The 57,671-nt window shown below is 43.2% G+C and carries 57 protein-coding genes (2 of these 57 only partly in view); 4 read left to right on the top strand and 53 right to left on the bottom strand.

Annotated features, from left to right (window positions below; all coding sequences use genetic code 11):
• The 20 genes from tig to NML76_RS06900 all read right to left on the bottom strand — a co-directional run.
• Positions 1-186, bottom strand: partial view of a trigger factor gene (tig, locus tag NML76_RS06995; protein ID WP_003004508.1) — the 5' end (the start) only. 1,098 nt of this gene lie to the left of the window's left edge; only the first 186 of its 1,284 coding nucleotides appear in the window; the start codon lies at positions 184-186; its stop codon lies off the left edge, out of view.
• Between the two features lie 128 nt (positions 187-314).
• The gene (locus tag NML76_RS06990; protein ID WP_049491358.1) at positions 315-878 is read right to left on the bottom strand and encodes a TIGR01440 family protein; all 564 of its coding nucleotides are present in this window, start codon (positions 876-878) and stop codon (positions 315-317) included.
• Positions 879-881: 3 nt separating this feature from the next.
• Entirely contained in the window at positions 882-1,352 is a 471-nt protein-coding gene (locus tag NML76_RS06985; protein WP_049491359.1) for an ECF transporter S component, read from the bottom strand.
• Positions 1,342-2,103 (bottom strand): bifunctional hydroxymethylpyrimidine kinase/phosphomethylpyrimidine kinase, encoded by a 762-nt coding sequence (locus NML76_RS06980; protein ID WP_049491361.1) that lies wholly within the window; start codon positions 2,101-2,103, stop codon positions 1,342-1,344. The genes NML76_RS06985 and NML76_RS06980 overlap by 11 nt, the downstream gene beginning before the upstream one ends.
• The gene (truA, locus tag NML76_RS06975; protein ID WP_254733124.1) at positions 2,096-2,842 is read right to left on the bottom strand and encodes a tRNA pseudouridine(38-40) synthase TruA; all 747 of its coding nucleotides are present in this window, start codon (positions 2,840-2,842) and stop codon (positions 2,096-2,098) included. The genes NML76_RS06980 and truA overlap by 8 nt, the downstream gene beginning before the upstream one ends.
• 289 nt (positions 2,843-3,131) lie before the next feature.
• Entirely contained in the window at positions 3,132-6,662 is a 3,531-nt protein-coding gene (locus NML76_RS06970) for a family 20 glycosylhydrolase (RefSeq protein ID WP_254733121.1), read from the bottom strand.
• A 161-nt stretch (positions 6,663-6,823) separates the two neighbouring features.
• Positions 6,824-7,957 carry a molecular chaperone DnaJ gene (gene dnaJ / locus NML76_RS06965; RefSeq protein ID WP_003004734.1) on the bottom strand — a complete coding sequence of 378 codons (1,134 nt, stop codon included), beginning with the start codon at positions 7,955-7,957 and terminating at the stop codon, positions 6,824-6,826.
• 154 nt (positions 7,958-8,111) lie between these two features.
• Complete coding sequence (locus NML76_RS06960; RefSeq protein WP_254733118.1) at positions 8,112-8,744, bottom strand: DJ-1/PfpI family protein; 633 nt, start codon at positions 8,742-8,744, stop codon at positions 8,112-8,114.
• Between the two features lie 69 nt (positions 8,745-8,813).
• On the bottom strand, positions 8,814-9,227 hold the full coding sequence (locus tag NML76_RS06955) for a tRNA (guanine-N7)-methyltransferase (protein ID WP_254733115.1): 414 nt from the start codon (positions 9,225-9,227) through the stop codon (positions 8,814-8,816).
• Between the two features lies 1 nt (position 9,228).
• The gene (gene dnaK, locus NML76_RS06950) at positions 9,229-11,052 is read right to left on the bottom strand and encodes a molecular chaperone DnaK (protein WP_254733112.1); all 1,824 of its coding nucleotides are present in this window, start codon (positions 11,050-11,052) and stop codon (positions 9,229-9,231) included.
• 243 nt (positions 11,053-11,295) lie between these two features.
• A complete protein-coding gene (locus NML76_RS06945; RefSeq protein WP_254733109.1) occupies positions 11,296-11,523 on the bottom strand; it encodes a hypothetical protein in 228 nt (75 codons plus the stop codon).
• A 10-nt stretch (positions 11,524-11,533) separates the two neighbouring features.
• Positions 11,534-12,058, bottom strand: a complete 525-nt coding sequence (gene grpE, locus NML76_RS06940; protein WP_302851192.1) for a nucleotide exchange factor GrpE — start codon at positions 12,056-12,058, stop codon at positions 11,534-11,536.
• Positions 12,059-12,082: 24 nt separating this feature from the next.
• A complete protein-coding gene (gene hrcA, locus NML76_RS06935) occupies positions 12,083-13,117 on the bottom strand; it encodes a heat-inducible transcriptional repressor HrcA (RefSeq protein WP_254733103.1) in 1,035 nt (344 codons plus the stop codon).
• A 168-nt stretch (positions 13,118-13,285) separates the two neighbouring features.
• On the bottom strand, positions 13,286-14,059 hold the full coding sequence (locus NML76_RS06930; protein WP_254733101.1) for a M15 family metallopeptidase: 774 nt from the start codon (positions 14,057-14,059) through the stop codon (positions 13,286-13,288).
• Positions 14,049-14,750 (bottom strand): histidine phosphatase family protein, encoded by a 702-nt coding sequence (locus tag NML76_RS06925; RefSeq protein WP_254733098.1) that lies wholly within the window; start codon positions 14,748-14,750, stop codon positions 14,049-14,051. The genes NML76_RS06930 and NML76_RS06925 overlap by 11 nt, the downstream gene beginning before the upstream one ends.
• A gap of 123 nt (positions 14,751-14,873) precedes the next feature.
• Positions 14,874-15,563 (bottom strand): histidine phosphatase family protein, encoded by a 690-nt coding sequence (locus NML76_RS06920; RefSeq protein ID WP_195189880.1) that lies wholly within the window; start codon positions 15,561-15,563, stop codon positions 14,874-14,876.
• Between the two features lie 81 nt (positions 15,564-15,644).
• Positions 15,645-16,982, bottom strand: coding sequence for a PFL family protein (locus NML76_RS06915; RefSeq protein ID WP_070595600.1), 1,338 nt, complete (start codon positions 16,980-16,982; stop codon positions 15,645-15,647).
• Positions 16,983-17,000: 18 nt separating this feature from the next.
• A complete protein-coding gene (locus NML76_RS06910; protein ID WP_003004214.1) occupies positions 17,001-17,267 on the bottom strand; it encodes an ACT domain-containing protein in 267 nt (88 codons plus the stop codon).
• Between the two features lie 283 nt (positions 17,268-17,550).
• Entirely contained in the window at positions 17,551-18,672 is a 1,122-nt protein-coding gene (locus NML76_RS06905) for a VanZ family protein (protein WP_254733095.1), read from the bottom strand.
• A 144-nt stretch (positions 18,673-18,816) separates the two neighbouring features.
• Positions 18,817-19,407: a rhomboid family intramembrane serine protease gene (locus NML76_RS06900; RefSeq protein WP_042759775.1), complete on the bottom strand. Its 591-nt coding sequence runs from the start codon at positions 19,405-19,407 to the stop codon at positions 18,817-18,819.
• Between the two features lie 310 nt (positions 19,408-19,717).
• Between NML76_RS06900 and NML76_RS06895 the strand changes: the two genes are divergently transcribed.
• Positions 19,718-19,921, top strand: a complete 204-nt coding sequence (locus tag NML76_RS06895; protein WP_023919356.1) for a CsbD family protein — start codon at positions 19,718-19,720, stop codon at positions 19,919-19,921.
• Positions 19,922-20,627: 706 nt separating this feature from the next.
• On the opposite strand, the gene NML76_RS06890 is transcribed toward NML76_RS06895, so the two are convergent.
• The 16 genes from NML76_RS06890 to rlmB form a co-directional block, all read right to left on the bottom strand.
• Positions 20,628-20,948 (bottom strand): hypothetical protein, encoded by a 321-nt coding sequence (locus NML76_RS06890; RefSeq protein ID WP_002927831.1) that lies wholly within the window; start codon positions 20,946-20,948, stop codon positions 20,628-20,630.
• 33 nt (positions 20,949-20,981) lie between these two features.
• Positions 20,982-21,116, bottom strand: a complete 135-nt coding sequence (locus NML76_RS10240; RefSeq protein WP_023024363.1) for a hypothetical protein — start codon at positions 21,114-21,116, stop codon at positions 20,982-20,984.
• Positions 21,117-21,159: 43 nt separating this feature from the next.
• Positions 21,160-21,498 carry a Cd(II)/Zn(II)-sensing metalloregulatory transcriptional regulator CadX gene (cadX, locus tag NML76_RS06885; RefSeq protein WP_000711078.1) on the bottom strand — a complete coding sequence of 113 codons (339 nt, stop codon included), beginning with the start codon at positions 21,496-21,498 and terminating at the stop codon, positions 21,160-21,162.
• Between the two features lie 11 nt (positions 21,499-21,509).
• Positions 21,510-22,124, bottom strand: a complete 615-nt coding sequence (locus NML76_RS06880; protein ID WP_002911684.1) for a CadD family cadmium resistance transporter — start codon at positions 22,122-22,124, stop codon at positions 21,510-21,512.
• A gap of 299 nt (positions 22,125-22,423) precedes the next feature.
• Positions 22,424-24,487: a heavy metal translocating P-type ATPase gene (locus NML76_RS06875; protein WP_002893754.1), complete on the bottom strand. Its 2,064-nt coding sequence runs from the start codon at positions 24,485-24,487 to the stop codon at positions 22,424-22,426.
• Between the two features lies 1 nt (position 24,488).
• Positions 24,489-24,767 carry a DUF6110 family protein gene (locus tag NML76_RS06870; RefSeq protein ID WP_002893755.1) on the bottom strand — a complete coding sequence of 93 codons (279 nt, stop codon included), beginning with the start codon at positions 24,765-24,767 and terminating at the stop codon, positions 24,489-24,491.
• A 180-nt stretch (positions 24,768-24,947) separates the two neighbouring features.
• Positions 24,948-25,550 (bottom strand): transposase, encoded by a 603-nt coding sequence (locus NML76_RS06865; RefSeq protein WP_255260894.1) that lies wholly within the window; start codon positions 25,548-25,550, stop codon positions 24,948-24,950.
• Positions 25,551-26,027: 477 nt separating this feature from the next.
• The gene (locus tag NML76_RS06860) at positions 26,028-27,077 is read right to left on the bottom strand and encodes a DUF389 domain-containing protein (RefSeq protein WP_000126416.1); all 1,050 of its coding nucleotides are present in this window, start codon (positions 27,075-27,077) and stop codon (positions 26,028-26,030) included.
• Positions 27,074-27,397: a potassium channel family protein gene (locus NML76_RS06855; protein ID WP_000825751.1), complete on the bottom strand. Its 324-nt coding sequence runs from the start codon at positions 27,395-27,397 to the stop codon at positions 27,074-27,076. Before NML76_RS06855 ends, NML76_RS06860 begins: the two co-directional genes overlap by 4 nt.
• The gene (locus NML76_RS06850; RefSeq protein WP_000397555.1) at positions 27,394-27,753 is read right to left on the bottom strand and encodes a hypothetical protein; all 360 of its coding nucleotides are present in this window, start codon (positions 27,751-27,753) and stop codon (positions 27,394-27,396) included. Before NML76_RS06850 ends, NML76_RS06855 begins: the two co-directional genes overlap by 4 nt.
• On the bottom strand, positions 27,678-27,980 hold the full coding sequence (locus NML76_RS06845; protein WP_006151097.1) for a TMEM175 family protein: 303 nt from the start codon (positions 27,978-27,980) through the stop codon (positions 27,678-27,680). The genes NML76_RS06850 and NML76_RS06845 overlap by 76 nt, the downstream gene beginning before the upstream one ends.
• A gap of 353 nt (positions 27,981-28,333) precedes the next feature.
• Positions 28,334-28,726 (bottom strand): 30S ribosomal protein S9, encoded by a 393-nt coding sequence (rpsI, locus tag NML76_RS06840; RefSeq protein WP_002893764.1) that lies wholly within the window; start codon positions 28,724-28,726, stop codon positions 28,334-28,336.
• An 18-nt stretch (positions 28,727-28,744) separates the two neighbouring features.
• Complete coding sequence (rplM, locus tag NML76_RS06835; protein WP_002876943.1) at positions 28,745-29,191, bottom strand: 50S ribosomal protein L13; 447 nt, start codon at positions 29,189-29,191, stop codon at positions 28,745-28,747.
• A 152-nt stretch (positions 29,192-29,343) separates the two neighbouring features.
• Positions 29,344-30,207, bottom strand: coding sequence for a DegV family protein (locus tag NML76_RS06830; protein ID WP_254733092.1), 864 nt, complete (start codon positions 30,205-30,207; stop codon positions 29,344-29,346).
• Positions 30,207-30,719 (bottom strand): NYN domain-containing protein, encoded by a 513-nt coding sequence (locus tag NML76_RS06825; protein ID WP_003004212.1) that lies wholly within the window; start codon positions 30,717-30,719, stop codon positions 30,207-30,209. The genes NML76_RS06830 and NML76_RS06825 overlap by 1 nt, the downstream gene beginning before the upstream one ends.
• Before the next feature lie 18 nt (positions 30,720-30,737).
• Complete coding sequence (rlmB, locus tag NML76_RS06820) at positions 30,738-31,466, bottom strand: 23S rRNA (guanosine(2251)-2'-O)-methyltransferase RlmB (protein WP_042760193.1); 729 nt, start codon at positions 31,464-31,466, stop codon at positions 30,738-30,740.
• A gap of 96 nt (positions 31,467-31,562) precedes the next feature.
• On the opposite strand from rlmB, the gene NML76_RS06815 reads away from it, so the two are divergent.
• Together NML76_RS06815 and NML76_RS06810 are read left to right on the top strand one after the other, a co-directional pair.
• Positions 31,563-32,525, top strand: coding sequence for an aromatic acid exporter family protein (locus tag NML76_RS06815; protein ID WP_254733089.1), 963 nt, complete (start codon positions 31,563-31,565; stop codon positions 32,523-32,525).
• A gap of 115 nt (positions 32,526-32,640) precedes the next feature.
• Complete coding sequence (locus tag NML76_RS06810) at positions 32,641-35,862, top strand: LPXTG-anchored zinc carboxypeptidase (protein WP_254733086.1); 3,222 nt, start codon at positions 32,641-32,643, stop codon at positions 35,860-35,862.
• 327 nt (positions 35,863-36,189) lie between these two features.
• Here NML76_RS06810 and NML76_RS06805 read toward each other — a convergent pair whose 3' ends face one another.
• The 10 genes from NML76_RS06805 to NML76_RS06760 all read right to left on the bottom strand — a co-directional run bounded on the left by NML76_RS06805 (position 36,190) and on the right by NML76_RS06760 (position 48,303).
• Entirely contained in the window at positions 36,190-37,857 is a 1,668-nt protein-coding gene (locus NML76_RS06805) for an alpha-glucosidase (protein ID WP_254733083.1), read from the bottom strand.
• Between the two features lie 66 nt (positions 37,858-37,923).
• Positions 37,924-39,054 (bottom strand): ABC transporter ATP-binding protein, encoded by a 1,131-nt coding sequence (locus tag NML76_RS06800; protein ID WP_021154414.1) that lies wholly within the window; start codon positions 39,052-39,054, stop codon positions 37,924-37,926.
• A 124-nt stretch (positions 39,055-39,178) separates the two neighbouring features.
• Entirely contained in the window at positions 39,179-40,039 is an 861-nt protein-coding gene (locus NML76_RS06795) for a helix-turn-helix domain-containing protein (RefSeq protein WP_254733080.1), read from the bottom strand.
• On the bottom strand, positions 40,036-40,434 hold the full coding sequence (locus tag NML76_RS06790) for a Mini-ribonuclease 3 (protein ID WP_049503453.1): 399 nt from the start codon (positions 40,432-40,434) through the stop codon (positions 40,036-40,038). The genes NML76_RS06795 and NML76_RS06790 overlap by 4 nt, the downstream gene beginning before the upstream one ends.
• On the bottom strand, positions 40,427-41,770 hold the full coding sequence (gene cysS, locus NML76_RS06785) for a cysteine--tRNA ligase (protein WP_254733077.1): 1,344 nt from the start codon (positions 41,768-41,770) through the stop codon (positions 40,427-40,429). Before cysS ends, NML76_RS06790 begins: the two co-directional genes overlap by 8 nt.
• Positions 41,771-41,790: 20 nt before the next feature.
• Positions 41,791-42,657: a GNAT family N-acetyltransferase gene (locus NML76_RS06780; RefSeq protein WP_254733075.1), complete on the bottom strand. Its 867-nt coding sequence runs from the start codon at positions 42,655-42,657 to the stop codon at positions 41,791-41,793.
• 12 nt (positions 42,658-42,669) lie between these two features.
• Entirely contained in the window at positions 42,670-43,287 is a 618-nt protein-coding gene (gene cysE, locus NML76_RS06775) for a serine O-acetyltransferase (RefSeq protein ID WP_003018264.1), read from the bottom strand.
• Positions 43,288-43,311: 24 nt separating this feature from the next.
• On the bottom strand, positions 43,312-45,534 hold the full coding sequence (gene pnp, locus NML76_RS06770) for a polyribonucleotide nucleotidyltransferase (protein WP_254733073.1): 2,223 nt from the start codon (positions 45,532-45,534) through the stop codon (positions 43,312-43,314).
• A gap of 690 nt (positions 45,535-46,224) precedes the next feature.
• Complete coding sequence (locus tag NML76_RS06765; RefSeq protein ID WP_254733070.1) at positions 46,225-46,968, bottom strand: hypothetical protein; 744 nt, start codon at positions 46,966-46,968, stop codon at positions 46,225-46,227.
• A 12-nt stretch (positions 46,969-46,980) separates the two neighbouring features.
• On the bottom strand, positions 46,981-48,303 hold the full coding sequence (locus NML76_RS06760) for a DUF6287 domain-containing protein (RefSeq protein ID WP_254733067.1): 1,323 nt from the start codon (positions 48,301-48,303) through the stop codon (positions 46,981-46,983).
• A gap of 154 nt (positions 48,304-48,457) precedes the next feature.
• On the opposite strand from NML76_RS06760, the gene pepF reads away from it, so the two are divergent.
• Complete coding sequence (gene pepF / locus NML76_RS06755) at positions 48,458-50,254, top strand: oligoendopeptidase F (RefSeq protein WP_214255251.1); 1,797 nt, start codon at positions 48,458-48,460, stop codon at positions 50,252-50,254.
• 50 nt (positions 50,255-50,304) lie between these two features.
• Here pepF and trxA read toward each other — a convergent pair whose 3' ends face one another.
• The 7 genes from trxA to NML76_RS06720 all read right to left on the bottom strand — a co-directional run.
• Positions 50,305-50,619 carry a thioredoxin gene (gene trxA / locus NML76_RS06750; RefSeq protein WP_003013593.1) on the bottom strand — a complete coding sequence of 105 codons (315 nt, stop codon included), beginning with the start codon at positions 50,617-50,619 and terminating at the stop codon, positions 50,305-50,307.
• Positions 50,620-50,631: 12 nt separating this feature from the next.
• The gene (locus NML76_RS06745; protein ID WP_024054957.1) at positions 50,632-50,856 is read right to left on the bottom strand and encodes a DUF4649 family protein; all 225 of its coding nucleotides are present in this window, start codon (positions 50,854-50,856) and stop codon (positions 50,632-50,634) included.
• 297 nt (positions 50,857-51,153) lie between these two features.
• Positions 51,154-51,423, bottom strand: coding sequence for a 30S ribosomal protein S15 (rpsO, locus tag NML76_RS06740; protein WP_003004251.1), 270 nt, complete (start codon positions 51,421-51,423; stop codon positions 51,154-51,156).
• A gap of 263 nt (positions 51,424-51,686) precedes the next feature.
• A complete protein-coding gene (locus NML76_RS06735; RefSeq protein WP_254733064.1) occupies positions 51,687-54,410 on the bottom strand; it encodes a Cna B-type domain-containing protein in 2,724 nt (907 codons plus the stop codon).
• Positions 54,411-54,781: 371 nt separating this feature from the next.
• On the bottom strand, positions 54,782-55,510 hold the full coding sequence (locus NML76_RS06730) for a pseudouridine synthase (protein WP_254733061.1): 729 nt from the start codon (positions 55,508-55,510) through the stop codon (positions 54,782-54,784).
• 2 nt (positions 55,511-55,512) lie between these two features.
• On the bottom strand, positions 55,513-56,664 hold the full coding sequence (locus NML76_RS06725) for an MFS transporter (RefSeq protein WP_254733058.1): 1,152 nt from the start codon (positions 56,662-56,664) through the stop codon (positions 55,513-55,515).
• 105 nt (positions 56,665-56,769) lie between these two features.
• On the bottom strand, positions 56,770-57,671 hold the 3' portion of the coding sequence (locus tag NML76_RS06720; RefSeq protein WP_251457201.1) for an MFS transporter. Its footprint extends 262 nt past the window's final position; 902 of the gene's 1,164 nt are visible here — the last part of the coding sequence; its start codon lies off the right edge, out of view; it ends in the stop codon at positions 56,770-56,772.

The raw sequence follows: 57,671 nt of genomic DNA, 5'->3' as shown, positions 1-57,671 counted from the left end.
AGCTTCTTCACCGAAACGTTGGTTGAAGATTGGACGTGGAATATGACCTTTACGGAATCCAGGTACGTTCAAGGTTTTCTTAACAGACTCAAACACACGGTCCAAAGCAGGTTTGATTTGCTCTTGGCTGATGGTGAAAGTCAATACACCGTGGTTAGTTTCTTTGTTTTCAAATGATACAGACATTCTGTCTCTCCTTAAAATAATATAGTCATTCCTTATAATTTTACCACAAAACTTTGAAATTGCAAGTTTTAAAACGTTTTTGCCTCTCTTTTCATCCAAAAAAACTAGCCCCTAAAAGCTAGTTCTATTTATGATTTTCGGATAGGATCATCTAGATAGAGAGCACGGGCACCACCGATCAATTTTGGGCGACTAGCGAGGGCTGTGACATGGGCTTCCCCTAGTTCACGTAAGACAGGGCGAATTGGAACTTGCACGTGTTTGACATGCATCCCCACTGAGGTATCTCCGATGTCTAACCCCGCTTGAGCTGTGATAAATTCTACTTCAACAGGATCCTTGAAATACTTGAAAGCAGCGAGTTGTCCAGCTCCCCCTGCATGGAGACTTGGAAGGACATTGACAATTTCTAACTCCTTCTTGTCTGCTAATTCCCGCTCGACCACCAAGGCACGATTGAGGTGCTCACATCCTTGTACCGCTAGATAAATCCCTCTTGGATTCAACTCATCTAGCAAGGTCTGGACAATAGCTTCAGCAATGTCGATGTTGGAGGCCTTTCCAATTTGCCCTCCTGCAACTTCACTTGAAGACATCCCGAGAACTAGAATCTGTCCCTGATGAAGACGGCTTTTTGCCAAAACATCTACCAGGATTTCTTTTGTATCCTTCTTCAGTTGCTCCAGATCCATGAATTAGTTTCCTTTCTTTTGGAAGGCATAATAGACCACATAGCCTAAAGCCATTCCGACAAAATTCTGAGCAAGGTTATTTGGAATGTCCGAGATAGCAGCTCCCCATCCATTGCCTAAAAGGAGGGCAGAAGCTAGTGCGTAACCGCCTACCATCACAACAGTCGCAAGAAGCAAGCCTAGGTAACGAGCTTTTCCCTTGAAGCCAGCGAAGTAACCTTGTCCCCCGTGAAAGAGGAGACTAAAGAACATCCACTGAGGATAGCCTGAAATGAGGTCGAGTAGGAAGGCTCCGACACCACCTACAATCGCACCTTCCTTGCGCCCAAAATAGAAAGCTGTAAAATACACTCCAAGATCTAACAGGGTGACAATCCCTGTCGGAGTTGGGAGTTTGGTATAGTAGCCAAGTACAACTGTCAAGGCTGTCAAAATGGAAAGGCGGGCAATGAGTTGAGTTCGATTAGATGTCATATTGTACTACTCCATACTGGTCTGAATGTTGAATCGCTTGGAAGACAAAGTCTTTAGAGGCTTTAACAGCTTCAAGTGGAGATTTCCCTTGCACCAACTGGCTGGAAATGCTCGACGCAAAGGTACAACCAGCTCCTGTATTGTTCTTTTCTAAGACTGGCTCTTCAATGACGGTGAAGTCTGTCCCATCATAAAAGACATCGATGGCCTTTTCTTTATTGAGACGATTGCCTCCTTTGACCACGACAGTCGCTGCTCCTAATTCGTGGAGCTTGCGCGCTGCCTCCTTCATATCGTCGAGCGATTGAATCTTGCTTTGGGTCAAGATCTCAGCTTCTGGTAAGTTTGGCGTGATGATGGTCACATAAGGGAAGAACTTAATCAATTCGTCTCGAAGAGCTGAAACTTCTACATCATGACTTTCCTTGCAGACCAAGACAGGATCTAGTACCACTGGGATCTCCGCATGGGCTTTGACATAGTCCAAGGCCAAGTCTGCCACTTCAACATCTGGCAAAAGACCGAGTTTAATAGCAGAAAAAGGAACATCCTTGAGAGAGTTGAGCTGTTGAGCAAAGGTCGTCGGATCCACCGGAATCACTTCAAAACCGTTCTCCGTCATAGCGGTCAAACAAGTCACCGCTACAAAACCATGCTGTTTGTTGGTTGTATAGGTTGCAAGGTCTGCATGAAGACCTCCTCCACTAAAAATATCATTTCCTGAAATAGCTAGAATCAATTCATTACTCATAACGGATCTCCTTTAAATATAAGCCATTTGGCGCTGCTGTAGGACCTGCAAGATTGCGGTCCTTCTTTTCTAAAATTAGATCGATCTGCTCGATCGGCATCCGATCATTTCCGATCTTCAACAAAGTTCCCACCATATTGCGGATTTGCTTATAGAGAAAACCATTGCCCGAAAAGGTAAAGACAAGGCCATGATGTTCTGCATCCTCAACCAAGCGAGCCTCTGTAATCGTACGAACCTTATCTTCCACACTGGTTCCCGAAGCGGTGAAACCGGTGAAATCATGGGTTCCCTCCAACTTTTGGATGGCTACTTGCATCTTTTCCACATCCAAAGGATAAGGATAGTGGGTGGCATAGTGGCGCATCATGGGGTTCTTGGGACGACCATAATCCACGATAAATTCATAGGTTTTGCTGTGCTTCTTATAGCGTGAGTGAAAGTCATCTGCTACTTGCTCTACTCGGATGAAATCAATATCCTCTGGGGTTTGGGTATCGAGGGCAAAGCGGAGCTTTTCCTCGTCCCGCGCTTGGGGGAGATCAAAATGAATCACCTGCCCAAGAGCATGGACACCTGAATCCGTTCGCCCCGCTCCATGAACGGTAACAGGGGTTCCTTGATTGAGACGCGTCAAGGTCTTTTCGATTTCTTCCTGCACACTACGGGCATGCGGTTGGCGTTGAAACCCTGCAAACAAGGTCCCGTCATATGAAATGGTTGCTTTGTATCGTGTCATGGTTCTATTTTAGCAAGATATAGAAGGGGTTACAAGAGTGAAAAAACCAAACTGTCCGGGTACAGTTTTGCAAGCACAAAAAGAGGCTGGGACAAAAGTCCTAGCCTCTCAATTATTTTTGGATTGTCGAGCAAGACGCAGTGGTTGAGCGGGCTCTACTACGCTGATTTCATCAGCTTTTACAGCCCTACTCAACTGTGCGGAGGTGGGACGACGAAATCGAATTCTAACGAATTACCGATTTCTGTCCCACTCTCCTAACTTCGACCTGTTACAAATCTACTAGGTCTCAGTCTCTTTTTTTATTTTTCAAGTCCATTCCTGCCGCTCCTAAGATCGCTCCTAGTAAAGCGAGCCCAAGAGCAGATTCCACTCCTGTTTCTGGGAGTTGCTTGTTAGAGTTTCCTGTTTCTGAACGAACCTCTTTTTCCACAGCTACTGGAATTGGCGTTGGGGTATTTGCTGGTGCTACTGGTTGATCCTTCGAGATCACTTGAGGCGTTGAAGGTTCTGGAACCACTTTGTTTACAAGCACATCTGGTTTCACTGGTGCTTCTACGGAAGGGCTTGTTGGGATCACGACTTCTTTGGTACCGACTTCAACAATTTCTGCAACCGGCTCTGTTGCAACTTCTGTAGCGATCACTTTTCGACTTTGATCAAGCGCCGAAACCTCTACATACTCAAGACCTTGCCCTTTAACCCCAGCCTGGATCACTCTGCGTTCTCCTTTAGCGAGATCTGGATTGGTCCTTTCCACAAGGTCAAAATCAAGTTCTTTTTCTACGATTTCAAGACTTGGTTTGTCTTCCACTAGGGCTTTGACGTCATTTTCAGCCAAGCTACCTACTTGCGTGATTGGCTTGAGCCCCGCAAGGGCTTTAGTCAGAGCAGCCACTTCTTGATCCACCTGATCTTGATGAGCACGGCTCACATTCCAATTCAAGCTATCTAAGACTTTCGCAAGTGCTGCGCGCGATTCTGGTGTGTAAATGGCTAGATCTGTTGGCACCGTAGCAACTGCTTTTCTAAGAGTAGTGAAGTCCGCCTTGAAATAGTCCTTGTTGTGGTTGGCAAAAGCTTCCATGAGATCAAAGACATTTTTTTCGATGTATTCTTCACTTGGGGTATCACACCAAACAGCTACCATGCTACCGACCATCGGCAAAGATGTTTCAGGATATGTTGTACTTGGGAGTTGTCTAAATGGAGTAGCAGCTGCATTGGCAATCGCTTTTTCAATATAACCACCACCCGTTTCAGGTGTTCTTCCCAAAACATAGTACCAGTCTCCGTTGGTATTAAGGAATTTATACCCCTTATCTGCCAAATACTGTGGAGATGCGAGGTTATATCCCCACCATCCTTTAGACCAGTATGAAATCAAGACGTCCTTGTCAAAGGCGACATCATCTTCATCTCCATAATAGAAGCCATCGTTAAAGGCCATTGGCTGCAAGCCTTTTTCACGCGCCATGGCTGCAAGACTATTGGAATACTCCGCAAATTTACCATAGAGGTCATACCACTTGAGGTAGTACCAGCCTTGCGCACTGGTAGCGTCATTGGCATATTCATCTGTTCCGAAGTTAAAGATCTTAGACTTGTCTTTGAAGTAGTCCATGTACTTGCCAATCAAGGCTTTGGTAAAGTTGACTGCTGCTTCATTGGTCAAATCCATGGTTGTTTTTGAAACCGTATCAAAGCTGGCTTGTGGATTTTCAATGCCCAATTTTTCCATGGCCACCAACAAAGCATCCATGTGTCCAGGACTATTGACTGCCGCAATCAAGCCGATTCCTTTCGCAGTCGCATAAGCATGGAGTTCATCCATTTCCGCTTGGGTCAAGGCTTGGCCATTTGGATCATCGTAATAGGCCTTGGTGCCTTCTAAAATGGCCTTTTTCACATCATCACTGGCATAAGTTTTGCCATTGGCTTCCACCGTCATATCATCGAGGACGAAGCGCATACCATCGTTTCCGACCAGGAGGTGCAAGTCAGAATAACCCAGCTCACTGGCCTTATCGACGATCCGTTTCAGCTGATCCAATGAGAAGTATTTGCGGCCTGCATCGATCGAGATGACCTTCTTCATGGCGAGTTTTTCTGCTGCTTCTTTTGCAGCAACTTCTTTCGCGTAGCTTTCCGTATACACCAAAGCACCTTGAGCTGCTTTGAGATGGTCGATCAAGGTTTTGGCCTCTGCTCGAGTGGTGTTTGCTCCTGCCCCTTCTAAAGCTTTTTTAGCTGCCGTAAAGGCTACTAGAGATTCCGGTGTATAGTGGTCCAAATCAGTTGGAGCTTCCGAAAGAGCTTTTTCGACCACTTCAGGATCTGCTACAAAGTAGTCCGCATTCTTGTCCGCGAAGGCATGCATGAGCTTAAAGAGAAGGTCTTTTTTGTAGGTTGCGGATGGCGTATCTGCCCAGGCAGCTACCATACCACCAATGAAAGGTACCTTAGCTCCATCATTTTTTTGAACTACATCAATCGCTGACTTGGAAATTCCTTCGAGACCTTGATCAAGGTTGTACCAACCAGATCCAGCCTTGTCCCGTCCGAGCACATAATACCAAGCATCATTGGTATTAAGAATCTGATGACCTAGTTCAGACAAGAGTTTTGAAGAAGCGACATCATATCCGTTCCAGCCACCTGTCCAGTAGGAGACAATGATATCCTTGTCAAAAGTGCCATAGGAAGTATCGCCATTGTAGTAGATTCCGTCATTAAAGGCCATTGGTTTCATCTTGTGTTTTTTCACAATAGCTGCTAGATCATTGGCGTATTGAATGAATTTTTCATAGCCTTTTTCTGGATAGCCTTCACCTGGCCAATGCTTGCTGGCTTGGAGAACCTGCCAACCATGGGCATCTGTGGCATCGTTGGCATATTCATCCAAACCAATATTGAAAATATCTGCCTTGCCGCTGAAATAAGCCGCATACTTGTCTACCAAAGCCTTAGTAAAGTCTAAGGCTTTTTGGTTGTCCAAATCAACTGTCCGAGCTGATTTTTTAGTGCCAAAGTAATTAAAGTGAGGATTTTCGATCCCCAATTGTTCCATGGCTGTCAGAATCGCATCCATGTGACCTGGACTATTAATGGTTGGGATGACTCCTACTTTCTTCGATTTGGCATAGGCCAAAATATCATCCATTTGAGCCTGGGTCAAGGCTGTCCCATTCGGATCATCGTAATAAGCTTTCGTTCCTTTTTCAACCGCATCCGTCACGGCTTGGCTAGAATAAGAAGTATCTCCCACTTTCAAAGACATATCATCCAGCACAAAGCGCAAGCCGTCATTTCCGACTAGAAGATGCAAGTCTGTATAGCCCGTCTTACTTGCTTCATCAATGATTTCCTTGATTTGGTCTGGTGAGAAGTACTTGCGACCGGCATCGATCGAAACAATCTTTTTCTTGGCTAATTTTTCTTCCTGATCAGGATCTTTAGCAGGCGTTTCCGTCGCTGGTTGAGCTGCCACATCCGACTCTGCGACAGAACTTGCTTCTTCGCGAATCAAACGGTCAAGATCTGATACCCGCAATTCACGATCAGGCAGTGTCGGTTGACTTTGATCGACGATTGGGGCAGGAGCCGTTGGTTTTTCTACTGTTGGCTGAGAAGCTTCCTCATTAAGAGAAATCGTTGACTCACCCTCGCTTGGCTGAGTTGGAACTGTCGTTGCAGGACTTTCAGTAGTTGTCGGCGTATCGGCCGCTACAACATGAGCACCAGCAAAAAATCCTATGAGCACCGAAGCCGCCCCTACTGCATACTTGCGAATCGCATAACGTGGTTGATGTGATTTCATCAGGACCTCCTAAATTGTCTTTGTAATCGTTTTCTTAAATTTACCACGATATCTTAATAAATTCAATGAGGGTCCTCATTATTCTTTAATTAGGAGAGGAAGTTCTTGGATTCGATCCAAAATAAAACGAGCTCCTTACTCAAAAGGGAACTCGTTCATTCTTATAAATCATCTAAAGCATCTTTGACCTTGTCAAAGAACCCTTTTTTCTTTGGGTTGACCTTCAAATCACTTGCTTCCGCAAAGGCTTGAAGGGCTTCTTTTTGCTTGTCATTTAAACCAGTTGGGGTGACGACATTGACAGATACATATTGATCCCCCATAGCACCACCTCGTAAGCTTGGAGCCCCTTTTCCACGGAGGCGGAATTTCTTACCGGTTTGGGTTCCTTCAGGAATGACCAAATCGACATCTCCGTGAACGGTTGGCACATGGACCGTATCTCCAAGAGCTGCTTGGACAAAGTTCAGGTCTAACTTGTAGTAAATGGTTGAGCCATCTCGTTCGAAGCGATCGCTCGGCTCAACATTGACAACGACATACAAGTCACCATAAGGTCCACCGTTAAAGCCAGCTTCTCCTTGACCAGCTAAGCGGATTTGTTGACCTGTTTCAACTCCTGCAGGAATCTTGACATTCACGCTATGAGCTTGTTTTTCATGACCTGTTCCACGACAAGTCGTACATGGATCTTTGATTTCTTGACCACGACCATGACAGACATCACAGGTCACTTGACGGCGCATCATCCCAAGAGGGGTTTGCGTATCCACATTGATGACTCCAGAACCATGACAGCGTCCACAGGTCACCGGACTAGTCCCTGGCTTAGCTCCAGAACCATGACAGGTATGACAGCTAGCTTCCCGATGGTACTTGACTTCTTTTTCCGCACCAAAAATCGCTTCTTCAAACTTGAGATTGACGCGGTATTGGAGGTCATCCCCTTGACGAGGAGCATTCGGATTACGGCTTGCACCACCACCAAAGAAGCTAGAGAAGATATCTTCAAAGCCACCAAAACCAGCACCATCAAAGCCACCAAAACCACCAGCTCCGCCACCGAAGCCACCATTGGCACCCGCAGCACCATATTGGTCATAAGCAGCCCGTTTTTGCTCGTCACTCAAAGTCTCATAAGCTTCTTGAACTTCCTTGTACTTTTCCTCAGCACCAGGCTCCTTGTTGATATCTGGGTGATATTTTTTAGATAATTTCCGATAGGCTTTCTTGATTTCATCCTGAGATGCATTCTTTGAAACGCCCAAACGGTCATAAAATTCAGTATTGTTCATACAAGATACTAAGAGCGAACAGAAAGCGACTGAAATTTAGGAAACCGACAAGAAATCCTGATTTCTTAGGCGGTTTATCTAATTTCCAAGCTTTCCGCTCGGGTTCAATTCCCCGAACACTCTTTGTTCCTTTCTATAATTTTCATGTAAATCTTTAGAGGCTGTTTTCTATACTTCGCTTCACTTGATCAAACTCTTGGTCTGATAGAGTAAATATCAAATCCTCTGCTGCGTACTCGTTCTGTTCTTTAAAATAGTTGTCCGTATTCTCTGCCAAGCCTAAACTTAGAATCACTTTCCTTGCAAACTCTTGATGGGCAAAACCGATAGCCGTAATGATCTGTTTATCTTGCACAAGAACTTTCGGTTGGAAATTCTCACGTGGAAGAAATTCAAAATAGTCAAAGAAGTTTTGCCAAATTCCACCTGTATATTTCGTGTCCTTCAACAGACCTGCTTTCGCTAATAAAAGAGGCGCTGAAGAAATGGCTGCAATGAGGATATCTTGCTCACCAAGGTCCTTCAAGAACGAAATCAATTTCTCATCCTGTAAGGCAGGCCCTATATTGACCATTCCTGGCAAAATCACGCAAGAATACTCTTCTATACGGATTTGATCTAGTGTTTTCGTTGGTTGACAGGGTAAGCCATCCTCAGAGACCACCATCGAATGATCTGAAGCAGCATAATCAATCGTAACATCAAAAGACAGAGCTAAAGTACTCGTTAAAGCAGTTATCTCATAAAGAGAAAAATTAGGATAAATGAGACAAAGTACTTTTTTCATACGCAACATCCTCTATTTTACCGAAAAACAGAGGCTGGGTTGCAACCTCTGTAAATGAGTAAATTAAATCTATTTTGTTTTTAAATATCCTATAAGTACAGAAACATTTATATTTTTTTGTCTCTTCTTAGTATTGGCTATAAAATTCCAGTGAATTATAAGAAATACAAATCCAATCAAAATCATGCCAATCGTAAACGGTATTACAAACTTACTCATTGAAATGTCTAACGATATTATCGCTGATACCAGCGCTGATACTAGAGCTGACAACAATACCGAAGTAGCAAAATCCCTTACCATTTCATCATTTTTAATAGAACCATCATGCTCAGCTAATATAATTTCTCTATATCTAGTCAAACATTCTACTGGAATATTATCTATAAAATCTTTTGCTGTTTCATAGTTGTCAGCTCGATCACAAAAATCATTATAAACTTTTCTTGTATTCTTTAGATACTCATCATCCAATACACTCATCTTACTTCTCCGTAAACTCTCCGTCTACGACGTCATCGCCTGCATTTCCTGATGCTTGTGCGCCTTCTGCTCCTGCTTGTGCTTGTTGTGCTGCTGCAGCTTGTTCATAGAGTTTAACAGCCAATGCTTGTGCTTTTTCATTCAAGGCTTCCAATTTTGCTTTCATTTCTTCAAGGTTACCTGATTCTTGAGCTTTCTTAAGCTCATCAAGTCCTGCTTGAGCTGCGTCACGTTCTGCATCAAAGCCTTTGCCTTCAGTTTCTTTGATGGTCTTTTCAGTCGCAAAGATAGCTTGGTCTACTTCGTTACGAAGGTCAACTTCTTCTTTACGTTTCTTATCTGCTTCAGCGTTTGCTTCTGCATCTTTCATCATGCGATCGATTTCTTCGTCTGTCAAACCTGAGTTTGATTGGATAACAATTGTTTGTTCTTTTTGAGTTCCAAGATCTTTCGCTTTAACAGATACGATACCGTTCTTGTCGATGTCAAATGTTACTTCAATTTGTGGGATACCACGAGGTGCAGCTGGGATATCAGTCAATTGGAAGCGTCCAAGAGTCTTGTTATCTGCTGCCATTGGGCGTTCCCCTTGAAGAACGTGGATATCAACGGCTGGTTGGTTGTCTGCTGCAGTTGAGAAGACTTGTGATTTAGAAGTTGGAATTGTAGTGTTGCGGTCGATCAATTTTGTGAAGACTCCACCCATTGTTTCGATACCAAGTGACAATGGCGTTACGTCAAGAAGGACAACGTCTTTCACGTCACCAGTGATCACACCACCTTGGATCGCAGCACCCATAGCTACAACTTCATCAGGGTTCACTGATTTGTTTGGTTCTTTACCAGTTTCAGCTTTAACAGCTTCTACAACGGCAGGGATACGAGTTGAACCACCGACAAGGATGACTTCGTCGATATCTGACAAGCTCAAACCTGCATCTGAAAGGGCTTGACGAACTGGAGTTTTCGTACGTTCTACAAGGTCACGAGTCAAATCGTCGAATTTCGCACGAGTCAAGGTCATTTCCAAGTGAAGAGGTCCAGCAGCGCCTGCAGTGATGAATGGCAAGCTGATTTGTGTTGAAGTCACACCAGAAAGGTCTTTCTTCGCTTTTTCAGCTGCGTCTTTCAAACGTTGAAGCGCCATCTTGTCTGTTGACAAGTCGATACCATTTTCTTTCTTGAATTCTTCAACCATGTAGTCAATGATTTTTTGGTCAAAGTCGTCACCACCGAGTTTGTTATCCCCTGCAGTTGCCAATACGTCAAAGACACCATCACCCAATTCAAGGATAGATACGTCGAATGTACCACCACCAAGGTCGAATACCAAGATTTTTTCTTCTTTATCAGTCTTATCCAAACCATAAGCAAGGGCTGCTGCTGTTGGTTCGTTGACGATACGTTCTACTTCAAGACCAGCGATTTTACCAGCGTCTTTAGTTGCTTGACGTTGCGCATCGTTGAAGTAAGCAGGAACTGTGATAACAGCTTTAGTTACTTTTTCACCAAGGTAATCTTCAGCATAACCTTTCAAGTATTGAAGAATCATAGCTGAGATTTCTTGTGGTGTGTATTCTTTACCGTTAGCAGAAACTTTTTCAGAAGTACCCATCTTAGATTTGATAGAGATGATGGTATCTGGGTTTGTGACTGCTTGACGTTTTGCGGCATCACCAACGATGATTTCACCGTTTTTGAAAGAAACTACAGATGGAGTTGTACGGTTTCCTTCTGGGTTCGCGATGATTTTTGATTCAGTTCCTTCAAGAACTGCTACTGCTGAGTTTGTTGTACCTAAGTCAATACCGATAATTTTAGACATATGTTTTTCTCCTTAAGTTTTATCTTCTTTTTTTCTTTTTGATACTCTTCTTAAGTGGCGACGCCGTCAGAGCTTGACTTCGTCAATCTCTTTGACTAAACTTTGAGCCTAAGGTCTCAAAGTTTGCGAAGATGCCGCCACGGCGAAGAGTATCGCCTTTGGTTCGCTTCGCTCACTATTGGCAAAACCGATCCAATGTTAATCTTTCTTTCATAGTTTAGTGTCGTTTCGGACAAGAGGGAACTAGCCTTTTTCTGCTCTAGCAATCCCACTTGTTCTAATATAAGCTTGATGCCCACAATGAGGACAAGCCAGCCATTCATCATCTCTATTAGCATAATCATCCATATACACAGAGACATTCACAGTTCCACCACATTCATCACAGATATTTTTTCCTTGGTAATAACGTTGTGCAGTTTTACGATATTCTTCATTTTGCTTCTTATTTTTTTCAAAAATATCTAACATATCTTACCTCCTAATTATATACCACTACCATAGCCGGTCTTAGGATGCGGTCATGGAGTTTGTAGCCTTTTTGGAAGACTTGTGCGATGGTGTCTGCTGGATGTTCGTCATCTGCAGGTAAGGTTTGGATGGCCATGTGGTAGTTATGGTCAAAGGCTCCATCCGCTGGAATTTCTTCGATTCCTTCTTCTTTCAGAGCATGTACCAAACTTTCTTGGACCATTTCCAAGCCCTTCTTCACATCATCTGTCAATCCTTCGACGGCAAGGGCACGTTCGAGGTTGTCCAGTGATGGTAAGATCGCTTTTGCCAAATCTTGGCTACGGTATTTTTGTAATTGTTGACGTTCTTCATTGGCACGGCGCTGAATGTTTTGCATTTCTGCATGAGCACGAAGGTACTTGTTTTCAAATTCCTCGGCACGCGCTTGTGCTTCTTCTAACTCAGAAGGTTGGTTGCTTTCCTCTACAACTTCTTCAGTTGCTTGGACAACTTCCTCTTCTTTCACGTCTTCTTTTTTGATATCTTCTGTCAAGGCATACACCCCTTTCATTTGGTCTTAATTTACTTCATAATGGTTGCTGTTGAGGTAACGGTAGTAATCCGTCAACTTCATAACCAGTACCCGTCCGATGACATTGACCAGGCTAATCACACGCCTGTAATCCATCTCTACGGGACCGATCACATGCATGAGGGCCATCCCACGATAAGGCACTAGGAACTTGTGACTAATGACCGTCACATTTTTCAAGGCCTTCTCTTGGGATTCTGCAACCAGGATCTGGGTCATTTGGTCTTCTGGCATTCCCCCTCGCAACTCGAGAGCTACGTGTTGGGGATTATCTAAGAACTGATAGGTCTGAAGATCGGCGTAGGTTAAGGATGAAACCTTTCCTTCTACAAAGACCAGTTCTTGAAATAGTTGCGAGAAGACGTAATCAAAGAGATCCAGCACATTGTCTGTCGTCTTGAAATAGCGCTGTACAATCTGTGGAATCTCCGTCCGCAAGCGGTAGTGGATATCCAAGACTGTATTTCCAATGAAACGCTCTTGAACCAGCTGATGGAAGATTTCCAAGTCACTGGTTAAGAAATTCTTTGGAATGGCAAACTGGACGGTGACAGGCTTTGATTCATCCAAGGTCAGAACTGCTAAGGCATCGTGATTGGATAATGGAACAGTCTCAAAACCAGTCAAGCGCTGACGTGTCGGTTCAACATCCTGAATCACTGCAGTGTAACCCGTCATCTGGGCTAGTAACTTGGCCGTTGCATCCAAGATATCGTCTAACTTAAAGGCTTCGAAATCAAAGGCTTTCACCACCTGGTAGACATCCTGTTCATCAATCAACTCTAGATCAAGCGAGTTTTGAACAAAATATTGAAAACCAGCTCGGCTAGGCATGCGGCCACTCGAAGTGTGGGCCTTTTCTAATAAGCCTTGTTTTTCGAGGGCAGCCATGTCGTTTCGAATGGTCGCACTACTGGATTGAATCACATCTTGTAACGCTTTTGAACCGACTGGTTCGTGGGTCTTGGTAAAGATATCGACAACAAGATTGAGAATCTCATTTTGACGTTCTGTAACCATGACCTCACCTCTCTTTCATTTTTTAGCACTCTAAACACTCAAGTGCTAAACCTTGATTCTATTATACACCCATCCAAAAGAAAGTCAAGAGAAAAATCCAAAAAATTAGCACTCTTTTTTCAAGAGTGCTAAAAATCATTCTTAAGACCTAGAGAAGTGAATCTCCTCTTATTTGCCAGCTTTTTTCAATAGCTGAATATATTCTTCCAATACTAGCTGATGCTTGGCCATATACTGAGCATTTTCTACGCCAACATAACGGAAATGCCAATTCTCAAAATTCACACCCGTGATGTTGCTCTTCCCATCTGGGTAGCGAAGCACAAAGCCATATTGCGGTGCGATGGCAGCCAGCTGCATGCCCAACTCATCACTTTGGCCAGCTTCGACACTCATATCAATGGCAAGTCCTGTCTGGTGTTCACTCGCACCAGGGACCTGTACCTGGGTCTGCACCTGCTTTTCAGCTTCTTCGTGCGAAAGGCCGCTAGCCTCTAGTTGCGCAACACGCTCATTATAGAGCTCTGTTTGCTCGGCCACACTTCGATAGCCTGATATCAAGGTTTCTTCTGGGGCAATTTTGCGAGCTGCTTCTAAAAATTGACGAGTTGGTTCTACAATCCGACTATCCACTTTGATAGCATCCACATCTGTTAATTGTGGGTTCAGCTCAGGCTTCACATTATCACGATTGACCAAGATCAACTGCCAGTCTTTTGTCGAAACGGCTGGCAAATCTGATTTTTCTTCCTTTTTCTTAGAAGAAGAGGGAGTCGTTACAGCTGTTTTTTTAGCCTTCCAAAACTGAAGCCCTGAAAACAAGTTTGGCTTCGCTAAGTAAACACCAATTCCTGATCCAAGGACCACAAGAAGAAAGAAACTCAATAGGTAAGGCCACCATTTCTTACGTTTTTTTCTTGCGCGTCTATACTTATTCGTCATAGCTACCCTCTAGAAGTTTTGCTCCAACCTTACGATAGGACATATCCCCAATCTTTTCAATATGAAAGGCACCATCTTCATAGGCCAAAACCGTCACGCTTCCGTTGTCCAAGACCAATTCTTCGACCGCTTTTGGATCGATGAGATAAATCAAGGTCGTAATCGTCATGCCATGGCTGACCACAATAGCATTGCCACCGCCAGCTGCTTCTACCTCTTTTGCGATGGCTTCAAAACCTTCTTTGATCCGACTACTCAAGGTACCCCAGGATTCAGCCCAACCAGTGGTATCCACTTCGACGATCCCTTCTGCTAACTCCATCAGGCTCAACTGATGGAAATCATCGACCTTAAAGACACGGGGTAAGACCCCCATAAAGAGATCACCATCATAAGCACCGTCAAAACTACCAAAACACCACTCGCGGATCCGTTTGTCATAACGATAAGGGATTTTTCCTGTCAGACCAAGTTCTTGAAGAATAATTCCCATAGTTTGAATGGTGCGTCCAGAATCACTCGAAACAGCCTCTTCAAAAGAAAGCCCAGTTTCCTTGAGACCAAGTCCTAATTCTCGAATTCCATGTTCTCCTGCTTCTGTCAGCGGAGTGTCTGACCAGCCCTGTGCCCGTCCAATGGTATTAAACATGGTTTTTCCATGACGAGCAATATATAATCTGGTTTTTGTCATTGTATTACCTCCGTATGTATCTCTTTCATTATATCATTTTTTGCAAAAAGAAAGTAGGAAAGCTCTTACAAGTTTTGTGAAAAAGAAAAGGCCATGACCAAAGGGTCAGCCTTTCAGGACGGACTAGGATTCTTGCAAGCTTTCACCGACCTCACGGTAACTGCTATCTCCAATCCCCTTAACCGTCAATACTCCATCTTCATATTCTACAAGGGTAACACTACCGTTTGAAAGAGGCAGATTGAGATTTGGTTTTCCTTCGATCAAGCAGACCAAGGTCTGAATGGTCCAACTATGGCTGACAACCAAGGCATTGCCTCCACCATTTTCTTCTACTTCTTTGGCAATAGCTTCAAAACCTTCTAGGATTCGGTTTTTCAAGACTTCCCAAGGTTCAGCCCAATCCGCTGTATCCACTTGGCAAATTCCATTGGCCAAGTCTTCCAAGGTCAAAGTCTTATAGTCTTCTACATCTAGCACGCGTGGCACAACACCGTGAAAGAGCTCCCCACCGTAGGCCCCATCAAAGCTACCAAAACACCACTCGCGGATCCGTTTGTCAAAGCGATAAGGAATCTGGTCTTTCAAGCCCAATTCATCAAGAATGATCCCCATGGTCTGAATGGCACGGCCTGAATCACTGGAATAAGCTCGAGTAAACTCCAAACCGGACTCACGCAAGCCGATTCCTAGAGCTTGAATCCCTCGTTCTCCTTCTGCTGTCAAGGGTGTATCTGACCAACCTTGAGCACGGCCAATGGTATTAAACATGGTTCTCCCATGACGAATCACAAATAATCTTGTTTTAGCCATCTTGTCTCCTTTTGCAAGAAAAAAGTCTGGAGTTTCATTATCACAGACTTTTCTATTTTCTTCTATTATACTAGATTTCTCTTAGTTTTTAAAGCTATGAACTGGAGCTGGAATTTGACCACCACGGGCAATAAAGTCAGCTGATGAAGCTTTGTTAACCTTCATTACCGGAGCAGATCCAAGAAGTCCTCCAAGCTCTAACATATCGCCCTCTTTTCCATAAGGAATGATCCGAACGGCTGTTGTCTTTTGGTTGATCACTCCGATAGCTGCTTCGTCGGCGATCATGGCCGCAATGGTTGTATCTGGAGTATCAGCTGGGATGGCAATCATATCCAGACCAACTGAGCAGATAGCTGTCATGGCTTCCAATTTTTCCAGGTTGATATGACCGGATTGGACCGCCGCAATCATCCCTTCATCTTCTGAGACCGGAATGAAGGCACCTGACAAACCACCGACTTGGTTACAAGCCATGATCCCGCCTTTTTTCACTTGGTCATTGAGCAGAGCTAGGGCTGCTGTTGTCCCGTGGGTTCCTACTACTTCAAGCCCCATGGCTTCGAGGACACGAGCAACCGAATCCCCAACAGCTGGTGTTGGCGCTAGAGACAAGTCTACAATCCCAAACTCTACTCCTAGTCGTTCACTTGCCATTTGCCCCACTAATTGCCCAACACGGGTAATCTTGAAGGCTGTCTTCTTGACTGTTTCAGCCAATACATCAAAGCTAGCGCCTGGTACTTTTTCGATGGCCCGTTGGACGACACCAGGTCCTGAAACCCCAACGTTGATGACAACATCCGCTTCACCGACACCGTGGAAGGCCCCCGCCATAAAGGGATTATCTTCTACTGCATTGGCAAAAACTACGAGCTTACCAGGCCCCATTGGATCTGCTTGGGATGCTTCTTTAATGATACGGCCCATATCTCGGACAGCTGTCATATTGATCCCCGTCTTGGTCGATCCAATATTGACTGAAGAGCAGACAAAATCTGTCTCTGCAAGGGCGCGAGGAATGGAATTAATGAGGATTTCATCCCCTTTTTGGTAGCCTTTTTGAACAAGGGCTGAGAAGCCACCGATAAAGTTGACCCCAACTTCTTTGGCCGCACGATCTAGTGCCTTGGCAAAGGGCACATAATCTGTCGCATTGGTTGCCGCCCCGATAATGGAAATTGGAGTGACCGAAACCCGTTTGTTCACAATTGGAATACCGAGCTCTGCCGCAATCTCATCCCCAACAGCCACTAAGTCCTTGGCCTTTGTCACAATCTTATTGTAGACTTTTTCTGCCGCCTTTTCGATATCTGGATCGATACAATCTAGAAGGGAGATCCCCATGGTGATGGTCCGAACATCGAAGTTCTGCTCCTCAATCATGGCAATGGTTTCTGTTACCTGTCTAATGTCCATAAATTCTCAACCCCTATCTTACAAATTGTGCATAGCATCAAAAATCGCTGCGCTTTGGATATTGATTTTCACATGCAGAGACTGACCGAATTCTTCCAACTCTGAACGAAGCTGTGTGAAATCTTTTTTCTCATCTGACGATACGACCGCCATCATGGTAAAGTATTCATCCAATACAGTTTGAGAGATATCATCGATATTGAGTCCTAATTCTGCTACTTTCGTTGCAACACCCGCTACGATTCCTTTTTGGTCTTTACCAACGACTGTAATAATTGCTTTCATTTCACTGCTCCATTCTATCTATTTGCTTCCATTGTAGCACAATCCCCTTAAAATCGCCCTTCTCAACTGGGAACGTTCGTATATTTTTATGTGTATAAAAAAATAAAGAGGCTGGGACAAAAGTCCTAGCCTCTCAATTGTTTTTGGATTGTCGAGCAAGACGCAGTGGTTGAGTGGGCTCTACTACGCTGATTTCATCAGCTTTTACAGCCCTACTCAACTGTGCGGAGGTGAGACGACGAAATCAAATTCTAACGAATTACCGATTTCTGTCCCACTCTCTCTATTTTGATGATTCAGTTTCATCCTTTAAGAGCTCTTTCTTCACGCGCACCGTACTCTCATACTCAGCCCCAGCTAGACGGTCAAAGGGAAAGCGACGATTGAGTAAGACGATGGCAAGAGTGAGAATCAGGTACAATAAAAGCATAAAGAAGAGCAATAAAATCATGGACAGGGTTAAGAGGGAATTGTCCGTCAAGTCGCTATTCAAGAGCGAAATCAAATAGAACAACCCTTGAGGAATCAGATAGAAATAACCTACTACTAGGATTCCCCGCCAGATGGTGCGAAGCCATTTTTGCTTGTCAAAATGCAAGCGGAATTTCAATAAAGCCATTCCCAAGGTTCTGCCCCGCCACAAGGGAATCAAGGCAAAATAAACAGCCAAAACCGCTACATAAGGAATCGTCTCTAAACGCTCGATTACCGCGTAAAGCAAGGATAGCATCACAAAGTCGATCAAGAAGGCAAGACCCATCCGGAAACCAGATACTTTCGTCCCTACTCGGAAAGAATGCTCGTCAATTTCGTCTCTTGTTGGCAATAACCAAACCAGGAACCAACCGAGCAGATAACCCACTCCACCACCGGTAGTATTTTGAATAATATCATCAACATCTGCCAGGCGGTAAGGACCCGGATACATAAAATAGAGACCTGATAACTGGGTCAACTCCAAAAAGAGACTAAAGAGGGCTGTCAGAAGAATCGTTTTCTTAAAACCACACTTGAAATAATAGCGTAGATACATCCCAAAAGGAATCAACATCAGAACATTAAAGGCGGGCACATAAAAAGTTGGATGCTTAAGGGCTTGAATCCATGTACCAGTCTGCGCTAAATCAAAGGGGCTCTCCTTGAAAAAATCCACCACAAAAGCAAAGGGATGGAGATTGACCATTTCCGAGTAGATGGTATGAATCTTACTTGGATCCGGCAGAGGCAAGATCACCAAGAGATAGACCGTCATCAAGTAAAGCATAAAAGAATAGAAAATCAGCACCCGCAATTTATTGACCGAACCATATTTTCGATAATTCAAAATCATGTAGGGCAAGGTCAGCAAAAATGCCAGAAAAGGAAAGAGCTGAACAGCTGTTTTGATCGTAGAGATATACCCCATTGTGTCTCCTTTTTTTCGTTATAAAATCACCCTTTGCACAATGACAAAAGGTGATTTCTTCATTGATATAGAATATTATACGGCCCGGTAGAAGAAGAGTCAAGGAAGTACGATGAAAACCTTACTGAGGAGCCATCTTAATAGTTAGCTCCTCCCCTTCAATCCTTTACTTCCGATAAAGACCAATAGATAACTCACAATCCCTGAAAGATGCAATAGTGTTGATATCCATCCGGTGATTACTGGTAAGAGCATGAGGCCAGATAGAAAAATCAAGAATAGATAAAGCCATTTTACGGTACGTGAAAATTCTTTCCACACGTTTGGCAGGATCATAACCCCTCCGGTCACAAAGGCGTATCCTACAGCAGAGATCCCTGTTGCCTGAATGTCCTGCTCCTGGGTTAAAAAGTGAAAAACGATGGAAGAGAGGACTGTCGCCGTCACAAAAACGATTAAGACTTGTCTGGAGCCTCTATTTCTTTCTAGCAGTCCTCCGAAGGGAAGGATCATGAGTCCATTTAACAACAAATGGACCCATAAAAACCAGATAGGGGCTCCTTTACTACCGTGCATCAGGGTCCCACTGACATATTGCCAACCATACACCGGCTTTGAATGAAAAGCCAATAGGTCGTACATAGCATCCCCATAAAAGGAAGTCAACAGGCCGAGCAACAAACAAGTTAAAGACAAAGTACTGACAACGGGGTAGGTTTTGAGGATTCTTTTCATGTTTCTCTTCTCTTTTTCAAAAAATAGCGTTACGATGTATCCATTCACGACCATTATACCATTTATTTTATTGGAGACAGAAAAGTTTTTGGCTTCTTTCGTTATCTTTGCTGGAAATCCTGAAAGTCGTGACCTATTAGTCGATCATTATTCAGACCTCATCCCTATTATTAGAATGCCGGAGCGGATATTTGACTTTCCATTTCAGAGGGCATATAATTATACTAATCTGAACTAAATAGTTTTAATTTTTTAAATGAACTGTCTTAAATTCAGATTAAAAAACTATTTACTTAACGGAGGTGACGCTATGTCATTAGAAGAAAAATTGAACCAAGTGAAGGGTTCTGTTAAAGAAGGCTTCGGTAAATTAACCGGTGATACAAAAACAGAAGCTGAAGGCACTGCTGAAAAAGTTGCTTCAAAAGCAAAAGAAGTTGCTGAAGATGCAAAAGAAGCTGTCGAAGGAGCTATCAAGGGCGTTAAAAATATCTTTCATAAAGAAGACAAATAGTCTTTAACATCCTAGACCCACTCTATTTTCTACAGTCATGTTTGACCGTGGAAGATAGGGTGGGTTTTTATTTTCCATTTATCTTAGGTATAGAAAAAACACCCCGAAGGGTGCTCTTTGTAAGTATAGTAATTCTTTCGAATTAACATTTTGCGTGCAGTGGTTGCTATCCATTCAAATATCGCTTCGCTTGTTTTCTTGGGGCAACTGTGCATAGCATATCTCTACGCGACTAAAGTCGCTAGAGCTATCCTAATTGCGCACCGCTAGTTCTCATACAAAAAACACCTTGCAAGATGCAAAGTGTTTTCGTTTGTATTCTGCTTTCCAGCAACGAATTAACGTTTAGAGGCAATTGACTTCGTCGAATTGCAGCCGTATTTGTAAGTGGCTAAAGCCACAACAACTACGTCAACTGCCACAATTTAGTATGAAAACATAAAAAGAACACCTCGAAAGGTGTTCTTTGTAAATATTGTAATTCTTTCGAATTAACGTTTACTAAATTGTGAAGCTTTACGAGCTTTCTTAAGACCTGGTTTGGAAAGTATGGATTTCAGTTGGACTAAAAACAGCGTAATATCAAGGATTTTCTGAACAATATCTACTTTTTAATTTCATAAAATCTGAATCAATATTTTTAAAATAGGGAATAGTTTAGGTCTCTAAGCATTAAAATAATACACCTAACTTTGGTCACCGTTTTTTAGTTATTCACTCTTTTTTCGGATAGTGTTTTTAAAGTTATGATGTAAAATGCCGCAATTAAAACACTATACATCATAATCGGAGGATAGACAATTAAAGATAGAATCAATCCCACTCCTTTAATTATTAGGTCAGGTATCAATAACTTCCTATATTGTGCGGTAGCTTCAAGTAATTCTTTCTGATCTATATTGGGTTTATCAATTACTTTATGTAAAAACCAGTTTGCTACCGTTGAAACAATAACGATCAGTCCATAAAAGAGCTGTGCCGTATGATTCATGAAATGACTACTAACTATTCCAGTAGCATAGGGCATAAATGAAACAAAAAATAAAAGATACAAATTCTTTCAAATTTCTCCCTTTTCAATTTGCCTAACTTGACCTGCATTACCTAGGTCGCTTTGCTTTAAATTATACTTTTTTCTTAAACATTTAATACGAGTAGGTATTTCTTGTGAGTAATTTTCATCAAAAAATTTCATATATAATCTCCCTATAATCATGGAAAAGTAGTAAAAATAGTTGTTATCCTAGTTGATTAAAAAAATCTCTGATTTCCTCATCTTTTATAAAATAATATATAATTTTCCCCTCTCTTCTAGTGTCCAAGATGTTTTGATTGGCTAGTTTACGAAGATGGTGGGAGGCAGATGCCATACTGAGATTTAATAAACAGGCTATATCGCAGACACAGAGTTCTTCGACGGCAAGGAGATAAAAGATGATATTTATCTGTTTATTATCGGTAAATTTTGATAAAATGCGAAGTGATTTTTGGACTTTTTCCTTTTCAAGGTAGTTCGTTGCGGTTGTAACATTTTGTTGATTTATAACATCCACTTGACAGATACTATCTTTTTTCATAATTTTTTCTCCTAGCCTAACACAGCCCATAGCATGTCAAAGCTGTTGTTTTCAATCAGGATATACATCCCCAATCCTAAATAGACAACGGCAATAAACCATCTGCTATATTTTTCCAAAGTTTCTCCAACAGAAGGGACTTGTGCTAATTTTTGGGCAGAAAAAACCAAGAGATAAATCATGACTAGAAAAGTAAGTAAAGTCACTATCAAATTCGCTAAATTTAAGGTGGTAAAATATGGGACAAAGACACCAATATTGTCAGCGCCACAACTTGCAAAAGTAATCATAGCGACTAGAAAAATCAGGTTTTTATTGTCTTTTCGCAAACCATCTTTTGCAATAGCTTCTCCATCAGAATCTCCTAAAAGCAAAACTTTGAGGCCTAGGAAAATTGGAATCAAACCGAGTAAACCTAAAATCTCTTTACTAGGAATATAATTTAAGACAAATGCAAAAAGCAAACTTAGGAATATTAGACTAACAGAGCCTAGAAATTGTCCTAAATAGATGTTAATGATGTCCTTTCTGCTTTTTCTTTTGGCAAAAAATAACATTAGGATAATAAGTAAGTCTACGGCTGTCCCAGAATACAGGATTATTGAAGTAACAATATTTTGAATCATAAAACACCTTATTCAAATATATTTTTGAATGTATTCTAACATTAAACTTTGTAGATGTCAACTTAAAATCCACCAATTAATAATTGCATGTCAATATTTGTATTGTGAAACTAGTTTCAGAAATATATAGTCTTAAAGTATGTCCACTGCCAATGGTTTTTTCAATATTTAAAAGGAGAGAACCAATTTGGTCCTCTCCAGGGTATAATTTTCCATCAACCCACTACAGTTGACAAAGAGCCGTTATTCTCAAATGAGACAACTCCTTTTAGTTTTTATAACCTCAGCTTCTCGGTCTCTTACCTACTTTTAATAGAAAGACTACGAAGGACGATTCTTAAAGTAGTCAGATTGTGCAATATCGAAAGATTAGATGGGCTTAACCAATTTAACAACCCAAATCCAATTAAACTTCCATTTATTACAACTGTTTCTTGAATATTTCTTTGAATTAATTTCTGCAACGATTCAGATAAAGAATTCAATTCCTCGAAGAAATCTAAACGATTATCTAATAATAAAATATCACTCATCTGCTTAGAAATATCAGCACTTTCATTCATCACAACCCCAATATCTGCAAGCGTCAAGGCAGCAGAGTCGTTTAACCCGTCTCCAACCATCAAAATAGTTCGGCCAGCTTTCTGTAATTCCTGAACCAACTGAAACTTACCATCTGGTTTTAAATCAGTATAAACGTTGTCAAATGGCAGATCTTTAACCAACTCTTCTGTTCTAGCCAACGTATCACCAGTTGCCAGAATCAGTTTTTTCCCTTGGCGCTTTAGCTTTTTCAATGCAACTTTCGCCTCGCTTCTCAAGGGAGTGTGGATACAAAACATCCCAATTAATTCTTTCTTATAAGCCAAAAACAATAAATTGTAATGAGTCTTATATTGCTCAATCAAGGCCAGCTGCTCAGAACTAATTCTTACCTGTTCGTCTTGCATTAGTACATAATTTCCAATGACAACCGATTGACCATCAATTTGCGATTTAATCCCTTTGCTTGCAACATACTGAAGCTTGCCATGCATTTCTTCGTGTTCAATGCCTTCAATTTCAGCTTGTTTAACAATTGCATTGGCAATAGGATGATAGATATGTTCCTCCAAACATGCACTTATTCTTAAAATATCTTTCTCAGTATAATCTCCGAAAGGAAGAACCTTTTCAACCAAAGGATAACTCGTCGTGATGGTACCCGTTTTATCAAACAAGAAAGTATCCACTTCCAGATATTTTTCTAATACATCACCATCTTTAATAACCATTTCTCGATTTAGACCTTCCTTTATGGCCGTAAGGTAGGCTACAGGTGTGGATATTTTTAGAGCACATGAAAAATCCACCAATAAAAAGGAAATGGCTTTTGAAAACGAACCTGTTAACAGATAAGTCAAACCAGCACCTAAGAAGTTATATTTTACAACCTTGTCTGCCATCCTAATAAAATGACGTTGTTTTGTCTTCTTACTCTCTTCAGATTTTTTCATCAGATTGATGAGTTGCAAAATACGACTGTTTATCTGATTATCAGTCACACGAATTCTTAACTCTCCTGTTTCCAAAACAGTATTCGCACATACAGAATCTCCCTCTTTCTTTTCAACAGGGAAGCTCTCTCCAGTCAAGGAACTCTCATTGACCATGCCTAATCCTGAAACCACTTGCCCGTCAAACAAGATTTCATTCCCTTGGGAGACAACTAATACATCACCTACTTGAACATCAGAACTCTTGATGCTGATGACCATGTCTCCCCGCACTAAGAAAACATCACTTTCTTTAGCAAGAAGGCTTTGTTCCAAATCTGTTGCTGTTTTTTTTAAAGACCACTGATCCAGATGATTACCCAAATCAAGCATAAACATGATGTTGCTAGCTGTCTTGGATTGGTTCATAAACAAGGACAACAAAATGGCCGAACAGTCCAAGACCTCCATGGTTAGTTCCTTGCGCGCTAAAGTTTGATAGGCTTCTTTGACATAACCCAAAGCCTGATAACAAGTCCAAATATAACGAATAGGGTAGGGTACAAAACTTCGAAACAGCAAACGCTTAATCGCTGCACCCGATACAATTGAATAAGCACTCTCTTCTCTACGAATGGGAAGAGTCATCAAGTCCGAAACTTTCCCCTTGTCAATTTTTTTTAAAAAGGCCTCTGCATTTTCTAATACAGAGAAGCCTTCTTTCATACGTAGAGTAAAGTGCTGCTGATCCATATAAAACTGAATAGAGTCGATCCCTTTTTCATCTTTAGCCAAGGAACGAAGATAATCTTGAATATCCAAGGTCAGTGAAAACGAGGACGATAATCGGATATGTTGATATCCTCTGTGTAGCACTTTAAAAGACATATTATTCACCTGTCAGGCTATCTAATTGTTCTTCTTTCTTTTCCTGTTCGTATAAATATTTAGCGTCTTGTAAAACATCATCACCGTGTTGTTTTACAACAGAAACAGATGCATCCAGTCCATCTTTCAATTTGTAAGCTTTAGCCAAGGCCTTAGAATAGCCTTTCTTAGCTTCTTTACTTGCTAAGACTTTCAAGCCAAGCGTCCCAAATGCTACCCCTCCTAAGAAGAGAGATGATTTTTTCGCAACTTTTGCGACGTTTAATACTTCTTTTAACATGTTTATTTCCTCCTTGTAACTATTGTAGCGAAAAATGACAGCAAAAGCAATTGCTGATATCTGATATATAGATAAAATTCTCTATACTGATATTTAATTATATTATGATGAAAACAATATACTTTATTTTTTGATACTGTCAATAATTATGTGTAAACACTTAAGTAGAGTTACGGAGTGTTAATTAAATAAGCTTTCAAGTGTATCAGAACATTGACCAAACCCTTTATGGATTCGTTGACTTTGCTTGAAATTATAATCTTCAAACAACGTAACTAAGTAACGTTCCAGAGCCTCCTCATTAGGAAAAAGAACCTTCTTTTTCGTTTGATGTTTGATTTCTTTGTTAAGAGACTCAATGAGGTTTGTCGAATACATGCTGTGCCAAATCTGGTAGGGAAACTGATAAAAAGTTAAAAGATTATCCGTCTTCTCCAGACTTTCCATGACTTTCCTATACTTTGGTTTCCATTCGGCGAGAAAGTCCTCTAAAGCTTGTCCTGCCATTTCTAAATTTTCAGCACGATAAATCATTATAAATTGCCCCAGAATAACCGCTCTATCTGCTCGTTTCACTTTACTAGCTAGATTTCGACTAATATGAATTAAGCAACATTGTTGTTTAGCTAATGGGTGAGCCTGACTGATAATCTGCTCAAGCCCCTTAAAGCCATCTGTAACTACAAGAGAAATCTGTTGGATTCCTTGGTTTTGAAGCTTGTCTAACAGGGTGGACCAAGAAGCATTGTTTTCTTGAGGCAACTGTGCATAGCATATCTCTATGCGACTAAAGTCGCTAGAGCTATCCTAATTGCGCACCGCCAGTTCTCATAGAAAAAAACACCTTGCAAGATGCAAAGTGTTTTCGTTTGTATTCTGCTGTCCAGTAACGAATTAACGTTTACTAAATTGTGATGCTTTACGGGCCTTTTTCAAGCCTGGTTTGGAAAGTATGAATTTCAGTTGGACTAAAAACAGCGTAATATCAAGACTTTTCTCCGCTTTTATAAAAGCTTTTTTCCAATCAAATTCAACTAATTTTATCCGAATGGTGTGGATTTTACCCCCAAAATTACAGAGAATGGAGCTGATAAACACTAAACGTTCACACCATTAGTTAAATGATTTTTTGTTCATCATTTTTCTTAGATGATAGAACTTCTAATTTATTTCTTATTCAAGCAAAAACAACCTGCTATAAGTAAGAAAGAGGAAGATACAAGAAAAACACGGCGTAAAAACCGATTCAGTTCATTGTCCTCAATCCTTGTCTGCTTCATTTTCTTTTACGAGATCGTTTTGTGAATCTTTTTCAGAGAGTTTTTGATCAATATACTTGTCAATGTTTTCATAAAATTCCTTGGTCGCTTCACTATCTAATGTTGGCGAGTTCTGAACTTGATTCACTTTCAATTGAACAGATTGAATACCGTAAGAGGCTTGTTTTTGGTGGAGTGTTTCTAATTCTTCTTCTGAAATCGGATCTCCAACAACCGTCAAGACCAATTCATTGTTACTTGACTTGTAGACTTGATTAATAACCGTATAATTGGCGAACTCTTTTCCTACAAACTGTTTGATCCCTTCTTTGCGCGCTTGTTCTATTGTCAGAGTAACTGCCGAATAGCTAGCTGGAAGAATCAACAATACAATCAAAGATATCAAGCCAATTCTCATTTTAATGCTCAGCTCTTTAAATGAAGTTAAAGGAGATTTTCTCATCAAAATTCTTGTTCCAACAATGTTGGCTAGCATGATAAAGACACAGTTGATCAAGAAAAGATAGAGAGCCCCCAATAAAAATCGTACATTCCCATTAGCTAAACCATAGCCAGCAGTACAGATAGGCGGCATCAGAGCTGTAGCAATGGCTACTCCTGGCACGATATTGTTTGCTTCTTTTTTCCTTGAACCGATCACACCAGCAATCCCACCAGCAATAGCAATGAGGACATCCCAAATGGTTGGAGAGGTTCGTGCAATCAACTCGCTACTTGCATAAGACAAGGGAGAAATCCAGAAATACAGAGTCGAGACAAGCAAACTGACCAACACTTGAGTCAATAAAACCTCTAGAGATTGCTTGATTAAACGCGTATCAAAAATAGCTAAACCGAATCCCAGTCCAACAATCGGTGTCATGAGAGGTGAAATCAACATGGCTCCTATAATGACAGCTGTTGAATTCATATTTAGTCCGATAGAGGCAATAAAAATTGCACACATCAAAATCGCTGTATCTCTCAATCGAACATGAAGGTCATCGTATAATTTCTCACGGTATTCCCGTGTTGAATAATTGGCAGTCATTTGTCCTCTCCTCTTTCCTTATTTAAATTGGTATAATAATTAAAAATAACAGCTGATAAACAGCCAAAAAATATGAGCCCATAAATCGTCAAGAAGACACTGGTAATCCTTCCAATCAAGGTCACAGCTAGGAGATCCCCGTAGCCGACAGTCGTCGAAGTCACAAAAGCATACCAAAGACCGTCTCCGTAATTTGTGATAGCAGGTTCAACTAGGAAAAGCACGCCTCCTGACCCAAAAACAAAGGTCACAAAACTCAGAGCAAACCGAGTAAAACCCGTAACCTGCATAATATGCCATAACATTTTTAAACGTTTCATTTGTTCTCCTTATTCATACTAGCTCCTGACCGAGCCGTTTTTTTCCAATAATCAAAGTGAAGATAGGACATGATCTCCATCAGAGAAAGATAGACAAACTGATAGATCTGATTTAAGCTGATTATCAACTGATATTGTTTGAAAAATGACTGGAAGAAAGACCAGATATGACTGTCTTGAATCAGTCCCTTCTTAATATCAGACAGGATGTTAGCTAAAGCTCCCAAGGACTGAAACGGTAAATCCTTGACATTTATATAGATCCGGTCCACCACATCATTCAGACTGGTATCTTGGATGGCATGAAATTCTCCAAAGAGAACTCCTGCCGCTCCAAGAGTAGAAACAAATTCCACCAAATAATTTCTGAGGAAATTTTCTCAACCTTTTCCCATAATGTGTTTAGTGCCATCCATAACGATCCCAACCAGAAAAAGGAAAGAAAACAAGCAAAGAAATTTTGCCGTAAATCCCAAAAAGCTTCAAGACTTGGTGTTGTTGGTTTTTCTAACTCTAAAACCAAGATGGTCATAATAATTGCTAGAACAGCATCTGTCAATACAATTAATCTGTCTTTCTTCATCGGATTGCATCCCCTTTCTTTTTTGTAACATTCTATCTTATCGCATAATATTGGATATTCTTTCATAATCCGACTACAAACAAAAATAAACCAAAAAGTATGTCCCTATTATACTATATTTAACTCTAGAAGTATTCATCCATCTAATTAATAAATATATCATATTTCACAATAAGTGAATACTATCAAAGATTCATCCCCTTTCACTTCATCATGTAGTGTTGCTTAGATTTATCAAAAACAACCAAATTTGTATTAATTTCAAGTATCACCTAGTTACAAAAATTTGGGGTGAACAGAAAAAGCATCCCGTATTTTTGATACGAAATGCTTTCAATAAGTTTAAATAAGTTTTAACGTTTACTAAATTGTGATGCTTTACGAGCTTTTTTCAAGCCTGGTTTCTTACGTTCAACTTTACGTGAGTCACGTGTAAGAAGTCCTGCGCGTTTCAATGAATCGCGGAAGTCTGGGTCTACTTGAAGAAGGGCACGAGCGATACCGTGACGGATAGCTCCTGCTTGACCTGCGTATCCACCACCTACAACGTTAACGAAAACGTCGTATGAACCTGCAGTTGAAGTAACTGCGAATGGTTGGTTGATTACAAGACGAAGGTCAGCGTGTGGGATGTACTCTTCAACATCTTTTTTGTTAACAGTGATTTTACCAGTTCCTGGAACAAGGCGAACGCGTGCAACAGCGTTTTTACGACGTCCAGTACCTGCATATTGTGCTTGTGACATACTTTATTGTTCCTTTCCTTAGATAAGTCCTGAAATATCAAGAACTTCTGGTTGTTGTGCAGCGTGAGTGTGCTCAGCTCCAACGAATACTTTCAATTTCATACCTTGAGCGCGGCCAAGAGTATTGTGTGGAAGCATACCTTTAACTGATTTCTCAATCAAACGAACTGCATTTTTAGAACGAAGTTCACCAGCAGAGATTGATTTCAATCCACCTGGGTGGTTTGAGTGAGTGTAGTAGATCTTATCAGTTGCTTTTTTACCAGTCAATTTAACTTTTTCAGCATTGATAACGATTACGAAGTCACCTGTATCAGTGTGAGGTGTGAATGTTGGTTTGTTTTTTCCGCGAAGCACGCTAGCAACAACTGCTGAAAGGCGTCCAAGAGGTACATCAGTTGCGTCAACAACGTACCATTTGCGTTCTACTTGGCCTGGTTTAGCCATGAATGTAGTTTTGTTCATGATTTCTCCTATATGAATGTCGTTTTTGTTTACAGGGCGGATGTTCCGGTCCGCAAGTTATTTGAAAGGTTCCGGGGCCTTACAAATGGGGTAAACAATACCGCCTACTATTGTATCAAAATTCTAAGATAAAAGTCAACCGATTTGGAAAATTATTTGCGATTTTCTTTTCCAATGACAAATTCGATCAAGGAATTCGGGCCGACGTGGGCTGAAATAACTGGTCCAAGGGGCATCACAAGGACTTCATCGATGCCTTCAAGCGCAAGCATTTCTTGCTTCAATGCTTCGGCTCCTTCTAGATCGTTGGTATAAGACACCAAGGCTGTGCTTTCACCGATATCGGCTTTGATCAGCTCCAGTAATTCTCGGACAGCTTTTTTGCGTCCCCGAACCTTGCTAATAGGAACTAATTTCCCTTCCGCATCTATCCAGAGAATGGGTTTGATGCTGGCCAAACTTCCCATGATCGCAGCACTTTTTGAAAGACGGCCTCCACGCATGAGGTGGTAGAGATCATCGACGAGGAAATAAGTCCGCAGTTTTGGCGCTAGAGCTATAATCTCTTCTTTGGCTTCTGCTAATGAACGGCCTGCATCACGCGCAGCTACTGCCCGCATGACCAGATATCCCTCTCCAATCCCAGCAGCCTTCGGATCGACAATCTCGATCACGGCTTCTGGATAGTCTTCTAAAACCAGGTCTTGTGCCATGACTGCACTCTGATAAGTCCCAGATAAGACCGATGAAAAGGCCACATAAAGCAGATCTTTCCCTTCTTTGGCAAATTGTTCAAAGGTTTCCTGAAATTGGCCCACATTGACCTGACTGGTTGTCGGTTTGGCCCCATTTTTCATGGCTTCTAAAAGCTCAGGACTGGTCAATTGACCTTGGCCAACTGTCTGGTAAACCGTCCCATCTAACTCAATGGTCAACCCAAGAATGGTCACCTGGTGTTCCTTGGCCCAGTTCTGATCTAAATCTGCGGTCGAATCTGTCAAAATAGAAAATGTCATTACTTGTCTCCCATCATTTCTTGTAATTGTCGCAATACTTCGTGATCGAGTGGTCGCATGGGTGGTTTTTGATCGTTGACCACTCGCTGCGCCTGATTGAGGTTTCCTTTGACGACTGCGACCCGTTTTTCTAACTCTCTAGCAGATACCCGAAGGGCTCCTTGAGCAAAGACGGTCCATTGCTCATTTAAGTCACTGGTCGCTACCGATACTTGGTGGAGGGGCGTATTGAGCTCTGCCGCCAAGCGCTCGATATAGTCATCTGCCGTCTCATCCTCACCTGTAAAGACCACCTGAACATTGAACTCCTCATAGGTCTGTCGCACTCCTGGCATATACTGGGCATCAAAGACACAGATGACTTCGATCCCTTCAAAGCTAGCATAGTGGCTCAGTTTTTGCAGAAGGATATTGCGGGCTGCATCGAGCTCACTTTTTTGAAAGAGCTGGCGGGTCTCCTGCCAAAAGGCAATCATATTATAGCCGTCAACCAATAAGATTTTTCGTTTCATATCATTGCCTTTCTAGGATTATAGTCGGTTGCGAAAAACCTCGTACATGAGGATGGCTGCTGCCACACTGGCATTGAGGCTTTGCACATGACCATTCATGGGAATGGTGATCATCTCATCGACTTGCTTTTTGATGTTGGCTGAGATCCCTTTTCCTTCATTGCCAATGATCAAGGCTAACTTGCCTGCCGTATTCCACTGGTGAGATGGCGTGCCGTTCATGTCGGTTCCAAAGATCCAGAAGCCCTCTTCCTTGAGCTTGTCTAGAGTCTGGCTGAGATTGGTCACACGCGCAATAGGAATGTGTTCCACAGCTCCGGTAGAAGTTTTTGACACCACTGGGGTCACTCCAACCGCTCGGTGCTTAGGAATGATAACTCCTGAAACATTGGTCGCATCAGCTGTCCGCAAGATAGATCCAAGATTGTGCGGATCTGTTAAGCCATCGAGAATCAACAAAAGCGGGTTCTCTTCTTGGGCTGTCTGTTTCAGAATCACTGCCAAGTCTGTGTAAGCAAAGGCTGCCACACGAAGAACAAAGCCTTGGTGAACAGCTCCTTCCGTCATTTCCTGCAGGGTTTTCTTTGGCGTCCAAGAAATCGACACTTTTTTCTCAGCTGCTAAGGCCTTGATTTTGTCGACATTTTTTCCTCGGAGGTCTTCTTGAATATATAATTTATTGCCTGTGTTGGCTTGTAAAGCCTCGGTGACTGCGTGGACACCGTATACGATATCGTTATTTTCCATAGAACTAGTATACCACAAGAAAGGAGGAAGAGGCCAATTCATGATATAATGAAATCAAATCTATCTCAATGAACAAACAGAACTAGAAAGAAAGCCATGCCTCTTTTTCAACGAACCATCAAGCTCACCTTGGCCACCTGTTTAGCAGCGGCCCTTGCTTATGCTCTGGGCTTGACCTATGCCATCTCAGCTGGCGTCATTGCCATCTTGAGTATCTCTGATACACGTCGCAGTACCATCAAGCAGGCCTACCAGCGCTTTATGTCGACCTTGCTGGCCCTTGCTATCGGAAGTCTCGCCTTTTCCTTTTTTGGATTCAACCTCTGGGCACTGGGAGTCTTTATCGCTCTCTATGTTCCTTGCGCCTTTCTATTGGGTTGGCAGATCGGCATCACGCCTAGTACGGTGCTGGTCACCCATCTCTTAATTGAGCAGTCTACTTCCTGGGGGCTCTTGCTCAATGAACTTGCCCTCTTTTTAATCGGGACCAGCTTTGCCTTGCTGGCCAATCTCTATATGCCTTCTAATCAGGCCGCGATCGATCATTACCATGATGTTGTCGAAGACCAACTAAAGAAGATCCTTGCTCGTTTTGCGGAATTTCTTGGTAAAGGGGATGGTCGCAATGATGCTCGCTTGATTAAGGAGTTGGATGGTATCCTAGAGGACGCTTTAAATCTAGTCTATCTGGACCATTCCAACCACCTCTTTCACCAAACTAACTACCATATTCACTACTTCGAAATGCGCAAGCGGCAAAACGATATCCTGCGGAATATGGCAGAAAACGTCAACCGTTGTCAGTTAGCGGCGAGTGAAAGCATAATCCTAGCTCAACTTTTTAAGAAAACGGCCCAACAGTTAAGTCAGAAAAATCCTGCCCAAGATCTTCTAGATGATATTAGTCAGTATTTGGCGATCTTCCGTGAACGTCCTCTTCCTAAGACCCGTGAAGAATTCGAAACACGTGCCACCTTGCTCCAACTCTTAAGAGACTTAGAAACTTTTATCCAGGTCAAGGTTGATTTTTACCAACAATTTCATAAGGAGACAGAATAGACAAAGAAGCCCTTGCAAGATGCAAAGGCTTTTTTATTCAGGGTTTTATTGTAAACGCTTTCCTAAAATGGTATACTAGAACTGGAAAATAACTTTTTTAAGGAGGGTCTTCTATATGAAGTCTTCGTATAAGAAACATTTGTACACTACAACACTCAGCCTCTCAGCGGCTGTCTTGCTTTCCGTTATCGGTCATGGCCAAGCTTCAGCCGATAGCTTAGAAGCGCCTCAAGCGGAACCAAGCACGGTCCTTGAAGCGACACCTGCTACTGAGCAACCTGTGACAGCCGAGACGACTAGTCCCGCTACAGCCACAGAAGTAACTTCTGCTAGTCCTGCAGAAACAGCAGCGACTTCTGATGGGACTTCTACTACAGAAGTTGCGCCAGCCGCTAGTCCAAGCACTAACCGTGCTACAACAACCGCTGACCAAGCGACTCGATTGGCGGATAGCACCATTTATCTCTCTGAAAAGAGTACGATTGATGACAAAGTCCAAGAAAAAGCTCAAGCTGCTGGCAAGATCAACTGGACCTTAGACAATAAGCCTCTCTCTGAGTGGAAAACCTGGGATATGGAGACAGGAACACTGAGCAAGGATCCATTCCTTACCATCACAGAGACTGCTAACGGAAATGATTTAGATCTCCACATTGACGTGCAAGATCTCTTTGGTGGAGATCTCAGTCTTCGTAGCCCAAATAATATCCGCCGAACTTACCGCAATTATATCGGCAATCATGAGCTGGTCGGAACCAATGCAGACTTAGGTGTGACCATCAATAAAACCCTTGTTTTTCGACCTTATCAGGACTACCATACACATGAAGAAATGCTGGTTGCCATCGAAAAATCCAAGGATGAAGCGAAACCCGATCGTTTAGTGCAGCTGGAAACTCTTGGAAAGAGTGCCCAAGGCCGGGATATGAAGATGGGGATCGTGAGCAAGGACCAAGCCAGCATCGATCACTACCTGTCTAGTACCAACCCTACAGCTTTGACTAAGCCAAGCGAAATGCTGGCCGCACTAAAAGACAAGACCTTGGATTACAAATTACCTGTCTTAGTCCACAACACCCACGCGGATGAACAGCCAGGCATTGATATCATCACAGGCCTCTTCAATACCTTTGCGACCAAGGAAAAGGTGACCTTTAACACCACAGATGAAGCTGGAAATGCTAAAACAGTCACGCTAGATATTCCAAGCTTGCTCAATAAATTCATTTTCTTATTTGACTTCACGGAAAACCCAGATGGGGATGCTCTCAACCTGCGGGCCCTAGCAAACGGGCTCGATCCAAACCGGGATGCCAGCTACCAAACCAACCCTGAAGTTCGCACGGTTATCCAAATGATCAACAAATGGAATCCGATCGCTCTCTACGACTTACACGGTTTTGTCAAAGAATTCTTGATCGAACCTGCAACGCCACCACATGATCCGAACTTCGAATACGATCTTCTGTCAGACCTGATGCTAGAAAATGCCCATCATATGGGACGGGCAGGAGTTGCCAATTCCAAATACGATAGTTACATCATTCCAAAACTGGATTGGGGCGATGGCTGGGATGACTCCTTCTCTGGCTATACAGGGGTTTATGCAGTCTACCATGGTATCTTAGGCCATACCATCGAAATTCCAGAAGGAAATGAAGAATCCTACAAAGCAGGTCGCAACGCTGTCCTAGGCGGAATTGACTTCCTCAACCAAGATCCGGACCGTCTCCTTGAGATGCGTCTCAACTTCTACCTACGTGGTCTCAATAAAACCGAAGATCCAAAAGCTGAAAATGAACTGGTCGGCCCAAATGGGGAAATCGTTGGACGTGTGAAAAATGGTCGTCCGAAATTCTTCCCAGACTACTACGTCATCCCAATGAGCCTAGACAAAGACAACGATGCCCAAGAAGCCTTCAATATGATCGACTACTTCAAACGCAATGGTGTCCTCGTTAAGGAACTCAAAGAAGATATTGGCAACTATAAAAAGGGGGACTTAGTCATTGACATGGCCCAAGCCAAACGTGGCTATGCCAACCACATTCTCTACAAGGGCTCCAACGAATCTGCCTGGGCTGCTATGTACGCAGAGTTGCTGGTCAACTTCCCAGATATGAGAGGGTTCAAGTCCGAACCTGTCTTTGCGGATGGTCTTTTCAACGGAAAATTAGGAGAAGTCACCACCACCCGCGCCACTCGTACCTCTGAGATCGATCCAAAAGCTCCTTACTATGTGATCGCAAACACCTCAGCCAGTGCCGTTAAAGCTGTTAACCAGGCGATTGCACAAGGAAAATCTGTCTACCTAACAGACGATGGCTACATCGTTGACCGCGATACCTTTGCTTCGCTCCTGCCAAACTATGCCATTTATGGTGATGCCCTCTACAAGGTGCCAAGTGGCCCAACCTTGAAACCAATGAAGGTCTACTCTCCGAACTACCACTATAATTGGGCTGGAGTAGATGCGCCTGCTCATACTAGTCTGGTCCTTGAAAAATTAGGCTTCCAAATCGTCAATACACCAGAAGAAGCGGATGTTGTTATTTTGGAAAGCAACCGCTTTGACGCTTCCATTTTTGGCAAGAAACCAACCCTTGTCATTGGTGGGGAAGCCATGCAAAAATTGGAAAAATTAGGAGTTCTTACAGGATTTGACGCTGAAAAATTAAAAGGCGGTAGTGACTACGAAGGCTTGATGAAAGCGATCATTGATGACCAGGATCCATTGACTAGCGGATACAAGAAGAATACCCTCTTCTACTCCAACTCAGGAAACTGGATTGAAAAGGTTCCAGAGCATTTCAAGACCTTGATGAGCATCGCTCCGAGCGATTATTATATTGCAGGTTGGTGGCCACATAACGATGTTCTGGCCAACAAAGTCATGGCCATCTCTGGGGAACTGATGGGACAACCACTCTTTGTCTATGCAGGAAATCCAACCAACCGTCAACACCCTGTCCACTTCTTCCGCTGGGTAACCAATGCGATCTTTGGCAGCAAGTTGGCAAGCTTGATGGATTACGTTCCAGCTAAAGAACCAGATCAAGTGGTGGTTCCAATTCATAACCAAACAAGCAATCCACAGCCAATCTTAGCCAAGAAGGATACTCCTAAAGTGCTCCTTCCACAAAAAGAAATGACAACAAAAAATGAAGAAAGCGTGCAAGCCTTGACTTACCAAGTAGGACAAAGCTTCCAAGAAAGTCCAGCCAAGGCACAATTGCCACAAACTGGAGAAGACACAACCGCGCACTTCGTTCTTTCAGGCTTCTTGCTAGCCGTTAGCGGAGGCTTCCTCCTCTTGAAAAAGAAAGAAGTTGAGTAAGTTCCAGGTTTAGACTTGGATGACATGAAAAGAACCTTCGCAGATGCGAAGGTTCTTTTTGAAGATAAACTATCTTTCAAAACTTTCCTTAGGTGAGTGCGGACGTCAGCGAACTTCTTCGAAGTTCCATGACTTAGTTTTGGACCTAATGTTCCAAAACTCCCGAGTGCTTGAAACAATAATGTTTCAAGCACTTTTCTCACGGCGGAAAGTTTCAGTTTATACTTGACTGATTCTAAAGTATAGAAAACTTTTATAAATTTCTCCAGAATATTTAATGAAAATACTATTCTACATTAAATTCTAATACTGATGCAAAGTTTCTCCTTATTCCACCAATTCCAATACAACAGTTTGGTAAGGGGTCAATTCGAGCACTTGGTCTCCTTCTTGGAATAATCCTGCTGTATTATTTAAAACGACTGTTTTAATCGGAGCTGGTAACTCCAAGGTGGCCTGGCGATTTTGGAAATTGCTGACAACCAAGAGACGTTTGTCCCCACGGCGTTCAAAGGCGATGATGTTTTCACGGTCGCGATACGCTGGGATCATATCTCCGAACCGGATGGTATTCCCATAGAGGGGATGGCGATACAAGGCCGTCAGCTGCCGGTAATAATTCAAGATAGAATTGGGATCCTTTTCCTGATCTTCCACATTAATGGCAACATCTGGTTTGGGACTAATCAACCAGGCTGGTCCATCACTAAAGCCCAGACCTGGCTCTGCTGACCATTGCATGGGTGTCCGCGCATTGTCCCGGCTGTAGTTGGCAATCGCGGCCAAGGCTTCTTCCTCGCTTAAACCAGCTTCTTTCGCGACGTGGTAGCCATTGATGGTCGCGATATCATCAAAGTCCTCCACCGATTCAAAGACTTGGTTTTCCATCCCAATTTCTTGGCCTTGGTAGATAAAAGGAATTCCCTTACGCAAAACCTGAATAGTTCCCAGAGCTTTTTTACTGGTATCGTTTACTGGACCTTCCGCAATATAATGGGACACCCCACGAGGCTCGTCGTGATTCTCGATAATGGTCGAAAGAACCCCAATGCTATCCGCGCGCTCATGGGCTTGGAAAATACTTTCCTTGAGTTCATCTGCAGTTGGAAGAGCATGGTCGAACCAGCCTTTTCCTTCCTGACCCAGCATGGTTTGTTTGAAGTCAAAGATGGAAGAGAAGACACCATCTTTTCCAATAAAGAAGTGCAATTCTTCATCGGTTTCATTGAAAACTTCCCCTACAGTGAAGGCATTGTACTTGGCGAAAGTTCGCTCCTTTAACTCTCGCAGGAAAGGTTCAATCGGTTGGGCATTGACCAGCGATTCCGGCACTGGAACCAGGCCATTGTCACGATCGGACGGAAGCGAACGCCATTCTAAATCTTTTTTAATGTTGATAATGGCGTCAATCCGGAAGCCAGCGATTCCCTTGTCCAACCACCAATTGATCATCTTGTAAATCTCTTCGCGTAAGACAGGATTTTGCCAATTGAGATCCGGCTGATCCTTGTGGAAAGAATGGAGATAGTATTTGTTGGTGCCAGGAACTGGTTCCCAGACACTGCCTCCAAAGTAACTTTCCCAGTTGTTGGGTTCCTTGTCACTTTCGATGAAATAAAAGTAGTCCGCATAAGGTCCATCTGGATCCGCTAAAGCTTTTTGGAACCACTCGTGATGACTGGAGCAGTGGTTAACCACCAGGTCCATAATGATGGAAATGCCCCGCTTCTTGCCTTCCGCGATCAGCTCTTCCATATCTTCCATGGTTCCAAAAATTGGGTCAATGGCATAATAGTTGGAAATATCATAACCCTGGTCAATAAAAGGACTCTTGTAAATAGGAGATAACCAGAGAATATCAATCCCTAAGTCTTGAAGGTAATCTAGTTTCTCCGTGATTCCTTTCAAATCCCCAACACCATCTCCATTGCTGTCTTTGAAGCTTTTGGGGTAGATCTGATAAGCGACCTTTCCCTTCCACCAGTCTTTTTCCATGTTTTGTCTCCTTAAAATGAAAGAGACCGAGACATATCGTCTCAGTCTCTACAGTTTCAGTAGGTATTAGTATACTGTTTTTTCAGTTTCTTTGTCGAAGAAGTGAGCTTTGTTCAAGTCAAATCCAAGTTCGATGGTTTCACCAGTTCCAAGGTAGTCACGTGCATCTACTTTAGCGATGAATTCGTTGTCACCAACTTGGCAGTACAAGTGAGATTCTGAACCGAGCAACTCAGACACAGAGATCGTAGCTTTCACAACTGATTCTGGGAAAGTTTCAAGGAATGCAGCTTCTGTATTCACGTCTTCTGGACGGATACCAAAGATCAATTCTTTACCATCATAGCCTTTTTCTTTCAAGACTTTCAAAGCACCTTCTGGAACTTTCAAATTCAATCCATTAGCAACGATGTGTCCACCTTCCAATTTCACGTTAATGAAGTTCATCGCAGGGCTTCCGATGAATCCAGCTACGAATTTGTTCACTGGGTTTTTGTATACTTCTTGAGGAGTTCCGATTTGTTCTACACGTCCGATTGTACCAGTACCTGCAGGGTTTTTAGTAGCAGACATGATAACGATACGGTCAGCCAATGTCATCGCTTCTGTTTGGTCGTGGGTTACATAGATCGTTGTAGCTCCGATACGACGGTGAATTTTCGCGATTTCAGCACGCATGGATACACGAAGTTTAGCATCCAAGTTTGACAAAGGTTCGTCCATCAAGAATACTTTTGCATCACGGACAATGGCACGTCCCATGGCAACACGTTGACGTTGACCACCTGAAAGGTCAGCTGGTTTACGATCCAAGAATTCTTTCAAGCCAAGGATTTCAGCTGCTTCTTGTACACGTTTGTCGATATCTTCCTTGCTGTATTTACGCAATTTCAAACCAAATGCCATGTTATCGTATACAGTCATGTGTGGGTAAAGAGCGTAGTTTTGGAATACCATGGCGATGTCACGGTCTTTAGGCGCTACGTTATTTACAACAGTACCATCGATGGAACATTCACCTTCTGTGATATCTTCAAGACCAGCGATCATACGAAGAGTTGTTGATTTACCACATCCTGAAGGACCTACGAAAACGATAAACTCTTTGTCTTTGATGTCCAAGTTGAAGTCTTCAACTGAGTAGTGTTCGCTGTTTGGATATTTTTTGTAAATATTTTTAAGATTTAATTCTACCATGATGGTACTCCTTTGATTTTTATAGTTCTATTGTAAATGAAAACGTTTTACAAATCTATGGCAAGTCTCACAAAAAAGAAAAAGAGTTTTGTGCAAGTTGCACAAAACTCTCGATTGATTCCGTTTAAATGACATCTTGCAAGACTAAATGGTAGCAAAGAGCCAGATCTGTCAGATTTTTCAACTGGAGACCCGTTAGCTCTTCCCACTTATCAATCTTGTATTGGAGCGAATTGCGATGGAGATAGAGTTGCTGGGCCGCCTTGGTCACGACTGCCCCATTTTCCCAAAGAGCGACAATGATGTCTTGCAATTGATCTTGACTTTCAATCAACTGATGCAAGCTTGCTTTGATCGGGGTAAGATCCAGACCTGCCTGCTCGATCCCCCACAGATAGAGTTGGGAAAAGCGATAGACGCCTTGATGCCCTTCTCGGATCCAAGCTCGAAAAACCGCCTGTTCTGCTCGGATAACCGGAGCCACTTTTCCTTCTTTTGACTCGGTCCATACTTGCCCGACCAGGATAGATAAACGAATATTGAAGTCATATTCCATAGCAGAGACCGTATCTTTTAAGATATCGGCCACAGGCAAAGACTGGTCTTGGTCCAGAATGAGCACGTAGTCCTGTCCACTCAGTTGCAAGGTTGCTCGGAAGTTGGGCAAGAGTGTCTGCATCATCTCTAACCAAGAAGCCATCCCTTCCGCTGTTGAGTGCGAAATGTGGCAATAGACGAGCTGCATTTTTTTGATGACCTGAGGGGCTTCTCCCTTTCCATCGATCAGGTATTGGTACCAAGGATTGGGGGCAACCTCTTCTTCACCGCCCAACAAGGAAATCAATTGTTTTTCTCGCTCGGTTAACTCTTCTTCCTTCAGTAGCAGCCATTGATGAGCCTGAAGGGGTATCGCTACATAACCAGCTGGTGGATGAGCTTGATCCGTCACCTCTGCATGAGGAAACCACTCTCTGATATTTTTCACTGCTTTCTTCCTTCTTCTACTTGCTGGATGCACCAGTTAATCAATTCTTCTAAACGAGCAAGCTCACCCGTCATATGAAGATAGCCCATGACGGCTTCAAAGCCTGTCGACATACGATAAGTCACGACATCCGCATTTTTGGCCTTTGTATGGCTATTGGTATTACGACCGCGCTTGTAGATCTCCAACTCTTTTTCTGTCAGAATTTCTTGCTCCAGCATGCTTTCAATCAAGCTAGCCTGAGCTCTAGCAGAGACATAGCGGGTGGCAGCCTGGTGAAGCTTATTGGGCTTGGTCATCCCTTGAAAAATCAGGTGTCTGCGAATATACATGGAATAGACTGCATCTCCCTCAAAGGCAAGGGCAATCCCATTGATTAGATTGACATCAATCACGTGTCCACCTTACACCTTCTTTTGTATCCAAGAGCTTGATTCCTTGTGCAGCCAATTCATCGCGAATGGCATCTGCTCGCGCAAAATCTTTCTTAGCCCGCGCTTCCTGACGTTCAGCGATCAAGGCTTCAATATCTGCATCCAAGACTTCTTCGACAAAGACCACTCCAAAGACTTCTAACATCTTGGTCAAGGCATCCTTGACGTCTTGATTGTAGTGACCTGAATTGATCCATTTAGCCAATTCAAAGACGACAGTGATGCCGTTTGCCGCATTGATATCTTCATCCATAGCCGCGATAAACTTGTCCACAAAGCCTTGCAATTCTGCTGGATCCACTTCTCCTGTGAACGGTTGCTCATAGGTATTTTTTAAATACTTGAGGTTGGTTTCCGCATCGCGCACCGCTTTTTCGGTGAAGTTAATGGGTTTGCGGTAGTGCTGGGTCGCAAAGAAGAAGCGAAGCACTTGGCCGTCGATAGTCTTCAATGCATCATGCACGGTGATAAAGTTGCCTAAGGACTTGGACATCTTGACATTATCAATATTGACAAAGCCATTGTGCATCCAGTAGTTGGCAAAAGTCTTACCTGTTTTAGCTTCAGACTGGGCAATTTCATTAGTATGGTGTGGAAACTCAAGGTCGGCTCCACCACCGTGGATATCAATAGTATCCCCTAAAATTCCCGTCGACATGACCGAACACTCGATGTGCCAACCAGGACGACCAGGTCCCCAAGGGCTGTCCCAAGAAATCTCTCCTGGTTTGGCAGCTTTCCAGAGGGCAAAGTCGACTGGATTTTCCTTGCGAGCTGTTTCCTCATCTGTCCGACCAGAAGCGCCTAGCTCCAAGTCTCCCAAGGTTTTATTGGCTAATTTTGCATAGTTGTGGGATTTTTCCACACGGAAATAGACATCGCCTTGGCTCTCGTAGGCATAGCCTTTTTCGATCAAGTCAGCGACAAACCGGATGATGTCATCCATAAACTCGACCACACGAGGGTGGCGGGTTGCAGGTTTCACTCCAAGAGCCGTCACATCCTCACGGAAGGCCGCAATATACTTGTCTGCCACTTCCTGTGGCGTAATGCCTTCTTCTTTGGCACGGTTGATGATCTTATCATCCACATCTGTAAAGTTGGAAATGTAGGCAACTTCGTAGCCACGATACTCAAAGTAGCGACGAATCGTGTCAAAGGCCACCGTTGAGCGGGCATTCCCTACGTGGATATAGTTGTAAACCGTTGGCCCACAAACATACATGCGAACCTTTCCTTCCTCGATGGGGATAAATTCTCGCAAATCACGAGACATAGTATCATAAATTTTTAACACGCTTCATTTCCTTTCTGTTTCTACTCTTTTGGCTTCAAGTAAACCACCTGAGTCTGTTTGACAAAGCCAATCTTTTCATACAAGCGTTTGGCACCTACATTGCTGTCTTCCACGGCAATCTGAAATTCCTTATCGTTTTGCTCAATGAGTTGGTTGACGAGGGATTTGGCTAGATAGCTTCCGTAACCTTGCCCACGATAGACTTCAGCAATCGCAAGCCCATAAAGGTAATTGCATTTTCCAGATACATCCACCGTACAAACGCCAATCACTTGACCTTCTTTGAGTAATATGTACAGCAGACTATCAGGATCCTTCAAGGCCTCCGAAATATATCTGTGGCTCACTTCCGGTGCTTCCACTTCATCTGAGAAGGTTTGGTGGTGGAGCTGGGCAATGGCTTCAAGATAAGAAGGTTCCGCCAAGAGCACATCGACATCCGAACGGGAATCTAATGCATAAGCGGTTCGATCACGTCCTAACCAGGTTTCTGTTTCGCCATCCTCAACCAGTCCCCAATTGCTGGCAAAATCAGGATGATTCTCTAGAAAAATACGCTCTGTCTGAAAAGTCACAGACTCAATTGGATAAGATGCCGTTTCTTTCTCAAAACTTCCATACAAAGCACGCGCAATTCCCTGACGACGGTGATTAGGGTGGACCAGGATCGCTACTTCCACATCTGGGTCATCCGCATAGACGGTTAATAGGCCAACAAGTTCACCTTTTTCGTAATAAAGGAAAAAGGCCGGCATATCGGGATCAAAATTGAGCATATTGGAGAGATAAGGATCCCGAAACGTTCCGTCATAGTTCTGACAGACTGCAATAAGGGCCTTTGCTTCCAGTAGTTGGTGGTCATTCAATGTATTGGTTGATTGAATCACGTAGCGATCTCCTTACAAGCTCGAAGACCGATGGCTAGCTTCCTTGGCATGCTCCAGCTTGTTCATGTAGTATTCGCGTTTTTCTTCTTCTTGGTGAATGACCGGTTCATCTTTTCGACCGTGCACCCGCACGATCTTGGCAGGAACACCGACAACGGTCACATCACTTGGTACATCTGAGACGACGACAGCCCCTGCTCCTACTTTGGCTTTTGCTCCGATTTCCACCGGGCCGATGACTTGGGCATGGGCGGAGACCAAGGCTCCCTCACGAACCGTTGGATGGCGTTTGCCGACATCCTTTCCTGTTCCCCCAAGGGTCACCCCGTGGTAGAGCATAACGCCTTTTTCAACAATGGCTGTTTCCCCGATAACGAGGCCCGCTCCATGGTCGATAAAGACACCAGAAGCAATGGTCGCACCTGGATGGATCTCAATCTGGGTCCAAAAACGCCAGAATTGGCTGTGCATCCGCGCCAAGAGCTTAAAACCATGGTTCCACAAAAAGTGGGAAACACGGTGAGCTGCCAGTGCTTTGACGCCCGGATAGGTCAAAAGGACCTCCAGCGAGGTACGCGCTGCTGGGTCATTTTCTTTTACAATATTGATGGTTTCACGCCACCATCCCATACCGTGCTCCTCCTTTTCTAATGATTATTCTGAATCTTTTTGTGTAATGGTAAAGTCTTTTTTAGGTTTGTGGTCTTTATTGTGGTGACGAGGACGATCACCATGGCGAGGACCCTTTTCACCTTTTTCTTCTGTATGTTCAGGTTTTGGCGGACGTGGTAAGAGTGCCTTCATAGAAGCATCGACACGACCTTTTTCATCAATCTTGATAATCTTGACATCCACTTCATCGCCGATCGCTACCAAGTCTTCAACACGGTTGGTACGAGTCCAAGCCATTTCAGAAATGTGAACGAGGGCATCCGTCTTGTCAAAGAGGTTGACAAAGGCTCCGAATTTCTCGATCCGAACCACTTTGGCATGGTAGACTTCATCCACTTTGGCTTCACGCACCAAACCAGCAATGATTTCCTTAGCACGGTTAATGGCATCTTGGTCGCTCGAGTAGATAGATACGTTTCCTTCTTCGTCGATATCAATCTTAACGCCTGTTTCAGCGATGATCTTATCGATGGTTTCTCCACCCTTACCGATGACAATCTTGATCTTGTCGACATCAATCTTGATGGTATCAATTTTCGGAGCAGTTGGAGCCAATTCTGGACGAACTTCTGGAATGGTTGCTTCAATGACATCAAGGATTTCAAAACGAGCTTTCTTGGCTTGAGCAAGTGCTTCAGTCAAGATTTCTGCAGTGATCCCTTGGATCTTGATATCCATTTGAAGGGCTGTAATCCCGTCACGCGTACCAGCTACCTTGAAGTCCATGTCTCCAAAGTGGTCTTCCAAACCTTGGATATCTGTCAATACGGTGTAGTTGTTTCCATCTGAGATCAGACCCATGGCAATCCCAGCTACTGGCGCCTTGATTGGCACACCACCAGCCATCAGGGCAAGTGTTCCCGCGCAGATAGAGGCTTGAGATGAAGAACCATTTGATTCCAATACTTCTGCTACTAGACGGATGGCATATGGGAATTCTTCTAAGCTTGGCAATACTTGAGCAAGGGCACGCTCACCGAGAGCACCGTGACCAATTTCACGACGACCAGGCGCACCGTAACGCCCTGTTTCCCCTACAGAGTATTGTGGGAAGTTGTAGTGGTGCATAAAGCGTTTCTTGTACTCAGGATCCAAACCATCAATGATTTGCGTTTCACCCATTGGTGCCAAGGTCAAGACAGAAAGGGCTTGCGTTTGTCCACGTGTAAAGAGTCCAGAACCGTGTACGCGAGGAAGGTAGTCGACTTGTGCATCCAAAGGACGGATTTCATCGACCTTACGACCATCCGGACGAACCTTGTCTTCTGTGATTAAACGGCGCACTTCTGCGTGTTCCATTTGTTCCAAGATTTCAGCCACATCCCGCATGATGCGATCAAACTCTTCGTGGTCGGCATATTTTTCTTCGTAAACAGCTGTGACTTGGTCTTTGACTGCTTGAGTCGCAGCTTCACGCGCCAATTTTTCTTCAACTTGAACCGCTTTTTGAAGGTCACTGTTGTAGGCTGCGATGATTTCAGCCTGCAAGTCAGCATCTACATGAAGTAATTCAACTTCTGCTTTTTCTTTCCCAACTGCCGCAACGATTTCTTCTTGGAAGGCAATCAATTCTTTCACGGCTTCGTGCCCTTTGAGAAGAGCTTCCAACATGATTTCTTCTGACAATTCTTTGGCACCAGACTCTACCATGTTGATGGCGTGTTTCGTACCGGCTACTGTCAATTCAAGAAGAGAGCGCTCGGCTTGTTCTTGCGTTGGGTTGATGATGATTTCCCCATCGACATAACCCACTTGTACCCCAGCGATTGGTCCGTCAAACGGAATATCTGAGATAGAAAGAGCCAATGATGAACCAAACATGGCTGCCATTGGGGCAGATGCATTTTCATCGTAAGAAAGGACTGTGTTGATGACTTGCACTTCGTTACGGAAACCTTCCGCAAACATAGGACGGATTGGACGGTCAATCAAACGCGCTGTCAAGGTCGCATCAGTAGAAGGACGACCTTCCCGTTTCATAAAGCCACCAGGAAATTTCCCAGCCGCATACATTTTTTCTTCGTAGTTGACTTGAAGTGGGAAGAAATCCCCAGTTGCCATCTTCTTAGACATGACAGCTGCCGTCAAGACAGTTGACTCCCCATAACGCACGACAACAGAGCCATTTGCTTGCTTAGCAACCTGACCAGTCTCTACGATTAACTCACGACCCGCAAAAGTCGTTTGAAACACTTGTTTTGTCATTGTAATCCCCTTTGGATTGATAAAATTATACGACTTGCCTACAAAGATCAAGATATTTTGGACGGTTCGGCTTGCCGAACATTTCTGTAGAAAAATAGGAAGGTGACGCCGCACTCGATGAGTGCTAGGAAGCTTATCTTTTTTCCTAAGAAATGAGGCCAAAATTCAGTTCATCAGGATACAAAGGGCGTGAAGAATCCCGTATGAAAATAGGAGATTGACGCAGTGTGCCACGCACACTAGGAAATCTATCTTTTTCACTAGGGATTTAGCCCGTGTTCAACTATCAAGATACTAAGGCCGTCAAAAGCAAAGTAAAAATAGGAAACTGACGCAGTCTTCGATGAAGACAAGACAGTTTATCTTTTTTACACGGCTTTTCGGCCGGGTTCAATTCTCAAGATACTAAGCCGTTAAGCAACTCAAAGGAAAATAGGAAATCGAACGACGGAGCGAACGCTCCTAGGTAGATTTATCTTTTTCCACAGAGTTGTAGGCGGGTTCAATTACGCATGATAGCATTCTATTGACGCAGCCCATCTATTTGTTATATCCTCATCTTTGTATCCAAGCACGTATACCTTTTATTTTAACATATTCAAGCCCAAAAGAAAAAGGCTTTGAGGGCCTTTTTCTGTGAATCTTCAGCAAGTTCTATATAAAAATTTTAGAGCTAGATATAGCTTTTGATTATTTTAACGATTTCACGAATTCAGTGCTGTCGACATAAAAGCGTGTTTTATGGGTTCCACCCTTGTAGTTCTTGTTGTTACGTTTCAAGACAAAACGTCTGTATGGATCGGAAGTACCTTGGATAGTTGTTGTCACTTCAACTGAATCTTCATTGACTACCCATTCATCCGGCGAAGGAATCTCCATCGGTGGCATCGCTCCGCCACGACCACCAGGTACAATTTCGTAGAAGGCCTTGTCTTTTGTCGAATAGATCCAGCCATTTTTCTTTTCATTTGTTAGTTGGATCAGCTGGTCTTGTGAAAGACTGCGGATAGAGTCCGATGTCTCTTCTGCATTCAATTTATCAATGACATCTTGCAGATTATAGGTCCCAGGCGTGTAGGTATTGTAGTAATCAATGAACATGTCTTGTGGGTAACCATCAACCGCACCGTGATCATTGTTCAACTCCAGCAAGCGAGTCGGTTGTACCTGAAGCGAATAGGTCAAAGACGCACTGTTTTCAATGATCGAATAGATGTCCGCTTGGTCTGCTTTTGACAAGGTCCCAATGGCTTCTTTGTCCTTTTCATCTGACTTTTCTTCTTGCGACTGCTCTTTTTCTTGGGTCTCACCAGAGGACTTCTTGATGGATGAAGTTCCTACTGGAGCATGCTTACGCTCGTAGCGTTTCGGAGCACAGGCTACTAAAGATAGAACAGACACACCCGCCAGTAGTGAAATCATCAATTTTCTCATAGTACCACTCCTTTAGTCCACACGGTAGAAGAAGTCGCTTGCTTCCCACCCTGCTGATTGACCTGTCCAAATACGGTCTTTTCCAATATCAGAAGGATCTGCTATTTGTTCAACGTATACAGGTAGGGAAGTTCCTGCTGGAATGAATCTTATAATTGCACCACCCACCTTATACTTAGGATTACTGAATCCTCCACTAAGGTGATTATCTGTTTGTTGAATTCGATTGACCAGCATATTTTCACCATTCAGGAAAACCTGATCTGGCGATCCAGCACCATCAAACACTAGCGTCCAACCTTTCCCATTTCTCCAGGTTCCTGCAATACTTGAAAAATCACCGTTCTGAATTTCTTGAATGTTCATTTTGTTGCTTGTCTTACTTGAGCTTTCTGATTTAGAACCATTCACGCGCGTTGTATAGTCAAGGGCGATCCAGCCTTGCCCAGATTCCAATTTGCCCCAAGTATGACCTTCCGCTTCTACAGTTTCCGTAATGGTGTGGGTTCCTTTTGCGATCATTCCTGCAGATGGAGCTGAGGTTGAGGGCTCTTTTCGAATACGGAGATCCGACACACTGACTTGCACTTGGAAGCTTTCCGATTTTTTCTCTTCTGCTTTCGCTGTTGATTTGGAATCCCCTGAACCTTCAAAAGTTTTCCAGTCCAGCTTACTGAGATCTAACTTCTTGGCTGACATCCCAAGAGCTTGTTCTGCTGTTTGGTCCCCACCAATTTGAATGGCTACTTTCTTTTCTTCCTTGGCCTCTCCTTTTCCTAGTGAATAAAGGGTCAAATCCTGGTCCGGATTCACAGATTGCCAAGTAGCATAGACGATTTGCCCATTGTCAAAAACATCTAAACTAGAGCGATAGCCACCCACCGCAGCTGTATAAGCTGTATGGAGCAATTCAGCTTTTTGACCCTTGAGGTAATAGATAGCAGAAACATACTGTTTGTTTCCAGTGTATTGATTGGACACCAAGAGCTCATCCACACCATCTTTGTTCAAGTCTGTAAAAGCGTATTGGAAGGTTACCGGAGTTCCTAAGCGCTCCAAAGCATCTAGATAGATGCTTTCTTCTGAGCCAGATTTTATCTTACCTAATTCCGCAAACAGGCCTGACTTATCGCCATTTTTAAGAGCTGTATCATACTTAGCATACCGCTCCAAAACCTCTTGATAATACTTTTGACCCGTATCCTTCTTTTCTTTTTTAACCGATGATGACGTTGCTGTCTTTGGTTTACTTTGGCGTTCATAGCGTTTGGGCGTACAAGCCACCAGAGCTAGAACGGACGCACCCGCCAGTAGTGAAATCATAACCTTTTTCATAAAAACCTCCTCATTTCTATCCTAGTATATCAAAAATGGTCAATTTTTCCAGCTCTTTCAAGATTTTCAAACAAGCATTTTCCCCTCTCCCTCTATGTTTCTGTCCTATTTTCTGCTATACTTAAGGAAGAATACCGATCAAAAGGAGAACATTATGGAATTAAAAAAACGTTCTGAATTTCCTGAGAACGAACTCTGGGACCTCACAGCCCTCTACCAAGACCAGGAAGACTTCTTGCGTGCCATTGAAAAAACACGTGAAGAAATCAATGAATTTGTCCGTAACTACAAGGGTAACCTCCACACCTTTGAAGACTTCGAAGCTGCCTTTGCCATCTTTGAACAGATTCAGATTCAACTCAGCCACATTGGCAACTATAGCTTTATGCCCCAAACGACTGACTTTGGCGACGAAGCTTTCGCAGAGATTGCCCAAGCAGGGATGGATTTCGAAACTTGGGCCAGCGTCGAACTTTCCTTCTTTGATGATGCTTTGGTCGAAGCAGATGAAGATGTCCTCGAACGCCTGGGACAACTTCCTCATCTCACTTTTGCCATTCGCCAAGCCAAAATCAAGAAAGCTCACTACTTGGGAGCTGATGTGGAAAAGACCTTGACCAACCTGGGTGAAGTCTTCTACGGACCACAAGACATCTATACCAAGATGCGGGCAGGCGACTTTGAAATGGCTGATTTCGAAGTGGATGGAAAAGTCTACAAGAATAGCTTTGTTACCTATGAAAACTTCTACCAAAATCATGAGAATGCGGAAATCCGTGAAAAAGCCTTTCGTTCTTTCTCAGAAGGTCTCCGCAAGCACCAAAACACGGCTGCTGCTACCTATCTAGCCCAAGTCAAATCAGAAAAACTGATTGCAGATATGCGGGGCTACGACTCTGTCTTTGACTATCTTTTAGCTGAGCAGGAAGTGGATCGTGCCATGTTTGACCGTCAGATTGACCTGATCATGAAGGACTTCGCTCCGGTCGCTCAAAAGTTCCTCAAACACGTGGCCAAGGTCAACGGCCTTGAAAAAATGACCTTTGCTGATTGGAAGTTGGATTTGGACAGCGCACTCAACCCAGATGTCACCATTGATGACGCTTATGATTTGGTCATGAAATCTGTGGCACCTCTTGGGGAAGAATACTCCCGCGAAATTGCCCGCTACCAAACCGAACGCTGGGTTGATTTCGCAGCCAATGAAGGTAAGGATTCTGGTGGTTATGCGGCCGATCCATACCGCGTCCATCCTTATGTCCTGATGAGTTGGACAGGACGGATGAGCGATGTTTATACCCTGATCCACGAAATTGGACACTCTGGTCAATTTATCTTCTCAGACAACAACCAAAGCTACTTCAACGCCCACATGTCGACCTACTATGTGGAAGCTCCTTCTACCTTTAACGAGCTCCTCCTCAGCGACTATTTGGAACACCAGTTTGACGACCCTCGTCAAAAACGCTTTGCCTTGGCTCACCGTTTGACAGACACCTACTTCCACAACTTCATCACCCACTTGTTGGAAGCAGCCTTCCAACGCAAGGTCTACACCCTGATTGAAGAAGGTGGAACCTTCGGCGCTAGCAAACTCAATAGCATCATGAAGGAAGTCTTGACAGAGTTCTGGGGAGATGCCGTTGAAATCGATGACGATGCAGCCTTGACCTGGATGCGCCAAAGCCACTACTACATGGGGCTTTACAGCTATACCTACTCAGCTGGCTTGGTTATCTCAACAGCGGGATACTTGCATTTGAAAAACTCCGAAAACGGAGCTAAAGATTGGCTAGACCTCCTTAAATCAGGTGGCAGCAAGACCCCACTTGAGTCAGCTATGATTATCGGAGCAGATATCTCGACTGACAAACCACTCCGCGATACCATCCAATTCCTTTCAGACACTGTCGATCAAATTATTGCTTACAGTGCAGAATTGGGAGAATAAGATTCAAAAAAAGCTAAAGAAGGTTCATTCCTCTTTAGCTTTTTTGCTTTTTAACTCAACTCTGCCACAATGGCCTTAATTTGTGCTGCGGTATGCACTCCTGCTACTTGTTTAACAACCTGCCCATCTTTTTTAAAGAGCAAGGTTGGAATGGACATAATGCCGAAAGCACGCGCTGTTTCTGGATTTTCATCCACATCCATTTTTAGGATTTTTAACTCATCTTCCGAAAGTTCTTCCGATAATTTTTCTAAAATAGGAGCTTGCATGCGACATGGACCACACCAGGTTGCCCAAAAGTCTACCAAGACCAAGCCTTCTTTTGTTTCTGCTTCAAATGTTGCGTCTGTAATTGCTTTTGCCATTTTCTTTCTCCTTTAGTTTTGGTACTGCGTCAAATCTTGCTTCATCAAATAGAAGAAGACATCTCCGTAAGTCCCTTGGTAATCCAATTCATGCCCATTATAGGTCAGTTTCACAACAGGATAAAAATCTGCTACCCCAATCAAGCAAGCTTGTTGGGAGCGTTCAAACTCATCGTAGGAATCAAAATGCATGACTCTTTCTTGTTTTGCACCATCTAGATATGTAATATCAATCATATCGATAACCTCTATTTCTTAAGATGTGTCTATTGTAACTCTGTCAATTACATCTGTCAAATAAAACGACTTACTCAGAATCATGAATCTTGTCCGAAAAAAGATAACAAAAAAGCCCTCTGAATCCAGAGAGCTGTTTTGAGCTCGGGCTAAAATCTTGGTGAAAACAAAAAATCTCCCCGAAGGGAGATAGATCTGGTCTATTTTACCTTACGATGCTAGGAACCGTAGCCGAAGATTATACTCGAGTATATCGAGGCAAGGTGACAACGCAGCGTAAGTGGAAAATAGAGCAGATTAACGACGAAGTCCAAGAGAGTTGATCAACTCACGGTAACGGTTAACGTCGTTTGTACGAAGGTAAGCCAACAAGTTACGACGGCGACCGATTTTCTTCATCAAACCACGGTAAGTAGCGTGGTCTTTTTTGTGTTGTTTGATGTGTTCGTTCAAGTGGTTGATTTCCCAAGTAAGGACAGCAACTTGTACTTCTACTGAACCAGTGTCACCTTCGTGACGTGCGTATTGTGCAATGATTTCATTTTTTTTCTCTTTTGAGATTGCCATGATAAGCTCCTTTTCTTTATGCTCTATCCGAGTGGCAGGTTTGGCATATCCTGCTACCAAGAAAGAGTTAGTTGTCTATTCGACCTTCTTATTCTATCAAGATTTCATCTTTCTGTCAAACACTTATGTTTCCTTTGAGAGGAGCTTTTCACTTTTCTAAAAAGAACCTTGGGAATTTGGACAGTTTGATGGATCATTCTTCAAGCAACTTATTCAAAAAGACAAATATCTTTTGGGATATTTGCCTTTTATCGGTATGAAGCTTATTTCTCTTTCCGTTTACCACGCAAGAGCAAAGCCAAAGCAAAAATTGCTAAGAGTGCACCGAGTATGGTCAACCCGTAAGCAACAACTTCACCAGTTGATGGAAGAATTTTTTTCTTTCCTTCTTTTGGTGTGGTTGGAGTTTCTGGTTTTTCCGGTGTGCTTGGCGGCGTTGTTGGTGGTGTCGTCGGTGGCGTTGTAGGAGGTGTTGTTGGCGGTGTCGTTGGTGGGGTTGTAGGCGGTGTCGTTGGCGGTGTCGTTGGTGGGGTTGTAGGCGGTGTCGTTGGCGGTGTGCTTGGTGGTGTGGTAGGAGGTGTTGTTGGTGGCGTATGACGGTTGGTTACCGTGAAACCATCAATGTTGCTTGTATAACCTGCTACTGGATCCTCTGTAATCGTGTAGGCAATCTTCTTACCTTCCTTGTATACGGGTAGATCCGTGAAGCTTGCCTGCCAATTATCAGTAGCTGTGATTTCTTTTACAGCTACTTCTTGACCATCCGCAAGGAGACGAACTGTGATTTTTTCAGGACGAAGATCATCTTTATTGTCTGCATCATCCCAGATCTTCTTGACCGCTACTTCTGTTACTTCTGGTGTGCGGCTATTGGTGATCACTACATTTCCCTTGTTACTGTCATCGACCGTACTAGTATAGCCTTTGACTGTCCCAACTTCTTTCACTTGGTACTGAATCTCTTTGCCTTTCGCTTTTAGAGGCAAATTGCTAAAGGTATGAGTCCAGTTATTTTTAGCAGAAAGTTCCACTTCTTTTCCTTGAGCTTTGCCGTCTGCATAAAGCTGTACCTTAATGGTGTTTGGACGTTTTCCATCTTGGTCATTGTTGTCTTCCCAACGTTTTGTAACAGTGACGCTGGTTTTACCTGGCTTGTAGCTATTGGTAATAGTTGTTCCATCAATCGCAGCAGAGTAATTGGCTACTGTGTCTTCTGTGACTGTGTAGAGAATTTGTTTACCGTGATTGTATTTTGGAAGATTGGTAAAGACTGTCTTCCAATCAGTCGCTGCACTTAGCTCTTGGCTAGCTACTTCTGTACCATCTGCAAGGAGACGAACTGTGACCTTGTCAGGACGAACACCATCTTGATTATCATTATCTTTCCAGATCTTCGTTACTGGAATTTCAACAACTTCTGGTGTACGAGTGTTGGTAATATTGGTTCCTTCGATAGTTGTTTCATAGCCTTCAACAGGTTCTTCTGAAACAGTGTAGGCAATGACATTACCAGCATCATCGACCACATCGAGATTATCAAACTGATAAGCCCAAGTTCCTGCAGCATCTGGTTTCACTTCTTTAGAAGCAACTTTAACTCCATTTGCTAGGAGGTTGACTGTGATTTTTGATGGACGCTTGCCATCTTGGTTATCATTATCATTCCATGTCTTTTGACCAGCAACGCTTGTTTTTTCTTTTTGGTTTACGACATCACGAGAAATCGCGAGGTCATTTCCAAAATCGTCCTTGCTGATCTTGATAGGTTTTTCAGAGAGAACATAACCTGTTGGAGCCTTGATCTCTTGAACTGTATAAGCCTGTTTGATCAAGCCCGTAATGGTGCCAACACCATTCTCATCTGTCGTAATGGTTCCAACTTGCTCACCTGTATCATCTGCTGTCACAGCAAAAACAGCACCTGCAAGAGCCTGACCATTTTCACCTTTTTTATGAATCGTAAAGGAGTATTTCTCACCATTGAAGTCTCCATCAAGGAATTGATACAGAATATCTGCAACCTTATTTTGCTCCTTGATTTCTGTAGCTGTCATCTTCGCATTGTTTTTGTAGGAAGTATTGATGGCTGGGACCTTGTCCAAATAAACATCATAGCGAATCGTCATTCCTTGTTCTGGAGCTAGATCCCCGATGTGAACCGTTAGAGATTGACCATCGGCACTGACAACAGGGGAATAATTCTTGGTGACATTGGTGGTATCTCGTAAATGATAGGCACCATCTTCGTTATCGATCTGCCAAGTTCCAGTATGGATATTGACAGAATCTGCTTTGATTTTTCCATCTGTAAAGGCCAATTGGTCCTTAATATCAATATTATGAAGAGCTGTGTGACCTTGATTGATGTTCAAGGTATAGGTCAATTTTAATTTATTATCTGAGTTGGTCCAACCCCATTTGCTAAAGACTTCTGGAGTAGGAGGATTTTCACCCGGGTTCACCCCTTTGTAATCGATATTCCCACCTGAAATCACTTTCTTATCGATCGTGAGAGTAAAATCAAGTGTCTTTTGCCCTTTGACGACTTGGTGGTCTACACGCGCAAAGAAACGCAGTTTCCCTGTCACATTGGCCATTCTTTCAGGATAATCCGTATAGGTTACAGTGATGACTTTTCTTTGATCATCTACCGTTGCTGTCGCAACTTTTTGACCACTTGGATCCAGCAGGTCAATGGTATCCGTTTCAAAGACCTTAAAGTCATCTCCAAGTTGGATAACGGTCTGATCTCCCTTTTTTACACGTCCATTTGGCAACACAAAGTTTGCTTCAACTTGAAAACTTTCCCAAACACCGAGTGGATCTGTAATGGCCCCACCAGTTGATTTCGAGATGTTTACAGATGTCACAACATCATTGATCGTATCTGCATGGACTTTAGCCGGACTATTGGGTTTGGCAAATCCTAAAGCCGCTACCAAAAATAGGGCAACTGCTATCACAACAGAATAAAGCCTCTTTTTCATAAACGATTTTTCTCCTTTTTCTACGTTTACTAGATAAGGTATGTGAGTCGAAAAATTATCACTACATATTGTGATTTTATGCACAACCCATCTTTTTTCATTATAATCGATTTACTTTGAGAAGACAAGCTATTATATATGCTTTTTGTATTTTAAGTACATTTTTTTGATACAAAGAAAAATAGAGAGTGAGACAGAAATCGGTCATTCGTTAGAATTCGATTTCGTCGTCCCACCTCCGCACAGTTGAGTAGGGCTATAAAAGCTGATGAAATCAGCGTAGTAGAGGCCACTCAACCACTGCGTCTTGCTCGACAATCCAAAGACAATTGAGAGGCTAGGACTTTTGTCCCAGCCTCTTGGTTTTTTGCTTATAAGGGAACTCCGAACACCTCTAGGGACTTGAGTTCAGAAGATTGGAGTCTCCGCCATTCTCCCAATTGAAGAGAGGGATCTAGTGTTAGAGGACCCATAGAAATTCGCTCTAAATCCACTACTTCCTTGCCACAGGCAGCGACCATGCGCTTGACCTGATGGAATTTTCCTTCTGCAATTTCAATTTCGACATAGGAACTGGCGCTTGTCTCATCCACCTCTAAGATCTGCAATCTCGCAGGCAAAGTCGTGAAATCTTTGAGGGCAATGCCTGCTTCAAAACGGGCCACATCTGCCTCATCCATGATCCCAGCCACCTGGGCACGGTAGACCTTCGACACATGCTTCTTCGGCGACAGCATGGCATGGGCGAGCTTACCATTATTGGTCAAAAGGAGCAAGCCATGGGTATCGATATCTAGGCGCCCGACAGGAAAGACTTCCTTGTGACGGGCTGTCTCATCCAATAGATCCAAGACAGTTTGGTGATGATCATCCTCAGTCGCTGATATGACTCCAGCTGGTTTATTAAGCAGATAGTACACAAAGGTTTCATGGACCAGATTTTCCCCCATAAAGGTCACCTGATCCTTGTCTGGATCAATCTGTAGCTTCCCTGCTGTCTCTTTTTTTCCATTCACTGCGATTTTATTTTGCTTGAGAAGCTGCTTGACCTCGGTCCTACTCCCCACGCCACAATCCACTAAAAATTTATCTAGACGCATGATTACTTCCCGCTCTTTCGCACAATCCAAAGGCCAAAAAAGGAAATCAGGATCATGAGGATACCAGAAAATCCAAAAATAAAGGCAGGAGTTGAGGAGACAGTTCCTAAGAGGCTGAGAACAAAGGTCGTTGCGATCGAACCTGCACTACACCCCAACACCGCAATGGATGTTGCCTGACTTAATACTCCAGCTGGCATCTGATCAGATAAGACATTATAAACAGTTGTAAGAGCTACACTGTAGGCGAAGCCTGCAAGGATGGTCACAATGGCGAGCATCCAGAGATTGGTAGAAACCCCGATCAACATTTGGGTCAAGCCATAGGCCACTCCCGAAACTACCAACAAGCGATCGCGGAAGAGCTGGGTTAATGGGGAGAAGGCTAATCCTGCCAAGATCCCAACAAATTGCATGGCTGCTAATATAACCCCAGCAGTTTGGGCAGTGCCATGTCCAATTTGTTCTACCACACTTGGAATCCGAACGGTGATCATGACATTGGACAAGACGATAGCTGCCGCAACGACCGCTAAGCCGAGCGTAGTCCGCCATTGACTAGCTGTCATTTGATCATTCCGATGTTTCTCCTCTGCATCCACTGTTTTCGAACCATAAGGGACAAATAAGAGATACAAGAGCAAGATAGGAATACTGATTCCATAGACGAGAAAGGCAGCCTGCCAGCCAAAGCGGATCAAAAGGCTAACCCCAAAGGTCAGAACTGCTGTCCCGACAACTTCTGCAGAGCCACGAATGCCAAGTGTTTGGACACGTTCTTTTCCTTTATAGCGCTCACTGATAATGGCAATGGCAGAAACATTGAGTAAGCCAACCGCCATCCCGAAAATAATCCGAGACAAAAAGACAACCGGATAAGCTGGACTGATTAAGGGAATAAAGCCACATAGAGCGTAAGCGACTAGGCCTATCACAATCATCTGACGCTCTGAAAATAGTCGCCCAATCCATTTATTGAAAATGAGTGAAACCATGATCCCTGCAGAAGGAAGCGAGACCAAGAGCTCAATCATGCTGTGAGGAATTTCCTTGTAATAGGCAAACATGGCCGACTGCGCACTCGAAATCGAAAACGAGGTCGTCAAAATAAATGAAAGCGCGAGAATACTCACTTTCTCCATGATTCTTTTCATTATTTTTTCCTTTAAACTAATCTTTTTTTCACACTCCTCCTATAATAACACGAGCTAGTGACAGGACGCAATAGATTGAATTAAAAAAACGAAATGATTTCTCCATCATTTCGTTCGTGCTAGTAATTGTGAGGCGAAGACTCCTGTTAGGAGCATCAAAGCACCAATCCAGACAAAGAGCAGATGATTGGAAGGAGCTAGTGGCGTCACCAACTGGATGAAGAAAGAAGAGACGGCTGATCCGAGATTGCAGCCAATCAAGACAAGCGAGGTCGCAAGATTCAGGAGATTAGTCGGAATTTTTTCAGATAAGTGATAGAAGATACTGGTGACCCCCGTACTGTAGGTAAATCCTGCCAAGAGGGTTCCTAGAACCAGGCTCCACAGCTGTCCAGACAAGCCAATCAAGGCTAAAGCTAGACCGAAACCAAAGCACATGATCATGAGCAAGTTCTTTTTGAAAACATGTGTCAAACTAGCAAATCCCACTCCCGCTACAATCCCTGTCAATTGCATCAGACTTAGGACTGTTCCAGCTGTTGTCGCCGTTCCCATACGAGCGTCAACAATGATATCCGGCACGCGCAGGCTAATGATAGAATTGAAACAAATGATGATACCAGCAATCACGGCTAGCATCAGACTAAAACGCCATTGAGGGGAGCGAAGGCGTGCGGAACCTTTCTTTTTCTCCTTCAAGCTAGCCTGTTTTTTCCCCTTAGGATAGGGGACAAAAAGGATATAGAGGAGTAAAATCAAGTAACCACCTCCATATACGGCAAAGATCGCTGGCCAGCCTAGGGGTAAGAGTTGTCCAACAATAAAAGTCAAGATGGCAGAGCCCACCACTTCAGCAGACCCCCGATAGCCCAGCATCCGAGTCTTGTCATTGCCTGAGTACCGTTCACTGATAATCGAAATAGCCTTGGCATTGATCATTCCTGTCCCCAAACCAAAGAGAATACGACTCAGAAAGATGAGAGGATAGTCCTGCACGACCAAAGGCA

The organism is Streptococcus sp. CF8_Ac1-9, from assembly GCF_024295565.1.
Taxonomy (GTDB): Bacteria; Bacillota; Bacilli; order Lactobacillales; family Streptococcaceae; genus Streptococcus; species Streptococcus parasanguinis_X.
Note: the sequence above shows the minus strand (reverse complement) of the source record. Positions and strands in the feature narration are given on the sequence as shown.

Coding starts and splice junctions, on each gene's coding strand:
- NML76_RS06730 (WP_254733061.1), bottom strand. CDS start 55,510: ATGCGTCTAGATAAATTTTTAGTGGATTGTGGCGTGGGGAGTAGGACC.
- NML76_RS06980 (WP_049491361.1), bottom strand. CDS start 2,103: ATGAGTAATGAATTGATTCTAGCTATTTCAGGAAATGATATTTTTAGT.
- NML76_RS06825 (WP_003004212.1), bottom strand. CDS start 30,719: ATGAAACGAAAAATCTTATTGGTTGACGGCTATAATATGATTGCCTTT.
- NML76_RS06880 (WP_002911684.1), bottom strand. CDS start 22,124: ATGATTCAAAATATTGTTACTTCAATAATCCTGTATTCTGGGACAGCC.
- NML76_RS06970 (WP_254733121.1), bottom strand. CDS start 6,662: ATGAAATCACATCAACCACGTTATGCGATTCGCAAGTATGCAGTAGGG.
- NML76_RS06845 (WP_006151097.1), bottom strand. CDS start 27,980: ATGAAGAAAGACAGATTAATTGTATTGACAGATGCTGTTCTAGCAATT.
- NML76_RS06760 (WP_254733067.1), bottom strand. CDS start 48,303: ATGAAAAAGGTTATGATTTCACTACTGGCGGGTGCGTCCGTTCTAGCT.
- NML76_RS06800 (WP_021154414.1), bottom strand. CDS start 39,054: ATGGTAGAATTAAATCTTAAAAATATTTACAAAAAATATCCAAACAGC.
- NML76_RS06855 (WP_000825751.1), bottom strand. CDS start 27,397: ATGAAACGTTTAAAAATGTTATGGCATATTATGCAGGTTACGGGTTTT.
- NML76_RS06900 (WP_042759775.1), bottom strand. CDS start 19,407: ATGAAAAGAATCCTCAAAACCTACCCCGTTGTCAGTACTTTGTCTTTA.
- NML76_RS06930 (WP_254733101.1), bottom strand. CDS start 14,059: ATGACGAATAAGTATAGACGCGCAAGAAAAAAACGTAAGAAATGGTGG.
- pepF (WP_214255251.1), top strand. CDS start 48,458: ATGGAATTAAAAAAACGTTCTGAATTTCCTGAGAACGAACTCTGGGAC.
- NML76_RS06725 (WP_254733058.1), bottom strand. CDS start 56,664: ATGAAAAGAATCATGGAGAAAGTGAGTATTCTCGCGCTTTCATTTATT.
- NML76_RS06985 (WP_049491359.1), bottom strand. CDS start 1,352: ATGACATCTAATCGAACTCAACTCATTGCCCGCCTTTCCATTTTGACA.
- NML76_RS06805 (WP_254733083.1), bottom strand. CDS start 37,857: ATGGAAAAAGACTGGTGGAAGGGAAAGGTCGCTTATCAGATCTACCCC.
- NML76_RS06945 (WP_254733109.1), bottom strand. CDS start 11,523: ATGTTAGATATTTTTGAAAAAAATAAGAAGCAAAATGAAGAATATCGT.
- rpsO (WP_003004251.1), bottom strand. CDS start 51,423: ATGGCAATCTCAAAAGAGAAAAAAAATGAAATCATTGCACAATACGCA.
- pnp (WP_254733073.1), bottom strand. CDS start 45,534: ATGACAAAACAAGTGTTTCAAACGACTTTTGCGGGTCGTGAGTTAATC.
- NML76_RS06960 (WP_254733118.1), bottom strand. CDS start 8,744: ATGAAAAAAGTACTTTGTCTCATTTATCCTAATTTTTCTCTTTATGAG.
- dnaJ (WP_003004734.1), bottom strand. CDS start 7,957: ATGAACAATACTGAATTTTATGACCGTTTGGGCGTTTCAAAGAATGCA.
- NML76_RS10240 (WP_023024363.1), bottom strand. CDS start 21,116: ATGAAATTTTTTGATGAAAATTACTCACAAGAAATACCTACTCGTATT.
- NML76_RS06875 (WP_002893754.1), bottom strand. CDS start 24,487: ATGTCTTTTAAAGTGCTACACAGAGGATATCAACATATCCGATTATCG.
- NML76_RS06990 (WP_049491358.1), bottom strand. CDS start 878: ATGGATCTGGAGCAACTGAAGAAGGATACAAAAGAAATCCTGGTAGAT.
- cysE (WP_003018264.1), bottom strand. CDS start 43,287: ATGGGATGGTGGCGTGAAACCATCAATATTGTAAAAGAAAATGACCCA.
- NML76_RS06910 (WP_003004214.1), bottom strand. CDS start 17,267: ATGAAAGCAATTATTACAGTCGTTGGTAAAGACCAAAAAGGAATCGTA.
- rpsI (WP_002893764.1), bottom strand. CDS start 28,726: ATGTCACAAGCACAATATGCAGGTACTGGACGTCGTAAAAACGCTGTT.
- NML76_RS06895 (WP_023919356.1), top strand. CDS start 19,718: ATGTCATTAGAAGAAAAATTGAACCAAGTGAAGGGTTCTGTTAAAGAA.
- NML76_RS06765 (WP_254733070.1), bottom strand. CDS start 46,968: ATGAGAAAATTGATGATTTCACTACTGGCGGGTGTGTCTGTTCTATCT.
- NML76_RS06815 (WP_254733089.1), top strand. CDS start 31,563: ATGCCTCTTTTTCAACGAACCATCAAGCTCACCTTGGCCACCTGTTTA.
- cadX (WP_000711078.1), bottom strand. CDS start 21,498: ATGAAAAAAGATAGTATCTGTCAAGTGGATGTTATAAATCAACAAAAT.
- rlmB (WP_042760193.1), bottom strand. CDS start 31,466: ATGGAAAATAACGATATCGTATACGGTGTCCACGCAGTCACCGAGGCT.
- NML76_RS06870 (WP_002893755.1), bottom strand. CDS start 24,767: ATGTTAAAAGAAGTATTAAACGTCGCAAAAGTTGCGAAAAAATCATCT.
- NML76_RS06915 (WP_070595600.1), bottom strand. CDS start 16,982: ATGGACATTAGACAGGTAACAGAAACCATTGCCATGATTGAGGAGCAG.
- NML76_RS06955 (WP_254733115.1), bottom strand. CDS start 9,227: ATGAGTGTATTGGATGATGAGTATCTAAAGAATACAAGAAAAGTTTAT.
- NML76_RS06905 (WP_254733095.1), bottom strand. CDS start 18,672: ATGGGGTATATCTCTACGATCAAAACAGCTGTTCAGCTCTTTCCTTTT.
- NML76_RS06830 (WP_254733092.1), bottom strand. CDS start 30,207: ATGACATTTTCTATTTTGACAGATTCGACCGCAGATTTAGATCAGAAC.
- NML76_RS06890 (WP_002927831.1), bottom strand. CDS start 20,948: ATGCCCTATGCTACTGGAATAGTTAGTAGTCATTTCATGAATCATACG.
- rplM (WP_002876943.1), bottom strand. CDS start 29,191: ATGAACAAAACTACATTCATGGCTAAACCAGGCCAAGTAGAACGCAAA.
- NML76_RS06925 (WP_254733098.1), bottom strand. CDS start 14,750: ATGACAAAAACCAGATTATATATTGCTCGTCATGGAAAAACCATGTTT.
- truA (WP_254733124.1), bottom strand. CDS start 2,842: ATGACACGATACAAAGCAACCATTTCATATGACGGGACCTTGTTTGCA.
- NML76_RS06920 (WP_195189880.1), bottom strand. CDS start 15,563: ATGGCTAAAACAAGATTATTTGTGATTCGTCATGGGAGAACCATGTTT.
- NML76_RS06860 (WP_000126416.1), bottom strand. CDS start 27,077: ATGACTGCCAATTATTCAACACGGGAATACCGTGAGAAATTATACGAT.
- NML76_RS06735 (WP_254733064.1), bottom strand. CDS start 54,410: ATGAAAAAGAGGCTTTATTCTGTTGTGATAGCAGTTGCCCTATTTTTG.
- dnaK (WP_254733112.1), bottom strand. CDS start 11,052: ATGTCTAAAATTATCGGTATTGACTTAGGTACAACAAACTCAGCAGTA.
- hrcA (WP_254733103.1), bottom strand. CDS start 13,117: ATGGTTACAGAACGTCAAAATGAGATTCTCAATCTTGTTGTCGATATC.
- NML76_RS06810 (WP_254733086.1), top strand. CDS start 32,641: ATGAAGTCTTCGTATAAGAAACATTTGTACACTACAACACTCAGCCTC.
- trxA (WP_003013593.1), bottom strand. CDS start 50,619: ATGGCAAAAGCAATTACAGACGCAACATTTGAAGCAGAAACAAAAGAA.
- NML76_RS06745 (WP_024054957.1), bottom strand. CDS start 50,856: ATGATTGATATTACATATCTAGATGGTGCAAAACAAGAAAGAGTCATG.